This window comes from Nocardiopsis coralli (assembly GCF_014892575.1).
In the GTDB taxonomy this organism is placed as follows: Bacteria; Actinomycetota; Actinomycetes; order Streptosporangiales; family Streptosporangiaceae; genus Nocardiopsis; species Nocardiopsis coralli.
Genome location: NZ_JADBGI010000009.1, coordinates 57,409 through 113,578 on the forward strand (window position 1 = coordinate 57,409; position 56,170 = coordinate 113,578).

General features: G+C 70.6%; 50 protein-coding genes and 1 pseudogene (2 of these 51 running past the window's edge). 24 read left to right on the forward strand and 27 right to left on the reverse strand.

The window, feature by feature from the left end:
* The 3 genes in view from IDM40_RS11980 to IDM40_RS11990 are tightly spaced (each overlapping or abutting the next) and all read right to left on the reverse strand, a layout consistent with a single transcriptional unit that may run on beyond the window.
* Nucleotides 1-626, reverse strand: partial view of an 8-oxoguanine deaminase gene (locus tag IDM40_RS11980; protein WP_193122050.1) — the 5' end (the start) only. It extends 733 nt beyond the left edge of the window; 626 of the gene's 1,359 nt are visible here — the first part of the coding sequence; it begins with the start codon at nt 624-626; its stop codon lies beyond the left edge, outside the window.
* A complete protein-coding gene (locus IDM40_RS11985; protein WP_193122051.1) occupies nt 623-1,141 on the reverse strand; it encodes a (2Fe-2S)-binding protein in 519 nt (172 codons plus the stop codon). The genes IDM40_RS11980 and IDM40_RS11985 overlap by 4 nt, the downstream gene beginning before the upstream one ends.
* Nucleotides 1,141-2,001 carry an FAD binding domain-containing protein gene (locus IDM40_RS11990; protein WP_193122052.1) on the reverse strand — a complete coding sequence of 287 codons (861 nt, stop codon included), beginning with the start codon at nt 1,999-2,001 and terminating at the stop codon, nt 1,141-1,143. Before IDM40_RS11990 ends, IDM40_RS11985 begins: the two co-directional genes overlap by 1 nt.
* 220 nt (nt 2,002-2,221) lie before the next feature.
* Between IDM40_RS11990 and IDM40_RS11995 the strand changes: the two genes are divergently transcribed.
* Together IDM40_RS11995 and IDM40_RS12000 are read left to right on the forward strand one after the other, a co-directional pair.
* Nucleotides 2,222-3,796, forward strand: coding sequence for a PucR family transcriptional regulator (locus IDM40_RS11995; protein ID WP_193122053.1), 1,575 nt, complete (start codon nt 2,222-2,224; stop codon nt 3,794-3,796).
* 50 nt (nt 3,797-3,846) lie between these two features.
* Nucleotides 3,847-4,548, forward strand: coding sequence for a pentapeptide repeat-containing protein (locus IDM40_RS12000; protein ID WP_193122054.1), 702 nt, complete (start codon nt 3,847-3,849; stop codon nt 4,546-4,548).
* Between the two features lie 239 nt (nt 4,549-4,787).
* On the opposite strand, the gene IDM40_RS12005 is transcribed toward IDM40_RS12000, so the two are convergent.
* The 3 genes from IDM40_RS12005 to IDM40_RS12015 are packed head-to-tail and all read right to left on the reverse strand — an operon-like array spanning nt 4,788 to nt 8,094.
* A complete protein-coding gene (locus IDM40_RS12005) occupies nt 4,788-5,714 on the reverse strand; it encodes an aminoglycoside phosphotransferase family protein (protein ID WP_193122055.1) in 927 nt (308 codons plus the stop codon).
* The gene (locus tag IDM40_RS12010; protein ID WP_407939961.1) at nt 5,711-6,841 is read right to left on the reverse strand and encodes an endo-1,4-beta-xylanase; all 1,131 of its coding nucleotides are present in this window, start codon (nt 6,839-6,841) and stop codon (nt 5,711-5,713) included. Before IDM40_RS12010 ends, IDM40_RS12005 begins: the two co-directional genes overlap by 4 nt.
* The gene (locus tag IDM40_RS12015; RefSeq protein ID WP_193122056.1) at nt 6,838-8,094 is read right to left on the reverse strand and encodes a cytochrome P450; all 1,257 of its coding nucleotides are present in this window, start codon (nt 8,092-8,094) and stop codon (nt 6,838-6,840) included. The genes IDM40_RS12010 and IDM40_RS12015 overlap by 4 nt, the downstream gene beginning before the upstream one ends.
* Before the next feature lie 131 nt (nt 8,095-8,225).
* Here IDM40_RS12015 and IDM40_RS12020 point away from each other — a divergent pair.
* Nucleotides 8,226-8,810: pseudogene (locus tag IDM40_RS12020) on the forward strand (TIM barrel protein); the annotation flags it as partial.
* Between the two features lie 253 nt (nt 8,811-9,063).
* Nucleotides 9,064-10,761: a serine/threonine protein kinase gene (locus IDM40_RS12025; RefSeq protein WP_235997535.1), complete on the forward strand. Its 1,698-nt coding sequence runs from the start codon at nt 9,064-9,066 to the stop codon at nt 10,759-10,761.
* Nucleotides 10,762-10,859: 98 nt separating this feature from the next.
* Here the strand turns inward: IDM40_RS12025 and IDM40_RS12030 are convergent, their stop codons facing one another.
* Nucleotides 10,860-11,798: a LysR family transcriptional regulator gene (locus IDM40_RS12030; RefSeq protein ID WP_193122059.1), complete on the reverse strand. Its 939-nt coding sequence runs from the start codon at nt 11,796-11,798 to the stop codon at nt 10,860-10,862.
* A gap of 70 nt (nt 11,799-11,868) precedes the next feature.
* On the opposite strand from IDM40_RS12030, the gene IDM40_RS12035 reads away from it, so the two are divergent.
* From IDM40_RS12035 to IDM40_RS12050, 4 genes are all read left to right on the forward strand, one after another.
* Nucleotides 11,869-13,110 (forward strand): MFS transporter, encoded by a 1,242-nt coding sequence (locus IDM40_RS12035; RefSeq protein WP_193122060.1) that lies wholly within the window; start codon nt 11,869-11,871, stop codon nt 13,108-13,110.
* 189 nt (nt 13,111-13,299) lie between these two features.
* Nucleotides 13,300-14,247 carry a ring-cleaving dioxygenase gene (locus IDM40_RS12040; protein WP_193122061.1) on the forward strand — a complete coding sequence of 316 codons (948 nt, stop codon included), beginning with the start codon at nt 13,300-13,302 and terminating at the stop codon, nt 14,245-14,247.
* A complete protein-coding gene (locus IDM40_RS12045; RefSeq protein ID WP_193122062.1) occupies nt 14,247-14,876 on the forward strand; it encodes an alpha/beta hydrolase in 630 nt (209 codons plus the stop codon). The genes IDM40_RS12040 and IDM40_RS12045 overlap by 1 nt, the downstream gene beginning before the upstream one ends.
* Nucleotides 14,877-15,066: 190 nt before the next feature.
* The gene (locus IDM40_RS12050; protein ID WP_193122063.1) at nt 15,067-15,834 is read left to right on the forward strand and encodes a sulfite exporter TauE/SafE family protein; all 768 of its coding nucleotides are present in this window, start codon (nt 15,067-15,069) and stop codon (nt 15,832-15,834) included.
* Between the two features lie 111 nt (nt 15,835-15,945).
* On the opposite strand, the gene IDM40_RS12055 is transcribed toward IDM40_RS12050, so the two are convergent.
* On the reverse strand, nt 15,946-16,575 hold the full coding sequence (locus IDM40_RS12055) for a TetR/AcrR family transcriptional regulator (protein ID WP_193122064.1): 630 nt from the start codon (nt 16,573-16,575) through the stop codon (nt 15,946-15,948).
* A 187-nt stretch (nt 16,576-16,762) separates the two neighbouring features.
* Between IDM40_RS12055 and IDM40_RS12060 the strand changes: the two genes are divergently transcribed.
* Nucleotides 16,763-19,249, forward strand: a complete 2,487-nt coding sequence (locus tag IDM40_RS12060; protein WP_193122065.1) for a beta-glucosidase family protein — start codon at nt 16,763-16,765, stop codon at nt 19,247-19,249.
* Between the two features lie 80 nt (nt 19,250-19,329).
* On the opposite strand, the gene IDM40_RS12065 is transcribed toward IDM40_RS12060, so the two are convergent.
* Entirely contained in the window at nt 19,330-20,340 is a 1,011-nt protein-coding gene (locus IDM40_RS12065; protein ID WP_193122066.1) for a LacI family DNA-binding transcriptional regulator, read from the reverse strand.
* A 196-nt stretch (nt 20,341-20,536) separates the two neighbouring features.
* On the opposite strand from IDM40_RS12065, the gene IDM40_RS12070 reads away from it, so the two are divergent.
* Nucleotides 20,537-21,853 carry an MFS transporter gene (locus IDM40_RS12070; RefSeq protein WP_193122067.1) on the forward strand — a complete coding sequence of 439 codons (1,317 nt, stop codon included), beginning with the start codon at nt 20,537-20,539 and terminating at the stop codon, nt 21,851-21,853.
* 112 nt (nt 21,854-21,965) lie between these two features.
* Entirely contained in the window at nt 21,966-22,451 is a 486-nt protein-coding gene (locus IDM40_RS12075) for a hypothetical protein (RefSeq protein WP_193122068.1), read from the forward strand.
* Between the two features lie 52 nt (nt 22,452-22,503).
* Here IDM40_RS12075 and IDM40_RS12080 read toward each other — a convergent pair whose 3' ends face one another.
* Genes IDM40_RS12080 through IDM40_RS12090 form a run of 3 tightly spaced genes read right to left on the reverse strand, consistent with a single transcriptional unit; the run spans nt 22,504 to nt 23,623 of the window.
* Nucleotides 22,504-22,881 carry a VOC family protein gene (locus IDM40_RS12080; RefSeq protein WP_193122069.1) on the reverse strand — a complete coding sequence of 126 codons (378 nt, stop codon included), beginning with the start codon at nt 22,879-22,881 and terminating at the stop codon, nt 22,504-22,506.
* Between the two features lie 41 nt (nt 22,882-22,922).
* Complete coding sequence (locus tag IDM40_RS12085; protein WP_193122070.1) at nt 22,923-23,321, reverse strand: VOC family protein; 399 nt, start codon at nt 23,319-23,321, stop codon at nt 22,923-22,925.
* Complete coding sequence (locus tag IDM40_RS12090) at nt 23,318-23,623, reverse strand: ArsR/SmtB family transcription factor (protein WP_193122071.1); 306 nt, start codon at nt 23,621-23,623, stop codon at nt 23,318-23,320. The genes IDM40_RS12085 and IDM40_RS12090 overlap by 4 nt, the downstream gene beginning before the upstream one ends.
* 158 nt (nt 23,624-23,781) lie before the next feature.
* Between IDM40_RS12090 and IDM40_RS12095 the strand changes: the two genes are divergently transcribed.
* Nucleotides 23,782-26,064 (forward strand): S9 family peptidase, encoded by a 2,283-nt coding sequence (locus IDM40_RS12095; protein ID WP_328807003.1) that lies wholly within the window; start codon nt 23,782-23,784, stop codon nt 26,062-26,064.
* 56 nt (nt 26,065-26,120) lie between these two features.
* On the opposite strand, the gene IDM40_RS12100 is transcribed toward IDM40_RS12095, so the two are convergent.
* A complete protein-coding gene (locus IDM40_RS12100) occupies nt 26,121-26,480 on the reverse strand; it encodes a DUF742 domain-containing protein (protein ID WP_328807004.1) in 360 nt (119 codons plus the stop codon).
* Between the two features lie 436 nt (nt 26,481-26,916).
* Here IDM40_RS12100 and IDM40_RS12105 point away from each other — a divergent pair, with 436 nt between their 5' ends.
* On the forward strand, nt 26,917-27,213 hold the full coding sequence (locus IDM40_RS12105; protein ID WP_193122072.1) for a 4a-hydroxytetrahydrobiopterin dehydratase: 297 nt from the start codon (nt 26,917-26,919) through the stop codon (nt 27,211-27,213).
* 27 nt (nt 27,214-27,240) lie between these two features.
* Here the strand turns inward: IDM40_RS12105 and IDM40_RS12110 are convergent, their stop codons facing one another.
* A complete protein-coding gene (locus IDM40_RS12110; RefSeq protein ID WP_193122073.1) occupies nt 27,241-28,848 on the reverse strand; it encodes an AMP-binding protein in 1,608 nt (535 codons plus the stop codon).
* A gap of 118 nt (nt 28,849-28,966) precedes the next feature.
* Here IDM40_RS12110 and IDM40_RS12115 point away from each other — a divergent pair, with 118 nt between their 5' ends.
* The 3 genes from IDM40_RS12115 (at nt 28,967) to IDM40_RS12125 (ending at nt 30,766) form a co-directional block, all read left to right on the forward strand.
* Entirely contained in the window at nt 28,967-30,007 is a 1,041-nt protein-coding gene (locus IDM40_RS12115; RefSeq protein WP_193122074.1) for an acyltransferase domain-containing protein, read from the forward strand.
* A 100-nt stretch (nt 30,008-30,107) separates the two neighbouring features.
* Nucleotides 30,108-30,305: a hypothetical protein gene (locus IDM40_RS12120; RefSeq protein ID WP_193122075.1), complete on the forward strand. Its 198-nt coding sequence runs from the start codon at nt 30,108-30,110 to the stop codon at nt 30,303-30,305.
* A 2-nt stretch (nt 30,306-30,307) separates the two neighbouring features.
* Nucleotides 30,308-30,766, forward strand: a complete 459-nt coding sequence (locus tag IDM40_RS12125) for a Clp protease N-terminal domain-containing protein (RefSeq protein ID WP_193122076.1) — start codon at nt 30,308-30,310, stop codon at nt 30,764-30,766.
* Between the two features lie 60 nt (nt 30,767-30,826).
* On the opposite strand, the gene IDM40_RS12130 is transcribed toward IDM40_RS12125, so the two are convergent.
* Genes IDM40_RS12130 through urtA form a run of 5 tightly spaced genes read right to left on the reverse strand, consistent with a single transcriptional unit; the run spans nt 30,827 to nt 35,537 of the window.
* On the reverse strand, nt 30,827-31,534 hold the full coding sequence (locus IDM40_RS12130) for an ATP-binding cassette domain-containing protein (RefSeq protein WP_193122077.1): 708 nt from the start codon (nt 31,532-31,534) through the stop codon (nt 30,827-30,829).
* Entirely contained in the window at nt 31,531-32,280 is a 750-nt protein-coding gene (gene urtD, locus IDM40_RS12135; protein WP_193122078.1) for an urea ABC transporter ATP-binding protein UrtD, read from the reverse strand. The genes IDM40_RS12130 and urtD overlap by 4 nt, the downstream gene beginning before the upstream one ends.
* Nucleotides 32,277-33,389 carry an urea ABC transporter permease subunit UrtC gene (gene urtC / locus IDM40_RS12140; protein ID WP_193122079.1) on the reverse strand — a complete coding sequence of 371 codons (1,113 nt, stop codon included), beginning with the start codon at nt 33,387-33,389 and terminating at the stop codon, nt 32,277-32,279. Before urtC ends, urtD begins: the two co-directional genes overlap by 4 nt.
* The gene (gene urtB, locus IDM40_RS12145) at nt 33,386-34,276 is read right to left on the reverse strand and encodes an urea ABC transporter permease subunit UrtB (RefSeq protein ID WP_193122202.1); all 891 of its coding nucleotides are present in this window, start codon (nt 34,274-34,276) and stop codon (nt 33,386-33,388) included. Before urtB ends, urtC begins: the two co-directional genes overlap by 4 nt.
* Nucleotides 34,277-34,322: 46 nt before the next feature.
* Nucleotides 34,323-35,537 (reverse strand): urea ABC transporter substrate-binding protein, encoded by a 1,215-nt coding sequence (gene urtA / locus IDM40_RS12150; RefSeq protein WP_193122080.1) that lies wholly within the window; start codon nt 35,535-35,537, stop codon nt 34,323-34,325.
* A 243-nt stretch (nt 35,538-35,780) separates the two neighbouring features.
* Between urtA and IDM40_RS12155 the strand changes: the two genes are divergently transcribed.
* On the forward strand, nt 35,781-37,391 hold the full coding sequence (locus IDM40_RS12155) for an FAD-binding oxidoreductase (protein WP_193122081.1): 1,611 nt from the start codon (nt 35,781-35,783) through the stop codon (nt 37,389-37,391).
* 8 nt (nt 37,392-37,399) lie between these two features.
* Here the strand turns inward: IDM40_RS12155 and IDM40_RS12160 are convergent, their stop codons facing one another.
* Nucleotides 37,400-37,552 (reverse strand): hypothetical protein, encoded by a 153-nt coding sequence (locus IDM40_RS12160; protein WP_193122082.1) that lies wholly within the window; start codon nt 37,550-37,552, stop codon nt 37,400-37,402.
* A gap of 1,224 nt (nt 37,553-38,776) precedes the next feature.
* Between IDM40_RS12160 and IDM40_RS12165 the strand changes: the two genes are divergently transcribed.
* The 5 genes from IDM40_RS12165 to IDM40_RS12185 all read left to right on the forward strand — a co-directional run bounded on the left by IDM40_RS12165 (nt 38,777) and on the right by IDM40_RS12185 (nt 45,018).
* Nucleotides 38,777-41,125, forward strand: coding sequence for a phosphoketolase family protein (locus IDM40_RS12165; protein ID WP_193122083.1), 2,349 nt, complete (start codon nt 38,777-38,779; stop codon nt 41,123-41,125).
* Nucleotides 41,125-42,201 carry an acetate/propionate family kinase gene (locus IDM40_RS12170; protein WP_193122084.1) on the forward strand — a complete coding sequence of 359 codons (1,077 nt, stop codon included), beginning with the start codon at nt 41,125-41,127 and terminating at the stop codon, nt 42,199-42,201. Before IDM40_RS12165 ends, IDM40_RS12170 begins: the two co-directional genes overlap by 1 nt.
* A gap of 142 nt (nt 42,202-42,343) precedes the next feature.
* Nucleotides 42,344-43,372 (forward strand): tyrosine-type recombinase/integrase, encoded by a 1,029-nt coding sequence (locus tag IDM40_RS12175; RefSeq protein ID WP_193122085.1) that lies wholly within the window; start codon nt 42,344-42,346, stop codon nt 43,370-43,372.
* Nucleotides 43,373-43,444: 72 nt separating this feature from the next.
* The gene (locus IDM40_RS12180; protein WP_193122086.1) at nt 43,445-44,266 is read left to right on the forward strand and encodes an exodeoxyribonuclease III; all 822 of its coding nucleotides are present in this window, start codon (nt 43,445-43,447) and stop codon (nt 44,264-44,266) included.
* Nucleotides 44,266-45,018 carry an alpha/beta fold hydrolase gene (locus IDM40_RS12185; protein ID WP_193122087.1) on the forward strand — a complete coding sequence of 251 codons (753 nt, stop codon included), beginning with the start codon at nt 44,266-44,268 and terminating at the stop codon, nt 45,016-45,018. Before IDM40_RS12180 ends, IDM40_RS12185 begins: the two co-directional genes overlap by 1 nt.
* A 59-nt stretch (nt 45,019-45,077) precedes the next feature.
* Here IDM40_RS12185 and IDM40_RS12190 read toward each other — a convergent pair whose 3' ends face one another.
* Nucleotides 45,078-45,860, reverse strand: coding sequence for a class I SAM-dependent methyltransferase (locus tag IDM40_RS12190; protein WP_193122088.1), 783 nt, complete (start codon nt 45,858-45,860; stop codon nt 45,078-45,080).
* A 304-nt stretch (nt 45,861-46,164) separates the two neighbouring features.
* Here IDM40_RS12190 and IDM40_RS12195 point away from each other — a divergent pair, with 304 nt between their 5' ends.
* On the forward strand, nt 46,165-47,616 hold the full coding sequence (locus IDM40_RS12195; protein ID WP_193122203.1) for an amino acid permease: 1,452 nt from the start codon (nt 46,165-46,167) through the stop codon (nt 47,614-47,616).
* A gap of 77 nt (nt 47,617-47,693) precedes the next feature.
* Here IDM40_RS12195 and IDM40_RS12200 read toward each other — a convergent pair whose 3' ends face one another.
* A complete protein-coding gene (locus IDM40_RS12200) occupies nt 47,694-48,095 on the reverse strand; it encodes an ankyrin repeat domain-containing protein (protein ID WP_193122089.1) in 402 nt (133 codons plus the stop codon).
* Nucleotides 48,096-48,222: 127 nt separating this feature from the next.
* On the opposite strand from IDM40_RS12200, the gene IDM40_RS12205 reads away from it, so the two are divergent.
* Nucleotides 48,223-48,711 (forward strand): hypothetical protein, encoded by a 489-nt coding sequence (locus IDM40_RS12205; RefSeq protein ID WP_193122090.1) that lies wholly within the window; start codon nt 48,223-48,225, stop codon nt 48,709-48,711.
* A 92-nt stretch (nt 48,712-48,803) separates the two neighbouring features.
* On the opposite strand, the gene IDM40_RS12210 is transcribed toward IDM40_RS12205, so the two are convergent.
* The 5 genes from IDM40_RS12210 to IDM40_RS12230 form a co-directional block, all read right to left on the reverse strand.
* A complete protein-coding gene (locus tag IDM40_RS12210; protein WP_193122091.1) occupies nt 48,804-50,240 on the reverse strand; it encodes a hypothetical protein in 1,437 nt (478 codons plus the stop codon).
* 120 nt (nt 50,241-50,360) lie between these two features.
* Nucleotides 50,361-51,584, reverse strand: a complete 1,224-nt coding sequence (locus IDM40_RS12215) for a site-specific integrase (RefSeq protein ID WP_193122092.1) — start codon at nt 51,582-51,584, stop codon at nt 50,361-50,363.
* A 25-nt stretch (nt 51,585-51,609) separates the two neighbouring features.
* A complete protein-coding gene (locus IDM40_RS12220; protein ID WP_193122093.1) occupies nt 51,610-52,146 on the reverse strand; it encodes a Bax inhibitor 1 family protein in 537 nt (178 codons plus the stop codon).
* A gap of 10 nt (nt 52,147-52,156) precedes the next feature.
* Entirely contained in the window at nt 52,157-52,480 is a 324-nt protein-coding gene (locus IDM40_RS12225; protein ID WP_193122094.1) for a hypothetical protein, read from the reverse strand.
* A 210-nt stretch (nt 52,481-52,690) separates the two neighbouring features.
* Nucleotides 52,691-56,170: the 3' portion of a TM0106 family RecB-like putative nuclease gene (locus IDM40_RS12230; RefSeq protein WP_193122095.1), read on the reverse strand. Its footprint extends 78 nt past the window's final position; the window shows 3,480 of its 3,558 coding nt (coding positions 79-3,558); its start codon lies beyond the right edge, outside the window — the gene reads right to left on this strand; it ends in the stop codon at nt 52,691-52,693.

Sequence of the window (56,170 nt, forward strand, 5' to 3'; positions counted from 1 at the left end):
ACCGAGAACGGCGAGCACGGCGCCACCGCCAGGCGCGTCATGGAGTCGAAGGAGGCGTCGTGGTGGGCGTCGATCGCCGCCGCCGTGGCCTCCAACGCACCCTCGGTGGACTCCACCACCTCGTCCGGGGGCAGACCGCCCTGGCTCTGGCCGCGGTCCATCGACCCGCGTGCCAGGTCCAGGCGCACCCCCACCTCCAGGGCGGACTCCACCTGTGCGGCCACCAGGTCACCGCGGCCCGACGGATACACGTAGTGGTGGTCCGACACCGTCGAGCACCCCGACAGCGCCAGGTGGGCCAACCCCGCCGACGTGGTCTGCGCGGCCACCGCCGCGTCCAGACCCGCCCACATCCGGTACGAACCCGTCAACCACTCGAAGAGCGTGCCGTCGGCGAACAACCCCTGCGTCGCCCACTGGTACAGGTGGTGGTGGGTGTTGACCAGGCCCGGCGTCAACAGGCAACCGCGCCCGTCCACCCGCTCGGCGCCCTCGGGAACCCAGGGGGCCGGCCCCGGCCCCACCGAGGCCACACGCCCGTCCTCGACCATCACGTGCCCGCCGGCGAACTCCTCGCCCGCGACCGTGACCACATGGGCGCCCTCGACGACCACCGACCCGCTCATGAACCGCTCCCGGCCCCGGCGCGGCGCTCGGCCGCCAGGTGCACCGCGTCGATGATCTTCTCGTAACCCGTGCACCGGCACAGGTTGCCCGCCAGCGCCTCACGGATCTGCGCGTCGTCGGGCGCACCCTCGCCCGCACCGACCGTGCGCTCCAACAGGTCGTCGGTCTGCACCAGCAGACCCGGAGTGCAGAAACCGCACTGGACCGCGCCGGCCTCCACGAACGCCTCCTGCACCGCACCCAGCGGCCGCTCGTCGGCGCCCTTGCCCCGGCCCTCGGCCAGACCCTCGACGGTGCCCACGCGGCGCCCCTCGGCCTGGCCGGCCGCGATCATGCACGAACACGCGGTCTCACCGTCGAAGTAGACGGTGCAGGAACCGCACTCGCCCTGCTCGCACGCGTTCTTGCTGCCGGGCAGACCCAGCCGCTCACGCAGCACGTACAGCAGGCTCTCACCCGGCCAGACGTTGTCGGCGCTGACCTTCTCGCCGTTGACCTCGAACGACACGCGCATCATGCGGCTCCCTTCCGGTATTCGGTGACCGACCAGCTCAGCGCACGCCGCGCCATCACGGACAGGGCGTGCTTCCTGTAGGCCGCGCTGCCCCGCTGGTCGTCGATGGGGCGGGCCGCCGAGGCCACCAGGTCACCGAAGCGGCGCACCACGGCCTCCGACGGGCTCGACCCGCCCTCCCAGTCGAACTCCTCGGCCAGGAACTCCTCGGCCGTCTCGGCCCGTACCGGCGTGGGCGCGGCCGCACCCAACCCGGTGCCCACCGCGCGGCGCTCCCGGTCCAGGGCCAGGGAGAACGAGGTCACGGCGATGACCATCGCGTTGCGCGTCCCGATCTTGGCGAACTGCTGCGGCCCCGTCGGTTCGGGCAGCAGCACGGCCGTGATCAGCTCGTCGGAACGGCAGGCCGTCTCCCGCAACGACAGGTAGAACTCCCGGGCCGGAACCTTGCGCCGGCCCCGCACCGAGGCCAGCTCGACCACCGCGTCGGTGGCCAGCAGCGCCGGGTGCGTGTCGCCGGCGGGGGAGGCCCCGCCCAGGTTCCCGCCCACCGTGCCCCGGTTGCGGATCTGCGGGGAGGCCACCGTGCGCGCCGCCTTGGCCAGGGCGGGAGCCCCCGCGCCCAGCCCCTCCACGATGCGGGTGTAGGACACCCCCGCGCCCAGTCGGATGCGCCCGTCGTCGGGGCCCCACTCGGACAGTTCCGCCACACGCGACAGATCGATCAGGGCCGGGGGGCGCCGCTTGTCGAAGTTCAGCTCCACCATCACATCGGTTCCGCCCATGATGGGCACCCCGTCCGGATGGGCGTGCTTGGCCTCGAGCGCCTCCTCCACAGTGGAGGGGCTCAGGAATTCCATGCTCGTCCTCGTCGTTGCCGGTGCGCCGTCAGCGTCGACGCACGAGATCGGTTCCGGGCACCGCTCACCGATGCCCGTCTGTGGAGTACATCACCGTGCCGGGTGCGCCAACCAGCACGTGATGACATGAAGAGGTTTCGGAACCACGCGCTACAGTTGGTCGTTTCCTACAAACGACCGAAAGCCCGCCACAGCACCCCCGGAGCCCCAGAGGATGTCCATGCAGATCAGCGAACTGATCGCCGTCAAACAGCTGCGTCTGCGCTTTCTGACAGGCGCCGAGCACGCCCACCGCACCATCCGGTGGGCCTACACCACCGACCTGCTCGAACCCGCTCGCTACCTGCGCGGCGGGGAGTTCGTCCTCACCGGGATGATGTGGCACCACACGCCCGAGGACTCCGAGACCTTCGTGTCCTCGGTCGTGGAGGCCGGGGCCGTGGCCGTGGGCGCCGGAACCGCCCTGGGCGAGGTCCCGTCCGACCTGGTCGCCGCCTGTCAGAGACACGACGTCCCCCTGGTGGAGGTGCCCACCGACACCTCGTTCGGCGCCGTCACCGAAGAGGTCCTGCGCTCGCTGACACAGCACCGTTTCACCACCATCGCCGAGACCCGCGACCGCCACCGCCGCCTCATGGACGACCTGGCCGCCGGCGCCGACTTCCCCTCCGCCTTCGCCGACGCCGCCACCCAGGCCGGGCTGCGTGCCTGGGTGGTCTCCTCCACCGGTCGCCCCGTGGCCTCCTCCGGCGCACCCCTGGCCCCCCAGGAGGCCGACGACCTGGCCGCACGTGCCCTGACCTGGTCGGCCTTCCCCCACACCACCCACCTGTCCGACCCCGACCACACCACGGTCACCGTCTGGCCCGTGCAGAGCAAGGACTCCCACCCCCTGGCCACCTGGCTCCTGGTGTGCGCCGGAGACCAGACCGACTGGGACACCGAACGGCACGAGGCGGTCGCCGAACTCACCTCCATGGCCGTCCTGGGCCGCAGCCGCAGCGACGAACACGCCCTCACCCAGGCCCGCCACCTGGAGGGCCTGCCCCGCCTGCTGGCCGCCCAGCGCTTCGACGAGGTCACCGCCCTCATGCAGGGCGTGGGCCCCACCGACGCCGACCACGAGACCGGACACGTCGTCGTCAGCGCCGCCATGCTGCCCGAACCCCGCGTGCCCGACCTGGCCCGGCGCGTGCTCACCGAACTGGTCGCCACCTACCCCGGGACCGTCGTCACCGGCGACCACGACGCCCTGGCCGTCGTGCCGGTCACCGAGACCGGCGGGGCCGCCCGCGAACGCGCCGACCGCATCCGCGCCGATCTGGTCCACCGCGCACGCGTGCTGGAGGGCGGACTGCTCGACCACCGCCTGGCCGTGGGGCTCAGCTCCGCCGCCCGAGGCGTGGCCGAGCTGCGCGGCGCCGCCGTCGAGGCCCGCCACGCCCGCCGCCTGGCCGAACTGCGCGGCGGACGCTCGCGTGTGATCGCCGGCGCGGAGATCGACTCCCACGAACTCCTGCTCGCCTCGGTCCCCGAGGAGGTCCAGTCCTCCTACCGCGACCGCCTGCTGGGCCCGCTGCTGGCGTACGACCGCGACCACCGCTCCGAGCTCGTCGACACCCTCCAGCGCTTCCTCGACCACTCCGGGTCCTGGCAGCGCTGCGCCGCCGCCATGCACGTGCACGTCAACACCCTGCGCTACCGCATCGGCCGTATCGAGGAGATCACCGGACGCGACCTGAGCAGCCTCGAACACCGCGTCGACCTCTTCCTCGCCCTCAAACTCCGCGAGTAGGCGGCGCCCCGGCCGCGGACTGTCGTGGCCCCGGCGTAGGGTCACCGGCCATGAACTTCGATCCCGCCACCGCGCACCACACCGGAACCGATCTGAGCGGGGCCGACCTGCGCCAGGTGCTGGCCGGCGCCGCGCCCGAACCCCTCGTCCTGACCGGCTGCGACCTCTCCGAGGCCGACCTGCGCGGTACCGACCTGGCCGGCGCCACCTTCGCCGACTGCCGCCTGGACGGGGCCCGCCTCGAACGCGCCGTGCTGGAGGGTGCCCGCTTCACCGGGGGCAGCGCCGCCGGGGCCGCGTTCTCCCACAGCGACTGCACCGACGCCCGCTTCGAACGCGTGGACCTGGCCAACACGCACTTCCAGGGCGCCCTGCTCACCGACACCGCCTTCACCGGATGCCGTATGACCGGCGCCAACCTGACCGGCCTGCGGGGGATCGGCCACACCTTCTCCCAGTGCAACCTCATGCTCGCCCGCTGCAAGGGGCTGTCGTTGCGCGGACAGACCCTGGAAGGGCTGCGCCTGGACGAGGCCGACCTGTCCGCCGCCGACCTGCGCCAGACCGTGTGGAGCGACTCGCGTCTGCGCGGGGCCACCTGGGTCGCGGCCGACTTCACCGGCGCCGACCTGCGCGGGGCGGACCTGGGGGAGCCCACCCTCACCGAGGCCGGGGCGCTGCGCGGCGCGAGCATCACCCCCGCCCAGGCCGGCACCATCCTGGCGGGGATCGGTCTGACCGTGGTCACCTGAGCCCGGGCCCGGTGCGCCGGGCACTCGGATTCCCGCAAGGGGATCTACACCGTCAAGGTGGCCGAGCTGTTCCATCGCAGCCGCCCACTCCGGGGCGGGAGAGCGCATGACCCCAACACACAAGAGCGTCCCGCGCAGTCGCCACCGGGCCGGTGAACCAGGGACGTGACGTGGCACGACGAGCGGCGCAACCAGGGACCGGTAACGGCAGTTCGCCGTCGCGGCGGGGGAGAGGCCCCTCAGGCCCCCAACGCCTCGGCGACCGCCACCGGCACCGGCGGCAGGCCGTGCCCGCCGTCCTCCAGCGCCCACACACACTCCTGCAACACCCGCACCAGCGTCCACGCCCGCGCCCGGTCCCGCTCCAGACCGGCCGCCTCGGCCAACAGCTCCATGCGCCGGCGTGCCTCCCGGCCCGGATCCCCGGTGGCCACCGCCTCCTCCCACCGGTTGTGCAGGCACGGCCACAGGTCGAACCCCCCGTCCCCGGCCAGGGGCTTGGGGTCGATGGCCACCCACGGCTCGCGCTCGGCCCCCGGCAACGGCGCCAACACGTTCGCGAAGTGCAGGTCCCAGTGGAGCAACGCCCCACCCGGCTCGGCCGAGACCTCCCGCGCCCGCGCCGCCAGCCCCACCAACCGGGCCCGCCCCGACTCCGCTCCCATCGTCCGGGACAGATGATCGGCCCGCCCGGCCAGGTCCCGCGCCTCCTCGCCCAGACCCCGTATCCCCGCAGGGGCCGGGACCGCGTGCAGGCGCGCCAGCAACCCGCCCACACGCTCCAGCGCGGCATCCAGGTCCACCCGTTCCAGGTTCCGCTCCGGATCCAGCGCCTCCAACAGCAGCGCACCCGTGCCCGGGTCGTCGTCGAGCAACCGCACCGCGCCCCGGCCGTCCCAGGCCCGCAACGCCACCGGTTCACCCGCCGTCTCGGCGTCCAGCGGCTGCATCTTCAACACCGCCCGGCCCCCGCCCGGCAACCACACCGGAACCACGAGCGCGACCATCCCGTGCAGGACCGGCCCCCGCACCCGGAGCCCCCACACCCGCAGCCGGGCGGAGGTCAGCTCCGCGAGCCCGTCGGCCCAGGACGCCCCCGCGTGTCGGCGCAGGTGGGCGTCCAGGGCCGCAGGGACCCGCACCTCGGGGGAGGGGCTCGGACTCACCGCGCGGCCCCGCGCCGGCGCGCCTCCCGATGGCGGCTCAGCGCGTCGACCATCCCGCTGCGCGCGGGCTTGGGCACGTAGTCCTCGTCGAAGGGCAACGCGTCCGTCGTGCCCGGGAACCACTCGGGCACCCACGAGTGGTGGTCGGCCACACCCCAGACCGTCACACCCGGGCAGCGCGCCACCTCCAGGCAGGCCTCGACCACCCGCCGGTACTCCTCGCCCTGGGCCTGGATCTCCTCCTCGCCCGCCGGATCGGGGATCCGCACGTCCAGCTCGGAGATGGTCACCTCGAGGCCCAGGTCGGTGAAGCGCTCCATCTGCTCCACCAGGTCCTCGGGCACCTGCCCGTGAACGAAATGGCTCTGGAAACCGATCCCGTGCAGTGGCACGTCCCGCTCCACCAGGTCCGAGGCCAACTCGTACAGCGCATCGGACTTGTCACCGCCGCCCTCGACGTTGAACTCGTTGATGTAGAGCTTGGCCTCCGGGTCCACCGCGTTGGCCGTCCACAGCGCATCGGCGATGTAGTCCTCGCCGAACACCTCCAGCCACAGGTTCTCCCGCAGCTCCGGACCGTCGTCCTCGAAGGGCTCGTTGATCACGTCCCAGGACTCCATCCGGCCCTGGTAACGCCCCAGCAGCGCCTCGGCGTGCTCCTGCACCACCTCGCGCAGCTCCTCTTCCTCCCAGTCGCCCTCCTCCAACCACTCCGGCAGCTGGTTGTGCCACATCAACGTGTGCCCGCGCATCGACATCCCGTGCTCGTCGGCGAAGTCCACCAACGCGTCCGGGCCCTCGAAGTCGAACTCGCCGCGCTCGGGCTGGACCAGCGACCACTTCATCGTGTTCTCGGCCGTCATCGACGTGTAGTTGCCCGAGACCACCTGCTGGTACGTGCGGTCCTCGACCAGCGGGTCGACCGCCGCCGCCACCCCCAGGTCCAAGCCGTGGGAGTCGGCGAGCTCGCGCAGGTCCCCGTCGGCGTGGTCACCCTCCTCCTCGGGCGACCACGGCACCAACGCCAGCGCAGCGGCCACCACCAGCACCACCACACCCACGGCCACCGCCGACAGGCCCGCACGGCGCCACAGCGCCGCCTTCCGGGCGTCCCGATCCTGCGTCACCGGCCCGCCCCCGTCCGCACCGGGAAGTCCGACAGCCCGCGCAGCACCAGCGTGCGGCGCCGCTTCGGCATCGCCGCGGGCGCCAGGTCCGGCGCCCGTTCGGCCAGCGCCCGCAACGCCACCTCACCCTCCAACCGGGCCAACGGTGCCCCCAGGCAGTAGTGCGCACCCGAGGAGAAGGACAGGTGCTCGCCGGCGTTGTCGCGCCGCACATCGAAACGGTCCGGATCGGTGAAGTGCTCCGGATCCCGGTTGGCCGATCCCAGCAGGCAGATCACCTGCGACCCGCGCCGCAACGGCACCCCCTGGACCTCGGTGTCGCGGTGCACCCACCGGCCCGTGGTCTGCACCGGGGAGTCGTAGCGCAGCACCTCCTCCACGGCGGCCGGGGCCAGCGCGGGATCATCGACGAGCGCCCGCCACTGCTCGGGGTTGCGCAACAGCGCCATCACCCCGTTACCGATCAGGTTCACCGTTGTCTCGAACCCGGCCACCAGCAGCAACCGGCACATCGCACCCACCTCGTCGCCCTTGACCTGCCCCTCGTCGACGGCGGCCGCCAGCGAGGAGAGCACGTCCTCGCGCGGCTGGGCCCGGCGCTCGGCCAGCAACCGGTCGAAGAGCTGGTCCAACTCGGCGGAGGCCTTCCGGATCCGCGCCAGGTGGCGGGCCGAGCGCGCCCCGTCCAACGACGATCCGATCGTGTTGCCGATCTCCACGAAACGGGCCTGGTCGGACGCGGGTACCCCCAACAGGCGTGCGATCACCCGGATCGGGAACGGCTGCGCGAAGTCGTGCATCAGGTCGAACCGGCCCCGCTCCAGCGCCCGGTCCAGGAGCTCACCGCACACCTGCTCGACCGAGTCCCGGTAGGTGCGGATCATCCGGGGTGCGAACGCCGGCCGCGCAACCCGCCGCAGCCGCGTGTGGTCGGGCGGGTCCCGCAGCAGGAAGGACAGGTCCACCACGTCGAACCGCTCGTGCAGCCCCGACCCCTGCGGCGGTTCCACCCCGAACTCGGCGCCGCGCAACACCTCGCCCACCGACGCCCGGGTCGTGGCGGCCTCGAACCCCACGGGGCTGGAGACCACCGGCCCCTGCGCACGCAGGCGCGCGTAGGTCGGATACGGGGTGTGCTGCCAGGGCCAGTGCAGCAACCGGCCGGCGTGGTCGCCCCGTTGCGCCCAGACCCAGGAGAACGTGTGTGCCAGACGCAGCTGTGCGTCGATCCGCAAGCCTTCGAGGAGGTTCATGCCAGGTCCTTCCCGTGATGCCCCCGACCCTAGATCTCCCGCTGCGCCCCCGTCCCGGTTCCGCCGATGATGGCCACTGGCGGCCACCCGGGAACCCGTGGGCCGGGCCCTGAGACCGCTTCCGCGCCAACGTCCCGGTCACAGTGGCCATCGCCGAACGCACCGGATGCACCGTGCTTAACGCCCTCTACGGCAACCGCCTGGACGACGCCGCACCCTGGCGGCAGGACGAGTGCGCGCTCGAGAACCTGGAACTGGCGGCCCGCACCGCCCAGGACGTGGCCACCGTCGTGATCGAGCCCCTCAACTCCATCGAGAGCCCGCGCTACCCCCTGGTGCGCACGCGGCACGCCCTCGACCTCATCGACCGCGTCGGAGAGGACACCGGCCACCGGCTCGGACTGCTCTACGACGCGTACCACATGCAGCGCATGGAGGGGAATCTGATCGACACCCTGCGCCGGCACGCCCCCTCCCTCACGCACGTACAGATCGCGGACGCACCCGGCCGCGGCGCACCCGGCACCGGCGAGATCGCCTACGGCCGGGTCCTGGACGCCCTGCACGAGACCGGCTACCGCGGAAACATCGGACTCGAGTACAAGAGCGCCGGCCCCGACCACGACGACTTCTCCTGGCTCCGCCCCGAAGGCCGCGGCCGCCTGCAGAGCGCCGCCCACGCCCCCGTCAGCCGCCACCTGACACCCAGCGAATGACCGCGGCCGCACCTCCGAGCAGCCCTGCGACCTGCCTGCCTCACCGATCGGCGTGAACCCCGCGCGGCCCACACGGGTCACACAGTGAGAGGGTGCCCCGGCGCGAGAGCGCCGCCTAGACTGGGCGCCCTCCCACCCGCGGCCCGCCCCGCAACGGAACGGCGTCCCCGACGCCGCGCGCGGTTGGCTACGATCACTGGGGCCGCAGGCAAGACAGACACGTCAGAGTCGGAGGTTGAGGACGTTGGGTCCTTTGGAGAGCAACGACCCGGAACGCATCGGCCGGTACCGGTTGATCGGCCGGTTGGGCGCCGGCGGGATGGGTCAGGTGTTCTTCGGACGCTCCGGCGGCGGCCGCGCGGTGGCCGTCAAACGCATCCACCCGCACATGGCCGCCGACGCCTCCTTCCGTGAACGCTTCGCCCGCGAGGTCAACGCCGCCCGCCAGGTCAGCGGAGCCTTCACCGCACCGGTCATCGACGCCGGCCCCGAGGACGAGGTGCCCTGGCTGGTCACCTCCTACGTGCCCTCCCTGCCGCTGGACGACGCCGTGCAGAACCACGGCCCCCTGCCCGAGCCCACCATTCGCGTGCTCGCCGCCGGACTGGCCGAGGCCCTGGCCGAGATCCACCGCGCCGGCCTCATCCACCGCGACCTCAAACCCGGCAACGTCCTGCTGGCCGAGGACGGGCCCCGCGTCATCGACTTCGGCATCGCCCGCGCCACCGACGGCACCGCCGCCACCCAGTCGGTCATCGGCACCCCCGGGTTCATGAGCCCCGAACAGGTCCAGGGCGAGACCATGACCCCCGCCAGCGACCTGTTCGCCTACGGCGCCGTGCTGGCCTACGCCGCCACCGGCACCGGCCCCTTCGGCGAGGGCAACATGCCCACGATGGTCATGCGCATCATCAGCAACGAGCCCGACCTGAGCAGCCTGCCCGACGGCCTGCGCCGCCTGGTCGCCGCCTGCCTGGCCAAGGACCCCAACCAGCGCCCCACCCCCGGGCAGATCCTCGACTACGTCGGCGACGTGCCCGCCGGCACCTCCTGGCTGCCCCCGGCCGTCATGAGCGGGGTCCAGGAACAGGTCGCCCAGGTCAACAAGGCCCTGGCCACCTCCGCCGGCGAGACCGCCGCCCACGAACGCACCCAGGGCATGGGCCCGGGCGGGGCCGCGCTCCTGGGCGGGGCCGCCGGTGTGGCCGCCGGCGCCGCGGCCGCGCACGCCCTGAGCGGTGACGACCCCACCCAGGCCGCACCCGCCGACCAGAACGGCCAGGGTGCGGGCGACGCCACCTCCGTCATGGGCCACCAGTCCCAGCAGGGCACCGCGCCCCTGCCGGCCACCCAGCAGCAGAGCCCGCCCACCGCCCAGTACGGACAGGGACAGGACCAGGACCCCTACGCCGACCTGTACGGCGAACGCCGCTCGGCCACCCCCGACCCGGCCGCCCAACAGGCCCAGCGCCAACAGGAGCAGCGCCGCCGACAGGAAGAACAGCGCCGGCAGCAGGAGGACCAGCGCCGGCAGCAGGAGGCCGAACGCGCCCACCGCGAACGCCTGCGCGCCGAACAGGACGCCACCCGCCGCGCCCAGGCCGAGGCCCGCCGCGCCGGACAGCCCGGCCTGTGGAGCTTCGTCAAACTCCTGCCGCTGCTGATCCTGCCGCTCATCCAGATCCCGCTCGGGTACGGCGCCGCCCTGGCCTGGTCCTGGTTCACCACCGAGACCGACGTGTGGACGGGCACGCCCTACTACTTCGAGCCCCTGTCCATGGACTCCTTCTGGCACGCCACGATGCTGGGCTACTTCCTGCTCAACAACCTGGTCTCGCTGGAGTACCTCATCCGCTCGCTGCGCACCTCCTACGTGGTGGGCTCGGTGCTGGCCCTGGCCGTCATCGCCGCCACCAACGGGCTCCTGTACAGCTTCGGCTTCTGGGCCTGAACCACGCCCGGGGCCCGAGCACCACCCGGACCCCGAACAGAACACCGCAGGGGCGGGGCCGCACACCGCGGCCCCGCCCCTGTGCTGTCTCCCGAGCCTCACCCGGTCAGGTCGGGGATCACCCGGGGCCCCACCCGTTGCACGTAGTCGCGGAACAACCGCACCGCCGGGGGCTCGTACCCGCCTCCGGACCCCTCCGCAGGCCAGACCACCCCCAACGGGCGTTCGGTGTCGCCGTCGGCGATCGCCAACTCCACCGTCCCGGGCAACGGACCCTCCGGCCGCGCCGGCAGCACCGACACCCCCAACCCCGCACCCACCAGCCCGCGCGCGGTCGCGATGTCGTCGGCCTCGAAGGCCACCCGCGGCGTGAACCCGGCCCGCTCACCCATCCGGTCGGTCAGGTGCCGCACACCCCGCCCCTCCTTGAGCAGGATGAACTCCTCCTGCGCGGCCGCCAACGGCACCACCTTCGCCGTCGCCGATGCCAACCGGTGCTGCTCGGGCACCACCAACCGCAACGCCTGGGTGTGCAGCACCGACGAGACCAACCCCGGGACCGCGGGCAGGGGAGAGGTCAACGCCAGATCCGCACCGCCCGAGGAGACCCGCCGCAACGACTGCGCCCACGGCTCCTGCGTCAGACTGAACCGCACGCCCGGGTGCTCGACCCGGAACCCGCGCAACAGCGCCGGCACCACCTCCACCCCGAGCGTGGGCAGGAACGTCAACGCCACCCGCCCCTGCTCACCGCCGGTGATCTCCGACACCCCGCGGGTCAGATCCTCCAGCGCACGCTCCACGTGCGGCAGCAGCAACCGCCCCGCCCGCGTCAGGCGCACACCACGCCCGGTGCGCTCGACCAGCGCCAGGCCCAGCTCGTCCTGCAGCCGCGACAAAGCCCTGCTCAGCGTGGGTTGGGGCATACGCAACGACTCCGCCGCCTGGGTGATGTGCTCGGTGCGCGCCACCGCCCTGATCATCCGCAACCGGGGCACCAGGGCCGCCAGGAACCGGTCCGCCTCGGGAGAATCCATGCAAACCAGTATGCATCAACGTGAAATCATGCATTGGACGTATGAAAACGCGCGTTCCTAGCGTGGAATCATGACCGTGACCAGCACATCCACACCCGACCGCGACGCACGCCCCAGGGCCGGCACACCGGCCTACCGGCGCACGGTCATCGCCCTGGTCGCCGCCGCCGTGGCGACCTTCGCCCAACTCTGGTCGGTCCAACCGATCCTGCCCGCCGTCGCCCACGGCTTCGACACCACCGCCGCCCAGGCCGCCCTCACCGTCTCCCTGGCCACCGGCGGCATGGCAGGCTTCACCCTCGTCTGGAGCGGCCTGGCCGACCGCCTGGGCCGCGCCCGCGTCATCACCCTCTCCCTGCTCCTGGCCACCCTCCTGGGCTGCTTCGCCCCCTTCGCCGGCGACCTCGTCCTCCTGCTGGTCCTGCGCACCCTGCAGGGCGCCGCGCTGGGCGGGGTCCCAGCAGCCGCCGTGGCCTACCTGTCCGAGGAGATCCACCCCGCCGACGTCCCCCGCGCCACCGGCCTCTACATCGCCGGCAACCCCCTCGGCGGTATGGGCGGACGCCTCCTGGCCGGCATGGCCGCCGAGTACGGGGGATGGCAGTGGGGCGTGGCCGCCAACACCCTGCTCGGCCTGGTCGCCCTGGCCGTCTTCGTCCTGGTCCTGCCCCGGCCCCACGCCCGCGCCTCGGCCTCCCGCCCCGACACCGGCGGGGGAGAGGGCATGGGGCCGCGCCTGCGCTCGGCCCTGACCACCCGCGGGCTCCTGCCCCTGTACGCCCAGGCCCTGCTGCTCATGGGCGCCTTCATGACCGTCTACAACCTGCTCGGCTTCCGGCTCATGGACGAGCCCTTCGGCCTGAGCCAGGCCGTGGCCTCCCTGCTCTTCCTGGCCTACACCGCCGGCATGGTCGGCTCCACCGCCGCCGGATCGATGACCGTGCGCTGGGGCGGCTACACCGTCCTGACCCTGGCCCACGTGCTCATGGTCGCCGCACTGGCCGGCCTGACCGCCCCGTACCTGGCCGCGGTGATCCCCGCCCTGCTCGTACTCACCTACGGCTTCTTCAGCGCCCACGCCACCTCCTCGGCCTGGGTGGGCACCCGGGCCGTGCACGGGCGCACCCAGGCCATGGCCATCTACACCCTCTGTTACTACCTGGGCTCGAGCCTGTTCGGGTGGATGGGCGGCCTGGTCTACGACGCCGTGGGCTGGAACGGCTCCCTGGCCTTCGCCGCCGCCCTGACCACCCTGGCCGGCCTCATCGCCCTGCGCCTGCGCCGCCTGCCCGCCGGGCCCGCCACCCCCTGACCCCGGCCGCGCCCCAGTGCCCCTGCCCCGGATCCGCGCCCGGGGGAGGGGCACACGTGTTTTGGGGCGCCGTTGGGCGAGAGGGGACCCGGCCCCGGGCACGGTGGGGGAAGACAGCCCGAACCGAAGTAGTTTAAGATTCAACAACATTGGCCGACCACCGGCGAGCCCCACGGAAACGGAGACGACATGGACGTGCGCCCGGCGGGGATCCACCACGTGACCGCCATCGCCAGCGACCCACAGGCCAACGCCGACTTCTACCTGAACGCGCTGGGCATGCGCATGGTCAAGCGCACCGTCAACTTCGACTCGCCCGACACCTACCACCTCTACTACGGCGACCGCGCGGGCAACCCCGGCACCATCATGACCTTCTTCCCCTGGCCCGGCGCGCCCAAGGGACGCCTCGGCGCGGGCCAGGCCACCACCACGACCTTCTCCGTGCCCGAGGGCTCCCTGGGCTGGTGGGCCGAGCACCTGGCCGCCCTCGACGTGCCCACCAGCCGGCCCGCCGAACGCGGCGAGGAGGACGTACTCACCCTGCGCGACCCCGACGGCCTGCTCATCGAACTGGCCGCCTCCACCGACCACCACGACACCGAACCCTGGGACGGCGCAGAGGTCCCCACCGAGCACGCCATCCGCGGCATCCGCTCGGTCACCATGACCGAACAGGACGTCGACGGCACCGTCGAGATGCTCCACGGGCAGCTGGGCTTCCGCCTGGAGAGCGAGGACCAGGGGCGCCTGCGCTTCCGCACCAACGCCGCAGAGGACGGCGTCGGCACCATCGTGGACGTGCTCGCCCGCCCCAGTGCCGAACGCGGCCTGGTCGCCGCCGGAACCGTCCACCACGTCGCCTACCGCGCACCCGACGGCCACGCCCAGGAGGCCTGGCGTCAGACGCTGGCCGAGGACGGCGTCGGCGTGACCGAGATCCGCGACCGCAGTTACTTCACCTCCATCTACTTCCGCGAACCCGGGGGAGTGCTGCTGGAGATCGCCACCGACGGCCCCGGCTTCGACTACGACGAACCCCTGCTCGAACTGGGCCGCTCCCTCAAGCTGCCCCCGTGGCTGGAACCGCGCCACGAGCAGATCGCCGCGTCCCTGCCCGACCTGGAGGTGCGCTGATGGCGGTCGACGACTACGTCCACGTGTGGGAGCCGGCCACCGAGCCGGGCGCGCCCACCGTCCTGCTGCTGCACGGCACCGGCGCCGACGAGCACGACCTGCTGCCCCTGGGGCGCGCGCTGGCCCCCGGGGCGGCGCTGCTGTCCCCGCGCGGTCGGGTCGACGAGAACGGGATGAACCGGTGGTTCCGCCGCCTGCGCGAGGGTGTCTTCGACGTCGACGACCTCATCGAGCGCACGGACCACCTGGCCGCGTGGATCGAGGAGGCGATCGAGGCCTACGCGCTCTCGCCCGAGCGCCTGGTGGTCAGCGGGTTCTCCAACGGCGCCAACACCGGGGCCGCCCTGCTGCTGCTCCACCCCGGGGTGGTGTCGGGGGCCGCGCTGTTCGCCGCCGGTGCACCCCTGCAGGGGCGCGAGCCCGACCCCGTCGACCTGAGCGGGACCAAGGTCTTCCTGGGCTCGGGTGTGGCCGATCCCATCACCACCATCGACCAGGCCAGACTGCTGGGCAGCCAGCTCGAGGAGCGGGGTGCGCAGGTGACCGAGCGCGAGCACCCGGGCGGGCACCAGTTGGCGCCCGACGTCCTGGCTCAGGCGCGTTCCTGGTTCTCCGAGTCCGGCTTCTGAACAGCTTCTGATCGGCGGCGGCGTCCCCTGACCCCGGGCGCCGCCGTCCCCCTTCGCCCCGGTTGGGATCTACACCGTAAGGGCGACATTTCTGTGTACTCTCCCCCAGACAGAACACACCCTCCCCCCGGGTGCCCCCACCAAGAAAGAACCCATGACCCGCTCACTCCCGTCCCGGGGACGGTGACGCATGGAACCCGAGATCCTCGGCCTCCTGCTCGCCGTCGCCCTCGCCGCCGGCTGGATCGACGCCGTCGTCGGGGGAGGAGGGCTGCTCCTGCTGCCCGCGCTCCTCGTGGGAGCCCCCAACGCGCCCCTGGCCACCGTTCTGGGCACCAACAAACTCGCCTCGGTCTTCGGCACCACCTCGGCCGCCGTCGCCTACGCCCGCAGAGTCAGGGTCGACCCGCGCCTCGTGGTGCCCACCGCCCTGCTCGCCCTGGTCGGATCCGGCCTCGGTGCGGGCCTGGCCACCGCCCTGACCAGCGAGGTCCTGCAGCCCATCATCATGGTCGTGCTCGCCGGTGTGGCCCTGATGGTCTACTTCCGCCCCACGATGGGCGCCGCCACCGACCCCGGTCTGCGCACGCGCAACCGCCTGTTGGCCACCATCGCCCTGGCCGGCCTCGGCATCAGCTTCTACGACGGCCTCATCGGCCCCGGCACCGGCGTCTTCCTCATCATCGCCCTCACCGCCGTCCTGGGCCTGGACTTCCTGACCGCCTCGGCCTCGGCCAAGATCGTCAACGCCTGCACCAACCTCGGTGCCCTCGTCGTCTTCGCCGTCGGCGGCCACGTCGACTGGCTCCTGGGCCTGACCCTGGCCGTGTGCACCATCATCGGCGCCCAACTCGGCGCCCGCACCGCCCTCAAGCGCGGCAGCGGATTCGTGCGCGCCGTCCTGCTCGTGGTCGTGCTCGCCCTGCTCATGCGCATGGGCTGGGGCCTGTTCGCCTGATCCCCTTTCCAGGAAACAGAACGGAACCACGGCGGGCTCACACGTCCGAATCTCTCGAACCCTCACCGGCGGGAGAGAACACAAACGCAACCGCCCTGTCGGCCCCCGGCCTCACCCCTGCTCGGCCCCGCCCCGGTGTGCGTACAGGACCCGCGTGAGCAACCCCAGCAGGGCGGGCATGTCCACCGCCTCGGGGTCGTGGAGCCACTGCAGTTGGAGGCCGTCCATCGCCGCGACGAGCAAGGCGGCGGTCTCCTCGGGCGTCGGCTGCGGCGCGGGGGCCTCCTCGTGCTCCGATTCCCGCACGGCCTCGGCCACACGTGTGCGCAGCTCTTCGTAGCGCGCGCGGAAGAAGGGGCCGGCCGGGTGGTCGTCGGTGACCGCCTCGGCGGTGAGCAGGGCGTGCAGGCGCACCACACCGGGGCGCTCGGTGTTGCGTTCGGCCAGGCCCGTGAGCCGGTCGATGTCGCGCAGGCCCCCGAAGTCGGCCGTGTCCACCGCGTCGCGGCGTGCGAGCACCGCCACCAGCAGCGCTTCCTTGTTCGGGAAGTGGTGCAGCAGCCCCTGCTGGCTCAGGCCCACCCGCTGTGCGACCGCCGCCAGCGAACTGTTGCGGAACCCGTGCTCGGCGAACTCCTCCAGCGCCGCGTCCTCGATCTGTCGGCGCCGGTCGGTGGCGGGCGGCCTGCCCCGGCCGCGGCGCGGACGTTCCGGGACAGGGGCAGGTGGGTTCTCGCTCATCGGGCCAAGGTTACGTGTCCCCCGCCGAGCACCGGCTGGGCGCCGGTCCACGGGGCCCTCGCAGGTATGGGGTGCGCAGGGGTGCTTCACAACCGGAAGTTAAGCGATTAACCTGAGGGCAACATTTTTCCGAGTGCTCAGTAGGTAAATTGCTGGGGCGCTCCGCCCACGCCGACCAGGGAGCGACATGAGCGCACCGAACGACCCCCGAACCGACCGCGCGCAGCGCGTCGAGCAGGCCCTGAACGCCCTCGACCTGGAAGGCAAGGTCCGCCTGCTCTCCGGCGACTCCATGTGGGCCCTGCCCGCCGACCCCGCCATCGGCCTGGGACGGCTCGTGATGTCCGACGGCCCCGTGGGCGTGCGCGGCGAACACTGGAGCCCCGACGACCCCTCCGTCCAGCTGCCCAGCCCCACCGCCATCGCCGCCACCTGGGACCGCGCCCTCGTCCGCCGCGTCGGACACCTGCTCGCCCAGGAAGCACACCGCAAGGGCGTCCACGTCCTGCTCGCACCCGCCGTCAACATGCACCGCTCACCCCTGGGCGGGCGCCACTTCGAGACCTTCTCCGAGGACCCCTACCTGACCGGCGAGATCGGCTCCGCCTACGTCCAGGGCGTCCAGGACGGCGGCGTGGGCACCACCGTCAAGCACTACGTCGCCAACGACTCCGAGACCGACCGCTTCACCGTCGACGTCCGCGCCGACGAGCGCACCCTGCGCGAGATCTACCTCGCCCCCTTCGAACACATCGTGAACCGCGCCCGCCCCTGGGGCGTGATGTCCGCCTACAACCGGGTCAACGGCACCACGATGACCGAACACACCGACCTCAACGCCGTCCTGCGCGAGGAATGGGGCTTCGACGGCTTCATCGTCTCGGACTGGACGGCCGCCCGCGACACCGTCGCCGACGCCCTGGCCGGGCTCGACGTGGCCATGCCCGGGCCCAACACCGTCTACGGACACCACCTGATCGACGCCGTACGCGACGGCCGTGTCCCCGAGGAGGCCGTGGACGCCCTCGCCCGCAGGGTCCTGCTGCTGGCCTCCCGCGTCGGCCTGCTCGAGGGCACCCCACCCGCCGTCCCCCACGCCGACCGCCCCGCTCCGCTCGACGGCCGGGCCGTGGCACGCGAGACCGCCTCGCGCTCCTTCGTCCTGCTGCGCAACAACGACCGCGCCCTGCCCATCGACACGGCGCGCACACGCAGGATCGCCCTCATCGGCCTGGCCGCCTCCGAGGCCCGAACCAGCGGCGGAGGCAGCGCCAGCGTCTTCGCCGAGCGCACCGTCACCCCGCTCGAAGGACTGCGCGAGGCCCTGCCCGAGGACGTCGAACTCACCTACGCCGTGGGCGCCGACCCGCGCGCCGCCCTGCCGGCCGTGGCCACACCCCTGACCGCGACCTTCCACTCGACCGACGGCCGGGTCCTGGGCACGGACCCCCTGTCCGACGGCACCGCGCGCTGGATCGGCGAACTGCCCGACGGTGTGACCATGGGCGAACTCGACCGCATCGAGGTGGAGGGGACCCTGGTCCCCGAGACCACCGGCGAGCACCTGGTCGGGGTGACCGGCGCCGGCACCTACACACTCACCGTCGACGGCCGCACCGTCTTCGAGGGCGAGCTCGCGTTCGAGGGCGACGACCCGGCCGCGGCCATGTTCGACCCGCCCGCCACCACACACCCCGTCCACCTCACCGCGGGCGAGCCCGTCCGGCTGAGCGTGGTCCGCGAGGACGCCGCCAAGAACGTCGGCGGCGACTTCGCCTTCATCGGCTTCAACCTCACCCACCGCGAACCCATGCCCGACGGCGACACCCTCATCGAGGAGGCCGTCGAGGCCGCACGGGGCGCCGACACCGCCGTCGTGCTGGTGGCCACCACCGCCGAGGTGGAGTCCGAGGGCTTCGACCGCGCCTCCCTCGCCCTGCCCGGGCGCCAGGACGAACTGGTGGCGCGCGTCGCCGAGGCCAACGGCAACACCGTGGCCGTGGTCAACGCCGGCTCCCCGGTGGAGATGCCCTGGCGCGGGGACGTGTCCTCGATCCTGCTGACCTGGTTCGGCGGGCAGGAACTCGGCGGTGCCCTGGCCGACGTCCTGCTCGGCCACCATGACCCCTCCGGCCGCCTGCCCACCACCTGGCCCGCCCGCGAGGCCGACGTGCCCGTCCTGTCGGTGACCCCCGAGGACGGCGCCCTGGACTACGCCGAGGGTGTGCACGTGGGATACCGCGGTTGGGAACGCGCCGACGCGGAACCGGCCTTCGGGTTCGGGCACGGCCTGTCCTACACCCAGTGGCGCTACGACTCCGCCGAGGCGTCCCCGGCCGAGCCCGGTGAGACCGATGCCGACGGTCTTCCCGTGCTGGCCACCGTGCGGGTGCGTGTGACCAACACCGGGGAGCGCTCCGGCCGCGAGGTCGTCCAGGTCTACCTGGCCCCGCACGAGCCCGGCGATCGCCCCGCCAGGACCCTGGCCGGCTTCGCCACGGTCACCGCCGCGGCGGGTGAGAGCGCCGAGGCCGTCGTCACGCTGCCGCGCGAGGCCGTGCGCACCTGGGCCGCCGACGCCGATGAGTGGGAGTACGTCCCCGGCGGCTACGACCTGCACGTGGGCCGTTCCCTGCACGACACCCGCCTGACCGAGCAGATCCGGGTCGCCTGAACCCGACGGTCCTCCCGAGGGCCACTGCGGGGGGCCGGCGCGTACCGAACACGGGTGCGGGCCGGCCCCGCAGTCCTGTCTCAGGTCTGGCGCCGCACCAGCACCGGAGACCAGGGCGACAGGTGCACCTGGGTGTCCTCCTGGACCGCGCCCACGATGCTGCGTGCCACCTCGTCGTGGCCCTGGCACTCCATGCGCACGGTCGTCAGCTCCGGGCGCAGCATCCGGCAGACCATCGTGTCGTCGGCGCCCACCAGTGCCACACGTTCGGGTACACGGACCCCGGCGTCCAGCAGCGCCCCCAGCAGCAGCCCGCTGAACTCGTCGTTGTAGCCGAACACGGCGTCGGGCAGGCCGTCCTCCAGCCACCCGGCCACCACGTCGGCGGCCGAGTCGGGGGTCCAGTCCATCTCCGCCGGTCGCACGGCCGCGCCCTGGTCCTCGGCCACCTCCTTCAGGCCGGTGAGCCGCTCGTTCCCCATCCGGGCGAGCAGTTGCGTCCGCGGCACGAGGGCCGCGATGTCCTGGTACCCGCGCTCCACCAGGTGCCGGCCGGCGGTGTGCCCCAGACCGCGGTGGTCCATGTTGAGCGTGGACACACCCGTGCCCGCGCTCTCTTCGGGGGCCACACCCACGGCGAACACGTGGATGCCGGCCTTGCGCAGGACGTCGGTGCCGGCCTCGGTGAGCCGGTCGCGGGGGGCGATGACCGCAGCGGGGCGCATCCCGGCCCAGCTGCGCGCCGCCTTGACCCCGCGGTGGCGCTCGGCCCCGTACTGCACGAGCGTGTACCCCAGCCCGCGCACGCTCTGGGTGAGCCCGTGCACGAAGTCCGCGGCCAGGGGGCCCTGCACGATGTCGGCCTGTACGTGCAGGAGCAGGTCGGTGGTTCCCTTGCGCAGCGAACGCGCGCTCGCGTGCGGCACGTAACCGAGCTCGTCGGCGACGCTGCGCACGCGGGTCCTGGTCGCCTCGGGGATGCGGCGCCCCGCAGGGGCGTCGTTGAGGACGTAGGACACGGTCGCCGTCGAGACCCCCACCTTGCGGGCGATGTCGGTCAGGGTGGCGGGCCGTGGGCGGATCGAAGTCATAGCGCTATCTTGCCCTGTCGGTTCGGGCCGCCGGTACCGGCAGGAGATGCGCGGCAGCCGGGGGAGGGGTGCGTGTGTGAACCGGGTGTGAACAGGTCATTGACTCGGTTAAACGTGTAACTTAGATTAATCGAATAACCGGCGCCGGTACAGCTGCTCTCCACCCCCATGACCCCTGATAGCAGGGAGCTGTCACATGTCCGAACACACACCCCCCGACTCGGACGCGGCCGCCCGCCCCGACGGAACCGCCCTCGGTGCCCCGCCCACCGGACGGCGCGGACTGGTCCGGCTCGTTCCCCTCCTCGGCGCCGGCAACCTCGCCGTCTACGCCTTCTACATCGGGATCTCGGGTGTCCTGCTGCCCCTGCACATCCAGGGACTGCACCCCGGCGACGAAGAGGCCGCGGTGGCCAACCTCGGGATCGTCACCGGTGTCGCAGCGGTCTTCGGCACCCTCTTCAACCCGATCGGCGGCGCCCTCTCCGACCGCACCCGCACCCGCTGGGGCAGGCGCAACCCGTGGATGGTCGGCGGTGCCCTGGCCGCCCTCCTGGCCGCCGTCGTGCTGGGGCTGGCCGACTCCGTGCTCATGGTCCTGCTCGGCTGGTGCCTGGCCCAGGCCACGATGAACCTCTGCCACGCCGCCCTGACCGGGATCCTGCCCGACCGGGTGCCCGACCACAGGCGCGGGACCGTGGCCTCGGTCATGGGCATGGCGCTCTCCGTGGCCGGCGTGCTCGGCACCGGGCTCGCCGCACTGTTCACCGAACGCATCGAACTCGGCTACATCGCGCTCGGCGGGGTCGCCGTGGCCGCCGTCGTCCTGCTCTGCGCCTTCACCCACGACCCCCGTGGCGACGAGCTGCCCCCGCCCCCGCCCCCGCCCGCCGAGCGCGTGGCACCCCTGGTCGCCCTGGGCCGGTTCCTGTCCGCGCTGACCCACCGCAACTTCGCCCTGGTCCTGATCGGGCGGGCCCTGCTCTTCCTCGGCTACTTCCTGATCATCGGCTACCAGCTCTACATCTTCGACTACTACATCGAGCTGCCCGACAGCATCTCCCCGGCCGCCGCGGTCCCCATCGTCACCGCGCTCGGCGCCGTGGGAACCGTCGTGACCGCCGCGATCGGAGGGCCCCTCTCCGACCGCCTCGACCGGCGCAAACTCTTCACCCTCGTCTCCGGGGTGGCCTCGGCGCTCGCGATGCTCATCCCGTACTACGCGCCGACCTGGACCGGCATGATCGTCTTCGGGCTGGCCCTCGGCGGCGCCTTCGGCTGCTTCCTGGCCGTGGACACCGCCCTGGCCACACTCGTGCTGCCCAACCACGAGAACTACGCCCGCGACATGGGGTTGCTCAACATCGCGGCCGCCGGCCCGCAGATCATGGCCCCCTTCATCGCCTCGATGATCATCCTGCACGTGGGCGGGTACAGCTCCCTGTTCCTGGTCGGCGCCGGTGTCGGACTCCTCGGCGCCCTGTCCATCGCCTTCGTCAAAGGTGTGCGCTGAACACACTCCTGGGTTGGCCCACCCCTCCCACCGGGCACAACATTCGCGTACGACACCACAGGAGGGCCCCGCTCACCCCCGACACGGGACCCACAGACCGGGAAGGCCACCCGTGACCCTCCACATCTGCTCCCTCATCCGCGACACCGACCAGACCGTGCCCGCCGACGGCGCCTACCACGTGGTCCGCTTCCCCTTCGGCGACGCCGAGTCCTCCGACACCCACGAGATGCACCAGGTCCGACAGCCCGACGGCCACACCATCGAGGACTGGGACTCCGACCCGCGCTCGGGCTTGATCTGGCCCACCGTCGCCGGCTGGGCCAGCCTGACCGCCATGGTCCAGTGGGAGAGCGGCAACTACAGCGAACTGCGCGACCGCTTCGTACGCGACCCCCTCGACCTCGCCGACGGCTCCGACGCCACCGCCACCGACCACCGCGCGCCCAGCCCCGGCATGCAGTGCTTCACCAAACACCACGAGATCTTCGTCGATCCGGACACGCCCCTGGCCCTGGCCGTGGCCCACGACGACAGCAGCGGCCGCCGCCTCGTACACGCCCAGTTCAAGCTCGCCATCGACGGCGACGTGGCCTGACACACCTGTGGGGCCCGGCAGTGCTGCCGGGCCCCACAGGTGCACCGCGTGCTCAGAGCGGGTCGATGCGCGCCTTGAGCAGGCAGAACTCGTGGCCCTCCGGGTCGGCCAGCACGTACCAGGGCTCCTCGCCGCTCTGCCCCACGTCCACGCGCCGCGCCCCCAGCGCCAACAGCCGATCGAGCTCGGCGTCCTGGTCGCGGTCGGTGGCGTTGACGTCCAGGTGCAGCCGCAGCTTGCCCTGTTTGGGCTCCTCGGTCGGGCTCAGGATGATCGTCGGCTGCGCCCCGCCGAACCCCTCGCGCGGGCCGATCTCGATGCCGTCCTCCTGCCGGTCGAGCACGACGTGGTCCAACACCTCGCACCAGAACCGCGCCAACGCCTCGGCGTCGTGGCAGTCGATCACGAGCTCACTGATACGGCATGCCATGGTTGGGTCCCGCCCTCTCCGCGCTTCCTCGTGTGTGTCGGCTAGCCGGCCTGCCCGCGGTGTTCGGCGAGCTGGATCAGGTTGCCGCACGTGTCGTCCAGTACCGCGGTGGTCACCTCGCCCATGTCGACCGGCGGCTGCGTGAAGTCCACACCCAGCCCGCGCAGCCGCTCGTACTCGCCCCGCACGTCGTCCACGTCGAACGAGGTGTAGGGGATCCCGTCGGCCACCAGGGCCTCCTTGAACGGCTTCACCGCGGGGTGCCCGCTGGGTTCGAGCACCAGCTCGACCCCGTCCGGGGCCGCCGTCGAGACCACGGTGATCCACCGCGCCTCACCCAGGGGAACGTCGTGTTTCTTCACGAACCCCAGGGTCTCGGTGTAGAAGCGCAGGGCCTGCTCCTGGTCGTCGACGAAGACGTTGGCCAGAGCGATCCTCATGATGTTTCCCCTGTTCCGCCGGGATCACTGCCCGGCCTGCGCAGCCACCGCTCGACGATCGGTTCGAGCGGGGCCGTGTCGATCTCGTGGAACTTGTAGCGGCCCTCGCGCCTGGTCCGCACCAGCCCGGCGGACTCCAACACCTCCAGGTGCTGCGAGATCGCCTGCCGTGAGGAGGCGAGCCCGTGGTTGGTCGTCAGCCGCGCGCAGAGCTCGAAGAGCGTCTGACCGTCGCGTGCGGTCAGTTCGTCGAGGATCGTGCGGCGGGTGGGATCGGCCAGGGCCTTGAAGGCGTCAGTCACGGCCCCACTATAGGCAAGCACTCACTTGCATGTCAATGACGCTGCAGGTCATCGGGGAGATGGGTGACGTGGATCGTCGGCCGCCTGACGCTTGAGTCCGACGCGACGTCACCCTTTTTAATGGGCGGAGCCAAGCACCACCAGCGGAAGGCCTCCCCGTGAACGATCCGGCTGAACGAACACGCCCCGACGCCGCCGACTATGCCCGCGCGGAGCAGATGCTCGCACCCCACAGAGACCGCCTCCTACCCGGTGCCTCCGTCGCACCGCAGTGGTCCGTCGACGGCACGCGGTTCTGGTACCGGTCGGGGACACGCCACGTCGTGGTCGACCCGACGGCGGGCACCAGACGTGATGCGTTCGACCACGAACGACTGGCGCAAGCGCTGTCACAGAGCTCCGGACACACGGTCGGGGCCGACGACCTACCTCTGACGTCCCTCGCCTTCGAGACCCCGGGCAGCGACGCCGGCACCATCCGCTTCTCGGCGTTCGACGCCCGCTGGGAATGGTCGGACCACACCGCGACCTGCACCCGGATCGAGCACGACCACCCCGCGGGACCGGGCGAGGTCGCCTCACCCGACCGGGCATGGGTGGCGTTCCGGCGTGAGGGTGACGTGTGGGTGCGCAGCCGCGACGGCCGGCAGGAGTTCCCCCTCACCGAGGACGCGGAACCGGACTGGGACTACGGCGGCCTGCCCGACGCCGCCACGAAGGTGTCGCTGCCCTTGCAGGGCCTGAACGCGCCGCTCGTGGCCGAGTGGTCCCCGGACTCCACCCGGCTGCTCACCCACCGCATCGACCAGCGGGGGCTGCCCGAACAGGTGTTGGTGGAGTCGGCCCCACCCGGGGGCGGGCGGCCCGTGGCGCACCACATCCGCTACCCCATGCCGGGCGACGAGGCCCAGGCGACGGTGTCGTGGCGCGTGCTCGACGTCGCTTCCCGACAGGTCGTCGGCGAACAGGGCGACCCGGAGGTCCTCTCGGTCCACAACCTCTCGCGACGGTGGTGGACGGGCCGGCACGGCAGCGCGATCCACGTCCTGCACCAGTCGAGGGACGGGCGCACCCTGGAACTACGCCGTCTCGACCCGCTCACCGGCGCGCGCACGACGTTGGTCACCGAGACCGACCGCACCCGGGTGGACCCCTCGCCCTACCTGCACCTGCCGCCGGTGATGCGTGTGCTGGACTCCGGGGAGATCCTGTGGTGGTCCCAACGCGACGGCTGGGGCCATCTCTACCTCTACTCCGCCGACGGCGGGCGGGTCGAGCGGGTCACCGAGGGTCCGTGGTTGGTCCACCGGGTGCTGTGGGTCGACGAGGACCGCCGTCAGGTGTGGTTCCTCGCGTGCGGACTCCACGCCCACGACCCCTACGTCCGACAGATCTGCCGCGTGGACCTCGACGGCAGTGGGTTCGTGCGGCTCACCGACGACGACCTCGACCACGACGCGGTCAGCCCTGTGCAAGGGGGATACCTCCTGGACCGGGCCTCGAACGTGTCCACGCCGCCGCAGGCCCGGGTGCTCGACGGCGACGGGCGGTTGCTGGTCGAGCTGGAGGCCCCGGACACCGCGTCGCTCGAAGCGGCGGGTTGGAGCCCGCCCGAGCGGTTCCGCACCCTGGCTGCCGACGGGCGCACTCCGATCCACGGGGTGCTGTGGCGTCCGCACGGCTTCGACCCGGCCAAGCGCTACCCCGTCATCGACCACTGTTACCCCGGACCCAACACGCACCGGGCCTCGCCGGCGTTCGGGAACCTGTTCACCGGGGAGCCCGAGGCGCTGGCCGCGCTCGGGTTCGCCGTGGTCGCGATCGACGGCCGGGGCACCCCGCTGCGCAGCAAGGGGTTCCTGGACCACTCCTACACGGGTGACCTTGGCATGTCGGCGGCGCTGGCCGACCACGTCGCCGCGATCCGCGAACTGGGGGAGCGCCACCCCTGGCTGGACACCGGCCGGGTGGCCATGACCGGCGATTCCGGGGGCGGGTTCGCCACGGCCCGTGCCCTGCTCACCCAACCGGACTTCTACACCGTGGGGGTCGCGCGTACCGGCGCGCACGACTTCTCGGTCTACCTGCCGTTCTGGACCGAACAGTTCTGCGGCGAGCCGAGCCCGGAGAACCGCCGGGCCATGGTCAACACGCACCTGGCAGCAAACCTGCGCGGCAAGCTCCTGCTGATCGACGGGGAGCTCGACGACAACGTGCTGCACTACCAGAGCCTGCGCCTGGTCGACGCGCTCATCGAGGCCGACGCCGACGTCGACATGCTTCTCGTGCCCGGGGTCGACCACGGTCTGACCGGCCGTTACCACTACATCACGCGGCGGACGTGGGACTACCTGGTGCGCCACCTGCATGGCGTCGAGCCCCCGGCCTACCGCATCGCTCCGCTCCCGCCGATGCCCGAGTGGGCGCTCATCCCGTCCTGAGACCATCCTCCCCGGCGACGGCGACGGCGACGGCGACGGCGACGGCGGGGGAGGGGTCAGAGTTCTCGGATGCGGTCGAGCACCGAACGCATCAGTTCCATGCTCGGCCGTTCGCGCTCGGTCCCGACCTCGTCGACCACCATCAGGCCGCGGTCCAGCAGGTCCGAGAGCAGGATGCGCACCACACCCAACGGGAGGTCGACCCGTGCTGCCGCCTCGGCCACCGTCACCGGGCGCACGCACAGCGCCAGGATCTCGCGGAGCTCGGTGTCCACGTGCGGCTCCTCCACCGCCGGGACCGCGACCACCCGGGCGTCCAGGGGCAGGTCCTCGCGGGAGGGAAGCGTGCGCCCGCCGGTCAGTGAGTAGGGGCGGATCAGGGCCGCCTCCGGCTCCCGTGGCCAGAGCCCGCTCACCGGGCCACCCCCTGCGTGGGGGAGGGGAGGGGTGTGCCGTGGGCTGCGCCGGCTCGGGGCAGGGGACGTGGGTGTGCGTGGTGGGCCATGGGCTCGCTTCCGGGGGAGAAGCGGCGGGGACGGGCCGTCCCTGCCTGGGGTGGGGGAGTGACCGGGGTCTCCCAGAGTGAACCGTCGGGGGAGCGCCGGTGCAAGGCCTGCGACACGAGAGGGGCGTGGATGTGGGCCGTCGTCCCAGGTGGACCTCGTCGTGGCCGCATGCGGCCACTATAAAATCTACACTGTAAAGGCTCCCCGGCTTTTCTCAAAAAAAGCTTCAAACACAATCGCGCGGCTACGCCGCACCGACCACAGACAGACCGCGCCGCACACGCAACACCTGCGGCCCACTGGGTAGGGACAGGCCAGGTACCCGACTACGAAGGGGGAGAGTCCCATGGCTCTGAGCGACGCACAGATCGAAGAAGGCCTGGCACGGCTCCAGGACTGGCGGCGCGAGGGCGCCGAACCCGTCATCCACCGCACCGTCCGTCTGCCCGGGTTCACCGACGCCATCGCCCTGGTCGACGACATCGCGCAGGTCGCCGAGCAGGTCGACCACCACCCCGACATCGACATTCGCTACAACAAGGTCCACCTCGCCCTGAGCACACACTCCGAGGGCGCACTGACCGACAAGGACATCGGCCTGGCCGCCCGCATCGACGAACTCGTGCCCCACCACCAGGGCTGATCCGCCGGCGGGCCCGGGCGGCCGCCCTCAGCGCAGCCGGGCCCGCCGCATCTTGCCCGAAGCCGTTCGCGGCAGCTCTGCCACGAAGTCGACCTCCGCGGGAGCGGCGTGCGGGGCGAAGCGCTCACACACCCACTCGCGCAGCTCCTCGGCCAGCCCGTCGCGGGCCTCGAACCCGCTCGCGAGCACGATGCGGGCGCCGATCAGCTGCCCGGCGATCTCGTCGGGCACCGAGTAGACCCCGCACTCCTCCACCGCCGGGTGTTCGTTGAGCACCGTCTCCACCTCCGAGGGGCCGATGCGGTACCCGTGGGTGAGGATCGCACCGTCGTCGCGGGTGGAGAAGTGCAGCCGGCCCTCGCGGTCCAGGATGCCGGTGTCACCGGTCAGGTAGTGGTCGCCGTCCGGGGTGAAACGCACCTGCGAGGCGGCCTCGTTGTCGAGGTAACCGGTGAACCAGGACAGCGGGCTCTGCCGCAGGTCCACGGCGATACGCCCGTAGGCGCCCACGGGGGCCGGCTCGTCGCTGATGGCCTCGAGCACCTGCACCTTCCACCCGGGCAGGGATCCGCCGACCGCCCCGGGCACCAGCGTCTGTTCCGGTTCGCCGGTGTCGCCGTTGGGCACCCCCGCGCACCAGCCCAGTTCGGTCTGCCCGTAGTGGTCGCGCACCGGGACGCCGAACATGTCGGTGACCCACTCGATGACCTCGGGGGAGAGCTGCTCGCCGGCGCTGGACAGGCGCTGGACCACGACCTCGGGCGGCAGCGTCTTGGTGGCCGCGCGCAGGGTCCGGTAGGTCGTGGGGTCGGTGGCCAGGTTGGTGACCTGGTACATGCCGAGCACGTCCAGGGTCAGTTCGGGGTCGAAGAAGCCGGCCCGCAGTGCCAGGGAGGCGTGCCCGGCCAGCAGCGGGGAGATGACGCCGTGGTAGAGGCCGTGGGCGGTGCCCGGGTCGGCGGTGTTCCAGTAGACGTCCTCGTCGTCGACACCGAGGCCGTAGTGGTGGTGGGAGTGCATGGCGGCCAGGGCGCGGGCGGGCACGACCACGCCGCGGGGTGGGCCGACGGGTGCGGAGACGAAGACGACGGCGATGGGGCCGTCGCCGCCGACGGCGGTCTCGGGTGCGGGGCCGTGGCCGCGTTGTGAGAGTGCGGCGAGGGTGTGGTCGCCGTTGCGGGTGGGTTCGGGGCCGATGGTGGCGATGTGCCAGGGGGGTGGGGTGTCGGTGTCGAGTTTGCCGCGTTGTTCGTCCTCGCAGATGACGAGGCGGGCGTTGGATCCGGTGAGGCGTTCGGTGATGGCGGAGGGGGCGAAGGAGGAGAGGAGGGGGACGAGGACCCCGCCCAGGCGCCACACGGCCAGGGCGGTCACGGCGAGGTCGATGCCTTTGGGCAGGAGGGTGGCGATGCGGTCGCCTTGGCCGATGCCGAGGTCGGCGAGGCCGGTGGCGAGGTCGCGGGAGCGTTGTTGGAGGTCACCGAAGGTGAGGGTGGTGGGGGCGAGGGTGGGGCCGATCTCGGTGATGGCGGTGGCGTGGGGGTCGTGGCGGTCGCAGAGCAGGTGGGACACCGACGTGGTGGGTGTGTCGTAGGTGGCGAGCCAGTCGGCCACGCGCTGTGCGGGGTCGGGCATCGGTGGTGGTCCTCGTTTTCGGTGGTGTGTGGGTTTGGCCGTGTTACGTCAACACTATGCCCACCTGTGAGGGGGACCTCACTCGCGTGGGTGGTTGACGTGGTTGGAGGATGGGGCCATGGAGAGCTCTGTTGTGGTGGATCGGTTCGGTTTGTCGGCGGATGTGGGGGAGTGGTTGGAGGAGGCGGAGCGGTTGCCGGCTCCGGGGCGGCCGTTGTGTGTGCCGGTGGGTGATGAGGCTGCGCGGGTGTTGGATCTGTTCGCGTTGGAGGGGCGTGATCGGGAGGAGGTGGAGGCGTTGTGGCCGGGTGATGCCGGTGGGGGGCGTGGTGGGTCTCCGGGGGCGTGGTCGGCGGAGTTGTGGCATGTCGTGGAGTGCATGTATCGGCGGTTGTGGGCGGATGCGGAGTTGCCGGTGGGGCGGTTCCGGTGGTGGCCGTCGTTGGTGGATGTGTCGGATGTGCGGTTGAGGGTGGCGTCGTTGTGGGCGTTCGCGGCGATGGTTGCGGTGCAGTTGGAGGTGCAGGGGCGGTGGGGTGTGCCGCGTTCGGTGACGGTGGGGACGTTGGCGGATGTGGGTGCGCAGGTGCGGCGGTCGCGGGTGATGTGGGGTTGGTTGTCGTTGGAGACGTCTGGGTGGGTGGCGTTGCAGTTCCGGGGTGGGTTGTTCCGGGTCGGGGGGTTGCAGTTGGAGCCGGCTCGGTTGGTGAGTGAGTCGGGGGTGGAGTGGTACGGGGAGGCGGAGGCTGCTGGTTTGGGTGAGGGGATGGGTGTGGGGGGTCCGGTGTTGAGGTTGCACATTCCGACGGGTGGGTTGGATCCGGCGGGTGTGGATGAGTCGTTGGGGCGTGCGCGGGCGTTCGCGCGTGGGTGTTTGGGTTTTGATCCGGTGGTGGCCACGTGTACGTCGTGGTTGTTGGATCCGCAGTGGGGTGAGGTGTTGGGGGAGGGGTCGAACATTGTGGCTTTTCAGCGTCGGTTCACGTTGGTGGGTGAGGGGCGTGCGGGGGAGTCGGATGTGTTCCGTTTTGTGTTCGGGTCGCCGGTGGTGGATGTGGAGCGGGTTCCGCGGGGGACGCGGTTGGAGCGTGCGGTGGTGGATCGGTTGGTGGCGGGTGGTCGGTGGTGGGTGAGGACGGGTTGGGTGCGGTTGTCTTAGGGGTGTGAGGGGTCTGCCGGTGGGTGGGCCCCTTTTTTTGGGCCCGATGGGTTGTCAGTATGGGTTGACATGGTGGTCTTGTCAGTCCATACTGACATGCATGGACGAGAAGATGACCGAGCAGGGGACCGGCGGCCCCGAGGAGGGGTTGCGTGCGGTGTCGGCTCTGCGCCGGTTGGCCGAACGGGTCGAGGCCGAACAGGTGTCCCGGGCCCGGCAGGCGGGCTGGTCGTGGCAGCAGATCGGCGATGCCCTCGGGGTGACCCGGCAGTCGGTGCACACCAAGTACGGAGGTTGACGATGGTGGAGACGCGCGAGAGCGGCGGTCAGCTGTACCTGGACGCCAAGGCCGAGGCCCTGGCCCGCGGCGACCGCAAGGTGGGGACCGATCACCTGTTGTTGGCGCTGTTGTCGGAGGAGCGCGGTCGGGCCGCGCAGGTGTTGGCCGAGCAGGGTGTGGACCTGGACGGGGCGCGGCGGGCCCTGGCGGCGTTGGACGTGCGGGCGCTGGCCTCGGTGGGGGTCCGGGTGGAGCGGGCTGATGGTGTGGCGCGGGGGAGGGTCGACGAGAAGTTGCCGTTGACGCCCGGTGCCAAGGCGGTGTTGAAGGGGGTGGGGCGGAAGGCTCCGGGCGGGGGTCTGGGGTCGAAGGTGTTGGTGCGGTTGGTGGTGGTGCGTGCGCCGGAGCCGGTGTCGGCGTTGTTGGACGAGCTGGGTGTGGATCGCGGGGTGGTGTATTCGGAGTTGGCGGAGCGGTGAGCTGAGGGAGAGGGGTGTGCGGGGCCGGCCGTGGGGGCCGGCCCTTGCGCATGTGCGGGGTCAGATGGCCATGAGGGCGTGGGCGCTGTCGTGGTCGAGTTCGGTGCGGGGTCCGTGGTGGGTGATGCGGCCGGCGTCCAGGACGGTGATGGTGTCGGCGAGGCGGAGGGCGAGGTCGAGGTACTGCTCGACGAGGACGATGGTGATGCCTTGGGCGGCGATGTCGGTGATGGCGTTCTCGATCTCGGTGACGATCGAGGGCTGGATGCCTTCGGTGGGTTCGTCGAGCAGGAGTGTGGTGGGGCGGGTGATGAGGGCGCGGGCGAGGTTGAGTTGTTGGGCTTGTCCGCCGGAGAGGTGGCCTGCTTTGCGGTGGAGGAGGGGTTGGAGGCGGGGGAAGTGGTGGAGGGCGTGGTCGATGGGGTGGGGGTGGGAGCGGGGGTTGGCTTGGTGGGCGAGGTGGAGGTTCTCGGCGACGGTGAGGGGGGCGAAGGTGTCGTGGCCTTGGGGGACGTAGGCGAGGCCGTGGTGGATGCGGGTGTGGGGTGGGGTGTGGGTGATGTCGGTGTTGTGGTGGGTGATGGTGCCTTGGGTGGGGGTGATGAGGCCGGCGATGGTGTTGAGGAGGGTGGTTTTTCCGACGCCGTTGCGGCCCATGATGGCGGCGATGGTGCCGGGGTGGATGGTGAGGTCGATGTCGAAGAGGACGTGGGCGCGGCCGTAGCCGGCGTTGAGGTGGTTGAGGTGGAGGGCGGGGGTGGTGGTCATGGGGTGTGCTCCTGGTGGGGGGTGTGGCCGAGGTAGACCTGTTGGACTTCGGGGTGGTTCTGAATGGTGGTGAGGTCGCCGTGGGTGAGGATGCGGCCTTCGTGGAGGACGGTGATGTCGCGGGCGTAGCGGCGGAGGAAGTCCATGTCGTGTTCGATGACGACGATGGTGTGGTCGGTGGCGATTTCGGTGAGGAGTTGGCCGGTGCGGGTGCGTTCGTCGGTGTTCATGCCGGCGACGGGTTCGTCGAGGAGGAGGAGTTGGGGGCGGGCGGCGAGGAGCATGGCGATTTCGAGCCATTGGCGTTGGCCGTGGGAGAGGGTGGCGGCTTTGTGGTGGGTGTGGGGGGTGAGGCCGACGCGGTCGAGGATGTGGTGGACGGTGTCGGGGAGGGTGCGTGGGGCGCGGAGGAGTTGCCAGGGGCGGAGGTGGTGTGTGGTGGCGAGGTCGATGTTGTCGGCGACGGTGAGGTGTTCGAAGACGACGCTGGTTTGGAAGGTGCGTCCGATGCCGTTGCGGGCGATGCGGTGTTCGGGGAGGTGGTGGATGGGTTTGTTGTTGTAGGTGATGTGGCCGTGGGTGGGGCGTGTGCGGCCGGTGATGGTGTCGATGAGGGTGGTTTTTCCGGCGCCGTTGGGTCCGATGAGGAAGCGGAGTTCGCCTTGGGTGAGGGTGAGGTTGATGTGGTCGAGGGCGGTGTAGTCGCCGAAGGTGACGGTGAGGTCGGTGATGGTCAGGAGGCTCATGTGTGGGCCTTGTGGGGTTGGGGGTGGGTGGTGGTTTCGGGGGGTGTGGGGGTGAGGTGGTTTTTGAGGGTGGTGGTGAGGCCGGCGAGGCCTTGGGGTGCGAGGGCGATGACGATGACGAAGAGGGCGCCTTGGAGGTAGGTCCAGGTGCCGGAGAAGGTTTCGGCGAAGGTGGTTTGGGCGGCGTTGATGAGGAGGGCGCCGGTGGCGGCTCCGGCGAGTGAGTAGCGGCCGCCGATGGCGACGGCGAGGACCATCATGATCGAGGGGATGACGCCGATGAGGGTGGGGGAGATGATGCCCATGATGGGGACGAAGAGGGCTCCGGCGATGCCTGCGGCGGTGGCGGAGAGGGCGTAGGCGAGGGTTTTGGGCCAGGTGGGGTCGTGGCCGAGGTAGCGGACGCGGTCTTCTGCGTCGCGGATGGCGGTGAGGAGTTTTCCGTAGCGGCTGCGGGTGAGGTGGCGGAAGGCGAGGTAGAGGGTGGCGAGTGTGAGGACGGTGAGGGTGTAGAGGGTGGTTTGGGCGGTGGGTGTGTAGAGGTCGTGGCCGGCGAAGGTGGGGAAGTCGGTGAGGCCGTTGGTTCCTCCGGTGAGGTGTTGTTGGCCGATGAGGAGGAGCACGAAGGCGGCGGCGAGGGCTTGGTTGAGGATGGCGAAGTAGGCGCCTTTGACGCGTTGGCGGAAGACGGACCATCCGAGGAGGGTGGCCAGGGCTGCGGGGGCCAGGACGGCGGTGGTGATGGCGAAGGTGGCGCTGGTGAAGGGTTGCCAGAGCAGGGGGAGTTCGGTGGCCCCGGTGACCTGCATGAATTGGGGGAGTCCGGTGGTGTTGAGGGGGTCGTGGGCGGCGCGTTCGAGGGTGAGGTGCATGGCCATGGCGTAGGCGCCGAGGCCGAAGTAGACGCCGTGGCCGAGGGTGAGCATGCCGCCGCGTCCCCAGGCCAGGGCGATGCCGAGGGCGACGATGCTGTAGCAGAGGTATTGGGCGAGCAGGTTGAGGCGGAAGGGTTCGAGGAGGAGGGGGAGTAGGAGGAGGGCGGCGGCCAGGAGGGTGATGAAGGTGATGGGGCCGCGCCATCTGGTGAGGGTGGGGTGGGTGTGTGTCATGTGAGGGACCTGGTCTTGACGGTGAAGAGGCCTTGGGGGCGGGCTTGGAGGAAGGCGATGATGGCGGCGAAGACGATGAGTTTGGCCAGGGAGGCGTCGGCCCAGGCTTCGACGGTGGCGTTGAGCAGGCCCAGGGCGAAGGCGGCGATGACGGTGCCGCGGAGTTGGCCGAGGCCGCCGATGACGACGACGAGGAAGGCGTCGACGATGTAGTTGGTGCCCAGGGTGGGTCCGGTGGGGCCGATGAGGGTGAGGGCGACGCCGGCCAGGCCTGCGAGGCCGGAGCCGATGAAGAAGGTGGTGGCGTCGATCTTGCGGGTGTTGATGCCGGTGGTGGCGGCGAGGTCGCGGTTGTGGATGACGGCGCGCATTTGGCGTCCGGGGCGGGAGCGGTGGAGGTAGTAGGCCAGGGCGGCGACGGCTGTGAGGGCCAGGGCGAGGATGAACAGGCGTGAGTGGTGGATACGGACGGTGTCGAAGAGGGTGATGCCGCCGGTGAGCCAGGTGGGGGTGGGCACGTCGACGTTGGGGGCGCCGAAGAGGTCGCGTGCGGCTTGTTGGAGGATCATGCCGATGCCGAAGGTGAGCAGGAGGGTGTCGAGGGGTCGGCCGTAGAAGTGGCGGATGAGGCCGAGTTCGAGGAGCCATCCGAGGGTGCCGGTGATGGCGAAGGCCAGGGGTAGGGCCAGCAGGAGTGTGGTGGCGGGGTCGAGGCCGATCCAGGCGTGCAGGACGAACGCGGTGTAGGCGCCGACCATGATGAATTCGCCGTGGGCCATGTTGATGACGCCCATTTGGCCGAAAGTGAAGTTGAGGCCGAGGGCGGCCAGGAGCAGGACGGAGCCGATGGCCAGTCCGGTGGGTAGTTGGGTCAGCAGTGCCTCCACCGGGGTTCCTTTCGTCATGGGGGGAGCGGGGCGGTGGCGGTGGGGGTCAGCTGTGCAGGTCGGTGGCCCAGTCGTAGCTCTCGAGGTAGGGGTCGGGGGTGATGGGTTCGGGGGAGGACCAGATCTGGTCGATGAGGCCGTCGTCGTTGACCTGGCCCACGCGGGAGGTCTTGACGAGGTGTTGGGTGGGGCCGTCGATGGAGATGGTGCCTTCGGGTGCGTCGATGGTGATGCCGTCCAGGGCGGCGCGGACGTCGTCGACGTCGAAGCTGTCGGCCTCTTCGACGGCGGCTTTCCAGAGGTGGACGCTGTTGTAGGCGGATTGCATGGGGTCGGAGGTGACGCGGTCGGGGCCGTAGGTGTCGGTGAAGGCCTGGACGAAGCGGCTGTTGGGTTCGGTTTCGGTGCTCTGGTAGTAGTTCCAGGCGGTGAGGTGGCCGGTGATGTTGTCGGCGCCGATGCCGTCGATCTCTTCTTCGGCGACGCTGACGCTCAGTACGGGGGTGTGGTCGGCTTGGACGCCGGCTGAGCGCAGTTGTTGGAAGAAGCTGACGTTGGAGTCGCCGTTGAGGGTGTTGAAGACGGCGTCGGGTTCGTGGCGGGCGATGTCGTTGGTGATGGTGGAGTACTCGGTGTGGCCCATGGGGGTGTATTCCTCGGCGACGATGTCCATGTCGTGGGCCTGGGCGTAGGCGGTGATGATCTGGTTGGCGGTGCGGGGGAAGACGTAGTCGCTGCCGACGAGGTAGAGGCTGGTGTGGCCTTGTTCGCGCAGGTGGTCCAGGGCGGGGATGATCTGTTGGTTGGTGGTGGCGCCGGTGTAGACGATGTTGTCGCTGGCTTCGAGGCCTTCGTATTGGACGGGGTACCAGAGCAGGCCGTTGTTGCGTTCGAAGACGGGCAGGACGGCTTTGCGTGAGGCGCTGGTCCAGGTGCCGAAGACGGTGGCGGCGTTGTCGGAGGTGAGGAGTTTTTGGGCGCGTTCGGCGAAGGTGGCTTCGTCGGAGGCGCCGTCCTCGATGACGGGTTCGATCTGGCGTCCCAGGACTCCGCCGTCGGCGTTGATCTCGTCGATGGCGAGTTGGACGGCGTCGCGGACGGTGACTTCGCTGATGGCCATGGTTCCGGACAGGGAGTGGAGCATGCCGACGGTGACGGTGTCGTCGTCGACGCCGGCGGGGCCGGGGGTGGTGCATCCGGTGGCGGCGATGGTCAGGGCCAGGGCGGTGGCCAGGGCGGTGTGGGTGGGGCGGGTTCTCACGTGGCCTCCCGTGGGGTCGGGGTGGTGTCCCTAGGAGGCTGGGGGCGGGGTGTTTCTGCGGTGGTGTCGGCCGGTTACGTATACATGTCGGTATCCGGTGGGCGGGTTAAATCCGGTTGGGGCGGTGGGGGGGATCCGTCGGTGTTCGGGGGTGGTGTCGTTGCGGGGGGTGGGGGAGGATGCGGGCGGCGGGGGTGCCGCGGTGGTGCCCGGGCGCGGACCGCCGGTGTGTGAGGTGGTTGTGTGGGCCGTTCGTGGTGGGGCTGGGGTCTGGACGAGGAAGCCGTGCAGGGGCAGGAGGCCCGCGAGCTGGAGCGGGCGGTGCGTTCGTTCCTGCCGGAGGCGGATCTGACGGTGCATGATGCGCCGGCGGTGGGGTCGTTGGGGTTGGCGCGCCCGCGGGTGGTGGTCCCTGAGTCGTTGGCGCATGTGTGTTCGGTGGCGCCTGTGGAGCGTGTGGCGCATGCGCGGGGCAAGGCGTTGCGGGACGTGGTGCGCAACCTCGAGGGGGTGGTGGGTCCGGTTCCGGATGTGGTGGCTTTCCCGGAGGGGGAGGCGGATCTGGAGCGGTTGTTGGACTGGTGCTCGGGGGCGAATCTGGCGGTGATCGCCTACGGGGGCGGCAGTTCGGTGGTGGGTGGTGTGGAGCCTCGTGTGGGTGAGGGTTTCGCCGGTGTGGTGACGGTGGATCTGTCGCGGATGCGGCGGGTGTTGGAGGTCGACGCGGTGAGTGGGGCTGCGTCGGTGCAGGCGGGGGTGTTGGGGCCGGATCTGGAGGGGCAGTTGCGGCCGCACGGGTGGAGTCTGCGGCATTTCCCGCAGTCGTTCGAGTTCTCGAGTCTGGGCGGGTGGTTGGCCACGCGGGCGGGTGGTCATTTCGCGACGGGTCCCACGCGGATCGACGCGATGGTGGAGTCGTTGCGGGTGGTGACGCCTGCGGGGGTGGCCGAGTCGGCGCGGGTGCCCTCGTCTGGTGCCGGGCCCAGCCCTGACGGGGTGTTTCTGGGGTCGGAGGGCACGCTCGGGGTGATCACGCAGGCGTGGATGCAGCTTCGGGAGCGGCCGCGGTGGCGGTCGCAGACCTCGGTGGTCTTCGACCGGTTCTTCGACGGTGTGGCGGCGGTGCGGGCGTTGGCGCGTTCGGGGTTGGAGCCGGCGAACTGCCGGTTGTTGGACGCGGCGGAGGCGTTGATCAACGCGGGGACCTCGGTGCGGGGCGGGTTGTTGGTGGTGGGGTTGGAGTCGGCCGATCACCCTCAGGAGGCGGCGATGGAGCGTGTGGTGGCGTTGTGTGCGGATCACGGTGGTCGTGTGGGGCGTGTGCGCCACAGTGACGAGGCCGGTGGTGGGGGAGGGCGTGAGGAGCGTTCGGCCCGGTGGCGGTCGGCGTTCGTGCGGATGCCGTATCAGCGTGATGCGTTGGTGCGGCGTTCGGTGTTGGTGGAGACGTTCGAGACGGCGTGCACGTGGGGGGCGTTGGAGGGGTTGCATGCGCGGGTCGTGGCTGCGGCGCAGGAGGCGATCGGGCAGGTGTGTGGGGGTCAGGGGGTGGTGACGTGTCGGTTGACGCATGCGTACCGGGACGGGGCGGCGCCGTATTTCGGGGTGTATGCGCAGGGGCGGTGGGGGTCGATGGTGGAGCAGTGGGACGAGATCAAGGCGCGGGTGTCGTCGGCGATTGCGGAGTGTGGTGGGACGATCACGCATCATCATGCGGTGGGGCGTGATCACATGCGTTGGTATGCGGGGGAGCGTCCGGGTGTGTTCGCTGCGGGGATGGGGGCCCTCAAGCGGGAGGTGGATCCGGCGGGGGTGCTCAACCCGGGGGTGTTGTGGCCGGCGGGTGCGGGGTGAGGCGGGGCTCATCCTCGTCGGGTGGCGGGTTGGGTGTGGTGGCCGCTGCCGTGGCAGTCGGGGCAGGGGCGTTGGGACAGGGCCTGGCCGTCCCGGTGGGCGTGGGCGTCCACGCGTGTTCCGCTGCCCAGGCAGGCGCGGCACATGAGGTGGATGTGCATGGGGGGCAGCATAGGTCGGCGGGGTCGGGGCGTGGAGGTGTTTTGGTCGGGGTTGTGATGGGTGTGTGAGGTCTTCGCCTGGTGTTGGTGTGGCGGCGGGTGTGGGGGCGGGATCGCCTGTGTGGCAGGGGGTGTGGGCACCTTGACCCGATTTACTTTACATAATGTGCATTATCGGCGTCGTGTCTGTGCTGCGGGGAAGGGGGCGGACCGTCGCGGGTGCGCCCTGCGGGCCGTTGATACAGGCTGCAGGATGCGCGGCCGGCTTGCGTCGCAGGCTCGTGGTGCGCGTTGGCGTCTCGAGTGGTTCGCCGCGGGTTGTGTGGGAGCGCCACAGAGCGAAACGGGTCGAAAGAACGCCTCAGGCCGATGCGTTCTCAGGCCGATGCGTTCTGAGGATGTGTGCGCCGGCGTTGGAGTCGCCGCCTCGGCTCATCTGTCATGGAGGTTCGAGGTTCTGCGCCGGCGGCCTGAACGCCGATGCGCACCCGGAGCGTCGGCCTGATGTGCGATGTGGCCTGCGGTGTCGTTGTGCAGCGGGAGCGCAGGTCAGCGCTTCCGTGTGCAACGCCCCTGGGTCCAGGTGGTCTCCGGCGGTGGCCTGCCCGGTGTCAGGCATCCGGCGCGCGGGCGCGTGTGGGTGGGGTCTGCGTATTGCCTGTTCGGGGTGGCTCCCTCCCTGTTCCTCCTGGCCTCTCCCCTTCGATGTTTCATGCATAAACTGTGTTATGCATGATTTTGCGAAGTATGTGACCGTGTGGGTGTTTCTGTCTCTGTCGGTGGCCCCGGCCCGGTAGGCGCCTGGCCCGTTCGCCCTCTCGCGTCCCTGCGGTCCGGACCGCGACTCCCCCATGGCTGCACGCCATGCGTACGTCCTCTCCCCTGTTTCCCCTCGCCCGTTCCGCTCCCCTGGCCGGCGCACCGCGCGCCCCCACCCCCTTCGCGCTGCCGGTGGTCCGGACGCCGTGACAGCGCCCCACTCCCCCGCCCGCACCTGGGCCGCACCCCCACCTGTGCGCATCGCGAACATGGGTGCCTCTCCCCTGCCCCACCGTCCCTCGAAGCCCGCACCAGCGCCGCCACCAGGCGCGGCACGTCGCCTGGAGCCTGCTGCCGGGCGCCGTTAGCGTGGCGCTCACCCGGCCGTCTCCCCCTTCGACCGGCCACGGCCCGCCCCAGGCGGGCCGACTCTGGACAACACAGCCGAGGAAGGGGCGCACACCCATGGCTCTGGACGACAACGACCTTTCGGTGGTCGATGCGTACTGGCGGGCGGCCAACTACCTGTCCGTGGGGCAGATCTACCTGATGGACAACCCGCTGCTGCGTCGGGAGCTGGTGCCCGAGGACATCAAGCCCCGCCTGCTGGGGCACTGGGGTACGACCCCGGGGCTGAACTTCTGTTACGCGCATCTGAACCGGCTCATCAAGGCGCGTGATCTGAACATGATGTACGTGATGGGTCCGGGGCACGGCGGGCCGGGGGCGGTGGCCAACGCGTGGTTGGAGGGCACCTACAGCGAGGTGTACCGGGACGTGAGCCGGGACGAGGCGGGGATGCGGCGCCTGTTCCGGCAGTTCTCCTTCCCCGGGGGGATCCCCAGCCACGTGTCGGCGGAGGTTCCGGGTTCCATCCACGAGGGCGGTGAGCTGGGGTATGCGCTCACGCACGCGTTCGGGGCGGCCTTGGACAACCCGGACCTGGTGGTGGCGTGTGTGGTGGGTGACGGCGAGGCCGAGACGGGCCCGTTGGCGGCCAGCTGGCACTCGAACAAGTTCCTGGACCCGGTCCACGACGGGGCGGTGCTGCCGATCCTGCACCTGAACGGGTACAAGATCGCCAACCCGACGGTGCTGGCGCGTATCCCCGACGCGGAGCTGGTGTCGCTGTTGGAGGGGTACGGGTACCGGCCGATCCTGGTCTCGGGCAGCGAGCCGGAGCTGATGCACCGGCAGATGGCCGCGGCTCTGGAGGAGGCCTTCGACGAGATCGAGCAGATCCAGGACGGGGCGCGCCGGCGCGGGGACACCGAGCGGCCGGTGTGGCCGTTGATCGTGTTGCGTTCGCCCAAGGGGTGGACGGGGCCGGTGGAGGTGGACGGTGAGCCGGTGGAGGGGACGTGGCGTTCGCACCAGGTTCCGTTGTCGCAGGTGCGCTCGAACGAGGAGCACCGGCGGATGTTGGTGGAGTGGATGGCTTCTTACCGGCCGGAGGAGTTGTTCGATTCTGAGGGTGTGCCGGTGGCGTCGGTGCGGGTGAATGCGCCGGCGGGTGGGCGGCGGATGAGTGCGAACCCGCATGCCAACGGTGGGTTGTTGTCGCGGGATCTGGTGTTGCCGGATTTTCGGGGTTACGGGTTGGAGGTGGCCGAGCCGGGGCGTGTGGTGGGTGAGGCCACGCGGGTGCTGGGCCATTGGTTGCGGGACGTGATGCACCAGAACCCGGGGATCTTCCGGGTGATGGGTCCGGACGAGACGGCGTCGAACCGGTTGTCGGCGGTATTGGAGGCCTCGGACAAGGTGTGGCAGGCCCAGGTGGTGGAGTCCGATGTGCATCTGGGGCCGCACGGGCGGGTGATGGAGGTGCTCAGTGAGCATCTGTGCCAGGGGTGGTTGGAGGGGTATCTGCTCACCGGCCGGCACGGGTTGTTCAACTGTTACGAGGCGTTCGTGCACATCGTGGATGCGATGTTCAACCAGCACGCGAAGTGGTTGAAGGTGACGCGGGACCTGTCGTGGCGGCGTCCGATCCCGTCGTTGAACTATCTGTTGACGTCGCACGTGTGGCGGCAGGACCACAACGGTTTCACGCATCAGGATCCGGGGTTCCTGGATGTGGTGATGAACAAGCCGGCGTCGGTGGTGCGGGTGTATCTGCCGCCGGACGCGAACACGTTGTTGTCGGTGGCCGATCACTGCCTGCGTTCTCGTGACTATGTGAACGTGGTGGTGGCGGGCAAGCAGCCGGGGTTGCAGTACCTGTCGGAGCAGGAGGCGGTGTGGCACTGCACGCGCGGGATCGGGATCTGGGAGTGGGCGAGCACGGGCGGGGGCCAGGACCCCGATGTGGTGTTGGCGTGTGCGGGTGATGTGCCCACGTTGGAGACGGTGGCGGCCGCGGACCTGTTGCGGCAGTACTTCCCGGAGCTGCGGGTGCGGGTGGTGAACGTGGTGGATCTGATGCGGTTGCTGCCGGCGGGTGAGCACCCGCACGGGTTGGCCGATGGGGAGTACGAGGCGCTGTTCACCACGGACAAGCCGGTGATCTTCGCGTTCCACGGGTACCCGTGGTTGATCCACCGGTTGACGTATCGGCGTCGGGGCCACGAGAACCTGCATGTGCGCGGTTACAAGGAGGAGGGCACCACCACGACGCCGTTCGACATGGTGATGCTCAACGATCTGGACCGGTTCCACCTGGTGATGGATGTGATCGACCGGTTGCCGTGGTTGCGGGAGCGGGCCGCGCCGGTGCGCCAGCGCATGGTGGACGAGCGGTTGGCGCACCGTGCGCACACCAGGGAGTTCGGGCAGGACGCGGAGTCGGTGCGTGAGTGGAGGTGGCCTTACTGATGCGGGTTCTGGTGGTCAACGCGGGCTCGTCGACGTTGAAGTTGAGTGTGCTGGACGGCGCGGACGCGGTGTTGGATGCGCGGACGGTGTCGTTGTCGGGGTCGGGGTGGGATCAGGCGGAGTTGGAGGGGGTGTTGGGGGCGTTGCCGGTGCCTGATGCGGTGGGGCATCGGGTGGTGCACGGTGGTCGGCGGTATGTGGGGCCGGTGCGGTTGGACGATCGGGTGGTGGCGGATCTGGAGGGGTTGGCGGTGTTGGCGCCGTTGCATCAGCCCAAGGCGTTGGCGGGGATCGAGGCGGTGTCTGCGGTGTTGCCGGGGGTGGAGGGTGTGGCGTGTTTCGATACGGCTTTTCATGCGTCGTTGCCTGAGGTGGCGCGTACGTATGCGGTGCCGCGGGAGTGGCGGTCGCGGTGGGGTGTGCGGCGGTATGGGTTTCATGGGTTGAGTCATGCGTTTGTGGCGGAGCGGTTGGGGGGTGTGGGTGATCGGTTGGTGAGTGCGCATTTGGGGGCGGGTGCGTCGTTGGCGGCGGTGCGTGAGGGGGTGTGTGTGGATACGACGATGGGTTTTACGCCGGTGGAGGGGTTGGTGATGGCGACGCGTTCGGGGGATGTGGATCCGGGGGCGTTGTTGTGGTTGCAGCGGTATGCGGGTTTGGGTGTGGATGAGGTGGCGGAGGGGTTGGAGCGGGGTTCGGGGTTGTTGGGGTTGGCGGGGTCTGGGGATATGCGGCAGGTGTTGGCTGATGAGGGGCGTGGGGTGGAGGAGGCGGTTTTGGCGGTGGGGGTGTATGTGCATCGGTTGAGGGCGCGGGTGGCGGCGATGGCGGCGTCGTTGAGTGGGTTGGATGTGTTGGCGTTCACGGCGGGTGTGGGTGAGGGGTCGGCGGTGGTGCGTTCGCGGGTGTGTGCGGGGTTGGCGTTTTTGGGTGTGGAGGTGGATGAGGGGGTGAATGGGTCGTTGCGGGGTGAGGGTGAGATCTCTGCGGGGGATGCTCCGGTGCGGACGTTTGTGGTGGGTGCGCGGGAGGATGTGCAGATCGCGCGGGGGGTGCGTGCGGTTCTGGGTGGTTGATGGTGTTGGCGGGGGTTCGTGGTGTGGTGGCCGCGGGCCCCTCTTTTTTGTGTGTGGGGTGGTGCCACTCCCCTGGCCCGGGATGGCCTGTGGTTGCGGGCCGGGTGGTGGTTGTGGGGCGGGGTTGGGGGATGCTGTGGGTATGGGTGTTCAGCACGAGGACGAACCGCAGCAGGACTTCCGGGGCCAGGGTCGGGGCCGGGATCTGGTGGTGGTGCGTATCGAGGAGTATCTGCGGGCGCGGTGTGCGGCCAAACCTTCGGCGCACACCGTGGCGGCCTACCGGCGTGATCTGGAGGCGGTGTTGGGTGAGGTGGCCCGGGTCAGGGGCACCGAGCCGGGCCGGGTGGTGCTGGAGGAGTTGGAGGTGGTGGTGTTGCGGGCGGCGTTCGCGGAGTTCGCCGCGCAGCGGGCGGCCTCGAGTGTGGTGCGGGCGTGGTCGACGTGGAACGGGTTCTTCCGGTTCTGGGTGGCTGAGCAGGTGGTGGCGGGCAATCCGATGTCGGCGGTGCCGCGGCCGAAGGTGCGGGCTTCGGCGCCCAAGCCGCTCAGGGGTGAGGACACCCCTGAGCAGTTGTTGCGGGCTCTGGCGCAGGGGGCGCGCAAGGCGCGTGATCCGTGGCCGGAGCGCGATCTGGCGGTGTTGGCGTTGGCGTTGCTGACGGGGATGCGGTCGGCGGAGATGTTGTCGCTGCGGATGGATTCGTTGGGTGGTCGGCCCGGTGAGCGGCGTGTGCGGGTGGTGGGCAAGGGCGGTGGTGAGCGGGTGTTGCCGATCGAGGCGCCGTTGGAGGTGTTGTTGGAGGCGTATCTGGTCTCGCGGCGTGAGCGGTTCGGTGTGGTGCGGGGTGAGGATGCGTTGTTGGTGGACAACCGGGGGCGGGGGTTGCGGCGCGGGGGTCTGCAGTATCTGGTGCAGCAGTGTTATCGGCATGCGGGGGTGCATGACCGGGTGGCGCGGGGCACGTTGGTGCACGCGTTGCGGCACACGTTCGCGACGCGGTTGGCCGAGGACGGGGCGTCGGTCACCGAGATCATGCATTTGTTGGGGCATGCGTCGGTGTCGTCGTCGCAGGCTTATATCGAGGTGAGTGAGGGTGCGCGGCGTCAGGCGGCGTCGGCGAACCGGACCTATGGGGTGTTGCGGGAGCTGGCCGGGCCCGGGGAGTGAGGGCGTGCGGGTGGGGGTTGTGGTCTGCGGTTGCGGCTCGGTGGGCGCGGGTGAGGTCCTAGAGTTTGCTGTGTGAAGCGCTTCGAGATTTCGACGGTCAACGTCAACGGGCTGCGTGCGGCGGCCAAGAAGGATCCGGGGTTCGTGGGCTGGTTGGGTTCCACGGATGCCGATGTGGTGTGTTTGCAGGAGACGCGTGCGCTGTCTGAGCAGTTGCCGGGGTCGGTGTTGGAGCCTGCCGGGTGGCATGTGCAGTTGTGTCCTGCGGCGGCCAAGGGGCGTGCGGGGGTCGCGGTGTATTCGCGGCGTGAGCCCGATGCGGTGCGTGTGGGGTTCGGGGTGGCCGAGTTCGAGGGTTCGGGCCGGTATGTGGAGGTGGATCTGGGGGCGGTGACGGTCGCGAGCCTGTATCTGCCCTCGGGTGAGGTGGGCACGGAGCGTCAGGAGGAGAAGGAGCGCTTCATGGCGGCTTTCCTTCCGTACCTGGAGCGCAGGTCGGCGCAGGTGCGCGGGGTGGGGCGTGAGCTGGTGGTGTGCGGTGACTGGAACATCGCGCACACCGAGGCGGATCTGAAGAACTGGCGCAACAACCGCAAGAACGCGGGGTTCCTGCCCGAGGAGCGTGCGTGGTTGGGGCAGGTGCTGGAGCGCGCGGAGCTGGCCGATGTGGTGCGGGGGCTGTATCCGGACCAGGCGGGCCCGTATTCGTGGTGGTCCTACCGGGGGCGGGCCTTCGACAACGATGCGGGTTGGCGGATCGATTATCAGATGGCCACGGCCGGGTTGGCCGAGCGTGCGGTGTCGGGGCGGGTGGAGCGTGCGGCCGAGCATGGGGCGCGGTGGTCCGATCATGCTCCGGTGTCGGTGGTTTATGAGCTGGATGGGGGCCTGTGATGGGTGTGCCGATCGTGCTGGTGCACGGGTTGCGGTTGTCGTCGAGTATGTGGCGGCCGCAGGTGGAGTTGTTGAATTCGCAGGGGCGGCGTGTGGTGGCGCCGGATCTGCCCGGGCACGGGTCGCGGCGTGGTGAGGTGTTCTCGCTGGGTTCGGCGGTCGATGCGGTGTTGGGTGCGATCGATCAGGTGGGTGGCCGTGCGTTGTTGTGCGGGTTGAGTCTGGGGGGTTTTGTTTCGATCGCGGCTGCGGGTGCTTCGCCGGGGCGGGTGGCGGGGTTGGTGGCGGCCAGTTGTACGGCCAAGCCGGCGCAGTCGTTGGCGCAGGTGTACCGGATCCCGTCGGTGTTGATGGATCGGTTGCCGGACCGGGGTGCGGCGGTCAATGAGCGTTTCCATCGGTTGACGTTGCGTGATGGTGCGGCCGAGGCGGTGTTGGACGGTGGTTTGGCGGTGGAGGCGGCCACGGCGGTGATCGATGAGATCCAGTCGTTGGACGCGTTGTCGTCGTTGGCTTCGTATGAGGGTCCGGTGTGGTTGATCAATGGGGCGCGTGATCATTTCCGGATCCATGAGAAGAAGTTCTATGACGCGTGTGTGGATGGTCGGTTGGTGAATGTGCCGCGGGCGGGGCACATGGTGAGTTTGGATCAGCCGGTGAATTTTTCGCGGATCGTGGCTGATGCTGCTGATGTGGTGGCGGTGCGTGAGGCGGATGCGGGTCGGTTGGAGGCGGGTCCGGAGGGTCCTTGAGGCTGGTCGGTTGTGTGTGGCGGGTTGTGGCCCCTGCCCCCGTGTTGTGGGGGTGGGGGTCAGTTGTTGTCGGGGTGGGTGTCGGGGCGTTGGGGCGGGATGGTGAGGCTGTAGCCGGGGCGGGGGCGTTCGGGCAGGCGGAAGAAGATCATGGGGTTGGCCTGGCTGGTGCGTACGGGTTCGTTCAGGCCCAGTTCGGTCTTGAGGTCGGTCAGGTGTTGGTGGGCGCGGGGTGCGCGTGCGGCGGAGGCGGTGAAGTAGTTGGTGGTGTTGTTGGTGAGCCATTTGAGGACGACGGCGCCTTCGGTGAAGGGCAGGGCGTAGCGCTGGTGGAAGACGTCGTGGACGCTGACGGGGATGTGTGGGGGCAGGATGGGCAGCAGGTGGTTGATGTACCAGCGTGCGAACCATCCGTTGTGGGCGGCGTCGAGGAAGAGGTAGTCGGTCTGGGCGGGCATGTGGGCGATCTTGGCGCGGACGTCGCCCTTGGTGAAGGTCCAGCGGTCGTGGGCGAGGTCGTCGGGGACGTGGCGGGGTGCGTGGTCGACGATGTCGAAGGAGTGCAGGTGGCCGGTGCCGTTGTGGGCCAGGGCGGTGAGGATCCAGGTGGTGGACCAGCCGTAGTAGGTGCCGATCTCGACGACGTTGGCGGGCTGGTGTTCGCGTAGGAGCAGGTAGGTGATTTCTGCTTCGATGTCGTCGAGTTGGGGGGTCATGGTGGGGTCGGCGGCGTGGTGGTGGGCGCGCATCTGTTCGCGGGCGCGGGCGAGGTCGTCGCGGTGGGTGCGGTAGAGGGTGGTGATGTGGTCGAGGTCGATGGCGGGGGCTGGGGTGGTGGTCATGGGTGGGTGCCTTTCGTGTGGGGTTGGGCCGTGAACAAAACGTGCACTGAATGTAGCAGTTTGATTGCTGTGTGTAGTGGTGTGGGTGGGGTGTGTCGTGGTAGCTACCGGGCGGGTGTGATGCGTGGTGGCCGCGGGTGGTTCTGGTGGGGTGTGGGGGTGCTGGTGGGGCCGGTGTGACCTGGGGGTGTTGGGGGCTCTTAGTCTTGTGCGGGTGAGCAGTAGTCAAGAACCGCAGCAGAGTGCGGGCAACAATACGCAGGCGGGCGGGGGCGGGCTGGCGCACAGTCTGCGCCGTCGCCACATGGCTTTGATCGCCATCGGGGGTTCGGTGGGAGCCGGCCTCTTCATCGGGTCGGGGGCGGTGATCCAGACCGCGGGGCCGGCGGCGGTGGTCTCCTATGTCCTGGCGGGGGCGCTGGTGTTCTTCACCTTGCGGGCCCTGGGCGAGATGGTGGTGGCCGTGCCGACGGGGGGTTCGTTCTCCGATCATGCGCGGTTGGCGTTCGGTCCGCGCGGCGGGTTCACCATCGGGTGGTTGTACTGGTGGATGTATGCGGTGCTGGTGGCCGCGGAGTCGGTGGCCGGTGCGGCGATCCTGGCGCAGTGGGTGGCGTTGCCCGGGTGGGTGCTGGCGCTGTTGGTGCTGGTGTCGATGACGGTGGCGAACCTGATCTCGGTGAAGGTCTTCGCCGAGACCGAGTCGGCGTTCTCGCTGATCAAGGTGGCCACGATCGTGGCGTTCTTGTTGGTGGGTGTGCTCTGGGCGCTGGGGCTGTGGACCGGTTCGGATGCGCCGGGGTTGTCGAACCTGTTCGATCACGGCGGGTTCGTCCCGCACGGGTGGGTGGCGGTGTTGGCCGCGACCGTGGTGGTGCTGTTCGCTTTCGGTGGCGTGGAGATCATCACGGTGGCTGCGGGTGAGAGCGCCGAGCCCGAGCGGGGTGTGGCCTCGGCGGTGACCAACGTGCTCTGGCGGATCGGTCTGTTCTACGTGGCTTCGATCCTGGTGATCGTGGTGGTGTTGCCGTGGGACTCGGTGGTGCCGGGGTACAGCCCGTTCGTGTCGGTGATGGACCACGTGGGCATTCCGGGTTCGGCGCTGATCATGGAGATCGTGGTGTTCATCGCGGTGTTGAGCGTGCTCAACGCGGCGCTGTACACCTCGTCGCGGATGCTGTTCATGCTGACCCGGCAGGGGGATGCTCCCAAGGTGCTGCGGGGCACGAACCGGCGGGGTGTGCCGGTGCGGGCGATCCTGTTGGGCACTGCGGTGGGGTATGTGGCCGTGGTCGTGGAGTACATGTTCCCCGACGAGGTGTTCCCGTTCCTGGTCGCCTCGATCGGCGCGATCCTGTTGGTGCTGTTCATCACGATCTGCGCCTCCCAGTTGGTGTTGGGGGCGCGGGTGCGCCGTCTGCAGCCGCACCGGTTGACGTTGCGGATGTGGGCGTTCCCGTATCTGACGTGGGTGGTGTTGTTGGGGTTGGTGACCATCGGTGTGGCGATGGCGGTCATCCCTGACCAGCGTCAGGCGTTGTGGGCGACGTTGGCGTCGGTGGTGGTGGCGCTGTTGGCCTATGAGGTGCGTCGGCGTGTGGGGCGTCGGGCGCCCAGTGTGGTGGCGTTGCCGGTGCCCGGGCGTGAGTCGACCGATGCTCTGCGTCGGGGTGCGCCGGTGGGTGAGGCGTCCTCGGCTCCGGAGCCGGGTGGCGGGGCCGGTTCGGCCGGTTCTGGGGGCGGCGGTTCGCCCTGAGGTGTTGTGGTCGGTGTGGGGTGTCCTTCCTGCGGGAGGGGCACCCCCTTTTTTTGTGTGGCGGGGGGTGTCGGGGGTTATTCGGTGTCGAAGAGGGCGAGGTAGTCGGTCTTGTCGAAGAGGCGGGCGCTCTCGCGGGCGGTGGGGTGGCCGTTGTCGGGGTCGGCGCCGTGGTGGGTGAGCAGGGCCACGATGTCGTTCTCGCCCTTGAAGACGGCGCCGGCCAGGGGGGATTGGCCGCGGTCGTTGAGGCGGTCCAGGTCGGCGCCGTGGGTGATGAGGGTGGCCACGGTCTCGGGGTGGCCGTGGTAGGCGGCCAGCATCAGGAGGGTGTCGCCCTTGTCGTTGGTGAGGTTGACCGGCAGTCCGGCGCGTAGGTATTGGTCCAGGGCCCCGGCTTGGCCTTTGCGTGCGTGGTCGAACATGCGGGTGGCCAGTTCGATGATGTCGGGGTCGTGGTCGGGCTGTTGGTTGCTCACGGGGGTGAGCCTAGCGGGCGTGTCCAGTGCCCCGCATCGGCTGTCTGGAATGCCTGCTACGCCGCATGTGGTGCTGAACTCGGTTTTTGTCGCTATGGTGCTGCGCAACCCCTGAGAGGAGCTCCCCGTGCGACATGTTGTCGGCTTCTTGTCCGGACTGCTGTTGGGACCGCTGCTGGTCCTGATTGCCGGCTGGGCGTTCTCGCACCTGCGCAACCTGCATGCGGGCGAGGTCTCGGCCCTGTCCGGGTCCGGTCCTTTGGCGCTGTGCGGGTTGGCTGCGGCCGGTCTGATCCTGGCGATGGTGGCGGTGCCTCCGCGCCTGACGCCGATGCTGGCCTTCGGTGCGGCCCTGACGATCGGTGCGATGAGCGCCGCGGCGATGGTGCGTATGCACCTGCTGGAGCGTCTGCCGATGGTGCCCGGTGCCGAGGGTGCGCTGGTCCTGCTGCCGTTGGGTGTGTTCGTGCCCGTGGTGGTGCTGTTGTTGGCCCCGTTGTTCAACACGCAGCGGTGGGTGCGCGAGGCCGACGGTGAGGTGACCGAGGAGGAGTACTTCGACGGTCTCTACGAGGAGGACGAGCCCTCCCCCGCCAGGCCCAAGCACCGTCTCTGACGGAGCGCGCTTGTGGGCGTGCCCGGGCCCTGTCTGTGTCCCTGTGCCGGGGAGACGGGGGTCCGGGCCTTTTTGTGTGTGCGGGGGGTGGGTCAGCTGCGCCAGGTGGGGGCCCAGGAGGTGCTGCGGGAGACCTCGGGGGGCAGGGGTGGTAGGCCCAGCCCGGGGTGGGCGCGCCGGCGGCCCTGGCCGGGTTCGGGGTCGGAGCCGCTCTGGGGCTCGTGCGCGGGCTCTGGCGGGTCCTGGGTCGGCTCGGGCGGTCGCTGTGGCTGTTCGTCGCCCTCAGGCTCTTCTGGGACGGGGTCCTGATCGGTCCTGGGGTGCTCTTGGGTCTGAGGTTCCGGTTCGCTCTCGCGCTCTGCCGCGTTGGTCGGGCCGTCCGTGCTTTCCGGGCCGGGGTGCAGGTCGGCGGCGGTGACCGGTTCGGGCAGGGGCGGAAGGTCGCTGTCCTGGGATTGCTGGTGGGAGGGGGGCAGGGCCTCCTGGGCGGGGGCGATGTGCTTCCACCACTGCTGGGCCTCGGCCGGGGCGAGTTCGCCGTCCACGACCAGCCAGCCGAAGACGTGGCGGTGGCGGCGCCGGGCGTTCCAGGAGCGGGGGTAGGGCTGGGGGTCCAGGACCAGGACGCGTTCGCCCTCGACGGTGGGGATCTCGGCGGGCACGCCCTCGTTCCAGACCCAGGTGCCGTCGTGGGCGATGAGGTTCCACCAGCCGCGCACGGTCTGGGCGGCCGGGTCGGTGGGCCCGTCGCGGAAGGCGCTCACCCACCGGGGGTCGGGTTCCTGTCCCTGCAGGTGTTGTCCGCGGGGGCCGATGAGGGCGTCGGCGAGCAGGGTGTGGAGTTGGAAGTTGTCGCCGATGCCGTCGTAGAGGACGCGGAAGGCGCGGCCGGTGGTGCGGTGCAGGACCAGGGCGGAGGTGGCTTCGCTCATGCGCAGCAGGGCGCGCAGGTCCTCGAAGAGGTCCAGGTGGGGGCTGAGTTGGTTGGTCAGCGCCATGAGTTGGGCGTGCAGGGTGGGGTTGCGTCGTAGGTGGGCGCGGGTGGTGGGTTCGCCGAGCATGGTGTGGGCGGCCAGGGCGTGGCGTTCGATGGCCCACCAGGACAGGGTGGCGGCGGGTGCGGTGTCGGGGCCCAGGTGGGGGGTGATGCGGGTTTCGGTGTGGGCGGTGACGTGTTCGGGGGTGGGTGGGGGGTCGGGTTGGGTGTGGGTCCAGGCGCGGGTGAAGGCGAGGGCGCCTTGGCCGACGGTGTGGAGCAGGTGCAGGGTGGTGGGGGCGGTGGGGCCGGGGTCGGTGCCGAGTTCGACGAGGGCTCCGGCCAGGACGCACAGGTCGGCGGTGATGCCGGGGGCGAGGTGTCCGGTGTTGAGCAGGTCGGCGAGGGCTTCGAGGGCGAGTTCGCGTTCGCCGGCCGGGACGTGGGCGGCGTGGGTGTGGACGCGGCCCAGGGTGGGTGGGAAGTGGTGGGGGTCGGTGGCCACGGAGGCGTCGATGAGTTCTTGGAAGGCGTTGCGAAACGTCTCGACCATGCGTGCCGTCCCCTTTCTCACGTCACCAACGTAGTGTGTCGCGGATGCAGGTTCGCACGGTGTGGTGCTGTTTCGGGTGGTGCGGGTGGGTTTGTTGGTGATCTGAGATGGTGGCCGGTCTCAGAGGCCCAGGCGGGTGACGGCGTTGTCGTCGAGGGGGTCGGCGGTGCGGATGTAGTCGTGCACGGTGCGGGGGTTGGTCCAGCGGCCCTGGCGCATGATCTCGCGGTCGGCGGCCCCGCCGAGGGCGGCCTGGGTGGCGAAGCCGGCGCGGAGGGAGTGGCCGCCGAAGTCGTCGGGGTTCAGGCCGGCGCGGGCGGCGTAGCGTTTGACGAGTTCGCCGACGGCGCGTCCGGACATGGGGTGGGTGCCGATGCGTCCGTGGCGGTCGACGGTGGGCAGCAGGGGTGTGGCCGGGGGCAGGTGGGGTGGGTGGGTGAGCAGGTCGTGGCAGCGGTGGGTGGGTGAGGGTGGCGGGGGCGGGGTGTGTTCGAGGTGGTTGCGCAGGCTTTGGTGGCCGTGGGTGTGGTGCAGGGTGAGCAGGTCGGCCCAGTCGGCGTAGGCGCACAGGCAGCAGGTGTGGCGGTGGCGTCCGCGCGGTAGGGCGATCTGGTCGGAGCGGCGCCCTTCCTGGTCGGTCTTGGTGGCGCCCAGGTCGATGGTCAGGGTGGGGTGGGTGCTGCCGGGTCGGGTGCGCAGGTGCAGGTCGCCGATCTGCAGGGCGGCGAGTTCGCTGCGGCGCAGGGCTCCGGCGAAGCCGGTGAGCAGGAGCAGGGCGTCGCGTCGGCGGGCCACTCCCCCGGGCCATCCGTCGTCGGGGCGGGCGGTGAGCAGGTGTTCGAGGGTGGCCAGGATGAGGGGGTCTTTGCGGCGGGGGCGGGTGCGTCGGGTGCGGCGGATGCCGCGCAGGGTGGTGCGTACGACGTCGGCGCGGGTGGGTGAGTCCAGGCCGTGGGCGGCGTGGACGGCGGCGATGGCGGCGGCGCGGCGTTCGAGGGTGGAGGTGGCCAGGGCCCAGTCTCCGGTGGTGGTGCGGGTGTGGGCGCAGGCGGCCAGGTAGACGGCGACGTCGACGGGTTCGGCGGGCAGGCTCTGGCGGTGTTCGGCCAGGCACCAGGCGGTGAAGTGGCTCCAGTCGGTGCGGTAGGCGCGCAGGGTGTTGGGTGATTGGGCGCGGGTGAGGTAGTGGCCCAGGGTGTGGGCCTGTTCGGTGTCGAAGCGTTCGCGCACGGCCGCCAGGGCGGTGGGGTCGATCAGGACGCTGTGGGTGGCCCGGTCGAGGCGGTGTTGGACCGGGGCGGGCAGGTGGTCGTGGTCGTCGCTGTCCTGGGGGCCGTGGTGCACGGGTGTGTCTTTCCGCCGCGGTGGGTCAGGGGCCGGTGAAGTGTGTGCGCAGGGCTTCGAAGAGTTCGGCCGGTGGCATGAGCAGGAACAGGGGCAGGGCGGTGGCGGCCAGGGCGACGGTGAAGCCGATGAAGGCGATCTTGCGGCGTAGGAAGGCGGCCAGGATCGCGGCGATCAGTGGCACGGCCAGGGCCAGGATCAGGACCCAGATCAGGGCGGTGCCCAGGCTGGCGAGGTGGTCGCCGGGCACGGTGGTGAGTTCGCCGGCGGCGGGGTCCTGTTCGGCGGCCATGGCGGCTTCCTGCAGGTCCATGAAGGTGAAGAGCAGGTTGGCCAGGGCCAGGGGTGTGCCCAGGGCCCAGGTCAGGGCCAGCCCGACCCACAGGGCGGTGATGCGCCGGTCGGGTGGGTCGGGTACGCGGACGGGTTCGCGGCTGGGGCGCGGGCTCTTGGCCGTGGTGTCGGCCGGGGCGGTCTCGGTCGCGGTGTCGGCCCGGTCGGTGGTCTCGGGCTGTGCTGCGGGCGGGTCGGGTTTGTTGCGCTTGCGCTTCTTGGGTGACACGCCCGGGAGCTTACCCGCCCAGGGAGAGCAGGTGGATGGCCGACACGAAGACGATGGGCCAGGCCAGCAGGGCCAGGCACCACAGGGCGGCCTTGCGGTCGCCGGCGACGGTGGCCACGGCGGCGCCGAGGAAGGGTAGTCCGACGGCGGCGCCGAAGGCGAGGGTGAACCATTCGGCGGCCGAGCCGGCGTGGGCGTCGGCGTCCAGGCCCATGAGGTAGCCGAAGGGGCCCAGGATCAGGGTGAGGGTGGCCAGGACGGCCAGGACGACGCGGATTCCGGTGGGGTGGCGGGTGTTGTGGCCACCGCCGTGGTTGGTGGGACGGTCAGACACGGGGGCCGTGGTGCCTTTCGGGTCACAGGTGGCGGGCCGGGGCGGCTGGGATGTGGGGCGCCCTTGGGCTGGTGCGTACCGTGCGGGCGGGGCCGGCGGGTGCGCGGGGCGCCGGCGCGCCGCGCTGTGTCCCGGTGCTGGTGGGGCAGGTGGCGCGCCTGGTGACCAACGTACTCCACACGGGTCGGTGCCCGAAACCGCCCTGGGGGGCTAGGTGGGCCAGGGGCGGGCGGTGTCGATGAGTCCGGTGAAGGCGGCCAGGAGGCGTAGTTCGTCGACGGTGCGGGGTGCGGTGGTGCGCAGGGCGGGGGCGTAGGTGACCACGGCGGTGCGTTGGGCGCGGGAGAGGGCGACGTTGAGGCGGTTGCGGTCCAGGACGAAGCTGGGGCCGCGGTTGGTCTGGGCGGCGTCGGAGGTGGTCATGGAGCAGATGACGGCGGCGGCTTCTTGGCCTTGGAAGCGGTCGACGGTGCCTACGCGGATGTGGGCGAGTTCGGGTGTGTGTTGGCTCGCGTGGTTGAGGGCGCGGCGTAGGGCGCGTACTTGGAGGTTGTAGGGGGCCACGACGAGGATGTCGGTGCCGGTCAGGGGTGTGTTTTCCGGGTGCAGGTGTTGGTTGAGCAGGGTGTGGGCGATGGCCAGGACGGCGTCGACCTCTTCGGGGCTGTGGGTGGTGCGGGCGGTGTGGGTGACGGGGTGGGCGTAGACGCCTGGTTCGAGTGGGGTCAGGGTGCGTTGGGCGGTGGTGGGGTGGGCGTGCAGGCGGTTGTCGTAGGACAGGCGGGAGATGGCCGAGCACACGGTGGGGTGCATGCGTCGTGAGGTGTTGAGGAAGTAGCCGCGGGTGGGGTCGATGACGGTGTCGGTTCCCATGAGGTGTTGCAGGGCTGAGGCGTCGGCGCCTTCGCCGTGGGTGCCTTGGACGACTTGTGGGAGTTGGCGGGGGTCGCCGAGTAGGACGATGTTGTGGGCGGCGGTGGCTGCGGCGAGGGTGTCGGCCAGGGCGAATTGTCCGGCTTCGTCGATGATGAGCACGTCGAGGGGGTCGGCGACCATGGCGGCGTTGGTCATGGCCCAGGCGGTGCCGCCGATGAGGTGGGGCTCGTGCTGTTCTTGGCGGCGTCGGCGCCAGGTGGCCATGGCTTGGGGTGTGGTGGGTTCGTCCCAGGGGTGGTCGGTGTGTTCGGTGCGGGATTTGGGGCGTTTGGCGGCGTGGATGGTGGTGCCGCGGTTGTGGGCGGTGGCCAGGGCGGCGTGCATGACGTTCTCGACGGCTTTGTGGCCGGTGGAGCACACGCCCACGGAGCGGCCCTGGTCGATGAGGTGGTTGATGAGTTGGGCGGCCAGGTAGGTCTTTCCGGCTCCGGGTGGGCCCTGTACGGCCAGGTAGGAGTGGTCGAGGCGGTCGGTGGCGGCCAGGACGGTGGCGATGGGGTCGCCGTCGTGGTCGTCGGTGGTGGGCAGGGGTCCGGGTGGGCACAGGCGCGGAGGGTGGGCGCGCAGGATGTCGGTGCCGGCGTTGTGGGGCCAGTGGGGCAGGGCCTTGACGGTGGTGGTGGCCTGTTGTTCCAGGGCGCCGTCCTTGGGTTGGGCGCGTACGGGGGCGCCGGGCAGGACGGCGACGGGGCGGGTGCGGGGTGTGTCGTCGGGCTCGGCGGTCTGGGTGATGAGCAGGTGGTCGGTGGCGGCTTCGGTGACGGTGGCGGTGGTGGTGGCCGGTTCTTGTCCGGGGCGGGTGGGTGTGAGCAGGTGGACGGACTGGCCGGTGGTGAAGGGGTGGGGTCGGGCGGGGTCCAGGTCCATGCGTAGTTCGCGGCGGGCCTTCTTCTGCCGTCCGGTGGGTTCGATCCACTCCCCTGCGCGTACGCGGTGGGGCACGGCGCAGTCGGTGTCGGTCTCGAGTTCGCTCAGGGGTGCTTGGGTGCGGCGGAAGTGTTCGCGCCAGGGTGGTTGGGCTTCGCGCTGGTAGTAGCCGACCAGGGCGGCCAGGGTGGCGCGGGCCTGGTCGGTGGGGGTGCGTTGGTCGGGGGTGGGGGGCAGGTGTTCGTTGAGGGGGCCGGTGATGGCGGCCAGGCGTTGTTGGGTCTGGGCGCGTTTGTGGGCGCGTTCGGCTTCTTCTTCGGTGAGTTCGAGTTGGATCAGGGGGCGTTCGGTGACGCCGTGTTGGTCGCGCAGGGTCTCGAGCCAGTCGCGCAGGCGGGCGGTGGAGTGGCAGTCGTCGCGGTTGTAGGCGGCGATGTCGTCGAGGATCTGCTGGGCGCCGGTGTGGTCGCCGTCGGTGTGGGCGCGCAGGTGGGCGGCGTAGGCGTCGATGCTGGAGGTGGCGGTGGTGACCTGTCCGGCGCGGGTGTTGGGCAGGTAGAGGGGTTCGAGGGCCTTGATGGAGTAGGAGCGTTGGGACACGCGCAGGCTTTTGCGGACCACGGTGTAGAGGTCGACGAGGCGGTGTTCGCGTAGGAGGCGGTCGACGGCTTCTTCGCGGGTGGCGAAGGCGGAGCTGAGGTGTTTGAGCCGGTCGGCCTCGTAGGAGGCGTAGTGGTAGATGTGCGCGCCGGGGTCGGCGTCGATGCGGGCGGTGGCGAAGTCGACGAAGTCTTCGAGGGCGCGTTGTTCCTGGGTGCGGTCGTGGGCCCAGAAGGTGTGGAAGGTTTCGGTTTCCTGGTCCTCGGTGGTGGCGCCGAAGAGGTATTCGAGGCCGCGTTGGTCGTCCTCGTCGTGGTAGGGGTAGCCCTCCATGTCGAAGAAGAGGTCGCCGGGGCTGGGGGCGGGCAGGGCGGCCAGGTGGTCGGGGGCGTGCACGTGGGCGGTGACGGTGCCCTGGGGGTTGGTGGGGGTGCGGGTGAGGTCCTGTTCGACCTGGAGTGCGGCTTGGGCGCGTAGTTGGTCGAAGGTGGCCTCGGGCAGGGTGTGGGGGCGCTGGTCGGGGGTTGCGGTGGCGAGGTGGTCGATGGTGGCCAGGCCGGCGTCGGTGAGTTTGGCGGCCTGGTCGGTGCGTAGGCCGGCCACGAGGGAGAGGTGGCGGGCGGCGGTGCGGCCCTGGGTGCACCAGGTGTTGTAGCCGCAGCTGTCGCAGGCGGGGCGGGGGGTGCCCCAGGTGGGGGTGGGCAGTGTGGGGGGTTGGGTGAGGCGGTGGGTGAGGCGTTCGGTCAGGGGCCGGAGCACGGGGGTGAAGTCGGCGGTGGGCAGGGTGTGGGTGTGGTGGTCGCCGGTGAGCAGGTGCATGCGGTGGGGGTGGTGGCCGGTGTGGGTGAGGGCGTGGGCGTAGGCGGCCAGTTGCACCAGGGCTGCGGGGGTGGGGCGGCGGGTGAGTTTGGTGTCCCAGGGTTCGTAGGTGAAGTCGGGGTCGTGGGTCAGGTGGCCGGTGGTGGTGTCCAGGTCCGAGCGGATGAGGAAGTCGGCGCGGCCGTGGAACCACAGGGGTGTGGTGGCGCCGTCGGGGGTGAGGGGGTGGTAGAAGCTGGCCTGGTAGAGGACGGGGGTTCCGGCTTCCATGGCCTTGGTGGTGGCGCGTGCGGCCTGGGTGAGGGTGTGGGGGTCGGTGCCGGGGTCGGGCATGTGCTCGACGTGGGTGAGGGCCTGCAGGTGGTGCAGGGTGTGGTGTTCGTGGGCCAGGCCGTGTTGGGCGATGAGGTCGTCGAGGGGCTCGGGGGTGGGTGCGCCGGGCAGGTGGGCGGCCAGGGCTGTTTTGAG

Excerpts from the sequence above, each read along its gene's own strand:
- IDM40_RS11985 (WP_193122051.1), bottom strand. The coding sequence starts at position 1,141 with ATGCGCGTGTCGTTCGAGGTCAACGGCGAGAAGGTCAGCGCCGACAAC.
- IDM40_RS11990 (WP_193122052.1), bottom strand. The coding sequence starts at position 2,001 with ATGGAATTCCTGAGCCCCTCCACTGTGGAGGAGGCGCTCGAGGCCAAG.
- IDM40_RS11995 (WP_193122053.1), top strand. The coding sequence starts at position 2,222 with ATGCAGATCAGCGAACTGATCGCCGTCAAACAGCTGCGTCTGCGCTTT.
- IDM40_RS12000 (WP_193122054.1), top strand. The coding sequence starts at position 3,847 with ATGAACTTCGATCCCGCCACCGCGCACCACACCGGAACCGATCTGAGC.
- IDM40_RS12015 (WP_193122056.1), bottom strand. The coding sequence starts at position 8,094 with ATGAACCTCCTCGAAGGCTTGCGGATCGACGCACAGCTGCGTCTGGCA.
- IDM40_RS12030 (WP_193122059.1), bottom strand. The coding sequence starts at position 11,798 with ATGGATTCTCCCGAGGCGGACCGGTTCCTGGCGGCCCTGGTGCCCCGG.
- IDM40_RS12035 (WP_193122060.1), top strand. The coding sequence starts at position 11,869 with ATGACCGTGACCAGCACATCCACACCCGACCGCGACGCACGCCCCAGG.
- IDM40_RS12040 (WP_193122061.1), top strand. The coding sequence starts at position 13,300 with ATGGACGTGCGCCCGGCGGGGATCCACCACGTGACCGCCATCGCCAGC.
- IDM40_RS12045 (WP_193122062.1), top strand. The coding sequence starts at position 14,247 with ATGGCGGTCGACGACTACGTCCACGTGTGGGAGCCGGCCACCGAGCCG.
- IDM40_RS12050 (WP_193122063.1), top strand. The coding sequence starts at position 15,067 with ATGGAACCCGAGATCCTCGGCCTCCTGCTCGCCGTCGCCCTCGCCGCC.
- IDM40_RS12055 (WP_193122064.1), bottom strand. The coding sequence starts at position 16,575 with ATGAGCGAGAACCCACCTGCCCCTGTCCCGGAACGTCCGCGCCGCGGC.
- IDM40_RS12060 (WP_193122065.1), top strand. The coding sequence starts at position 16,763 with ATGAGCGCACCGAACGACCCCCGAACCGACCGCGCGCAGCGCGTCGAG.
- IDM40_RS12065 (WP_193122066.1), bottom strand. The coding sequence starts at position 20,340 with ATGACTTCGATCCGCCCACGGCCCGCCACCCTGACCGACATCGCCCGC.
- IDM40_RS12070 (WP_193122067.1), top strand. The coding sequence starts at position 20,537 with ATGTCCGAACACACACCCCCCGACTCGGACGCGGCCGCCCGCCCCGAC.
- IDM40_RS12080 (WP_193122069.1), bottom strand. The coding sequence starts at position 22,881 with ATGGCATGCCGTATCAGTGAGCTCGTGATCGACTGCCACGACGCCGAG.
- IDM40_RS12085 (WP_193122070.1), bottom strand. The coding sequence starts at position 23,321 with ATGAGGATCGCTCTGGCCAACGTCTTCGTCGACGACCAGGAGCAGGCC.
- IDM40_RS12105 (WP_193122072.1), top strand. The coding sequence starts at position 26,917 with ATGGCTCTGAGCGACGCACAGATCGAAGAAGGCCTGGCACGGCTCCAG.
- IDM40_RS12110 (WP_193122073.1), bottom strand. The coding sequence starts at position 28,848 with ATGCCCGACCCCGCACAGCGCGTGGCCGACTGGCTCGCCACCTACGAC.
- IDM40_RS12115 (WP_193122074.1), top strand. The coding sequence starts at position 28,967 with ATGGAGAGCTCTGTTGTGGTGGATCGGTTCGGTTTGTCGGCGGATGTG.
- IDM40_RS12120 (WP_193122075.1), top strand. The coding sequence starts at position 30,108 with ATGGACGAGAAGATGACCGAGCAGGGGACCGGCGGCCCCGAGGAGGGG.
- IDM40_RS12125 (WP_193122076.1), top strand. The coding sequence starts at position 30,308 with ATGGTGGAGACGCGCGAGAGCGGCGGTCAGCTGTACCTGGACGCCAAG.
- IDM40_RS12130 (WP_193122077.1), bottom strand. The coding sequence starts at position 31,534 with ATGACCACCACCCCCGCCCTCCACCTCAACCACCTCAACGCCGGCTAC.
- urtD (WP_193122078.1), bottom strand. The coding sequence starts at position 32,280 with ATGAGCCTCCTGACCATCACCGACCTCACCGTCACCTTCGGCGACTAC.
- urtC (WP_193122079.1), bottom strand. The coding sequence starts at position 33,389 with ATGACACACACCCACCCCACCCTCACCAGATGGCGCGGCCCCATCACC.
- IDM40_RS12160 (WP_193122082.1), bottom strand. The coding sequence starts at position 37,552 with ATGCACATCCACCTCATGTGCCGCGCCTGCCTGGGCAGCGGAACACGC.
- IDM40_RS12165 (WP_193122083.1), top strand. The coding sequence starts at position 38,777 with ATGGCTCTGGACGACAACGACCTTTCGGTGGTCGATGCGTACTGGCGG.
- IDM40_RS12170 (WP_193122084.1), top strand. The coding sequence starts at position 41,125 with ATGCGGGTTCTGGTGGTCAACGCGGGCTCGTCGACGTTGAAGTTGAGT.
- IDM40_RS12175 (WP_193122085.1), top strand. The coding sequence starts at position 42,344 with ATGGGTGTTCAGCACGAGGACGAACCGCAGCAGGACTTCCGGGGCCAG.
- IDM40_RS12185 (WP_193122087.1), top strand. The coding sequence starts at position 44,266 with ATGGGTGTGCCGATCGTGCTGGTGCACGGGTTGCGGTTGTCGTCGAGT.
- IDM40_RS12190 (WP_193122088.1), bottom strand. The coding sequence starts at position 45,860 with ATGACCACCACCCCAGCCCCCGCCATCGACCTCGACCACATCACCACC.
- IDM40_RS12195 (WP_193122203.1), top strand. The coding sequence starts at position 46,165 with ATGGCTTTGATCGCCATCGGGGGTTCGGTGGGAGCCGGCCTCTTCATC.
- IDM40_RS12210 (WP_193122091.1), bottom strand. The coding sequence starts at position 50,240 with ATGGTCGAGACGTTTCGCAACGCCTTCCAAGAACTCATCGACGCCTCC.